Annotated in this window: 48 protein-coding genes and 2 pseudogenes (1 of these 50 cut by a window edge); 34 read left to right on the forward strand and 16 right to left on the reverse strand. The window is 74.0% G+C overall.

All coding sequences use genetic code 11. The features are described 5' to 3' along the window. The first annotated feature begins 195 nt into the window (after window positions 1–195). Complete coding sequence (locus FYW95_RS09015; RefSeq protein WP_160050258.1) at window positions 196–1767, forward strand: PucR family transcriptional regulator; 1572 nt, start codon at window positions 196–198, stop codon at window positions 1765–1767. A 51-nt stretch (window positions 1768–1818) separates the two neighbouring features. After that, window positions 1819–2520 (forward strand): pentapeptide repeat-containing protein, encoded by a 702-nt coding sequence (locus FYW95_RS09020; protein WP_159943217.1) that lies wholly within the window; start codon window positions 1819–1821, stop codon window positions 2518–2520. Between the two features lie 6 nt (window positions 2521–2526). On the opposite strand, the gene rox is transcribed toward FYW95_RS09020, so the two are convergent. Next, window positions 2527–3951: a rifampin monooxygenase gene (gene rox / locus FYW95_RS09025; protein ID WP_159943216.1), complete on the reverse strand. Its 1425-nt coding sequence runs from the start codon at window positions 3949–3951 to the stop codon at window positions 2527–2529. Between the two features lie 522 nt (window positions 3952–4473). On the opposite strand from rox, the gene FYW95_RS09030 reads away from it, so the two are divergent. Together FYW95_RS09030 and FYW95_RS09035 are read left to right on the forward strand one after the other, a co-directional pair. Beyond that, the gene (locus FYW95_RS09030) at window positions 4474–4863 is read left to right on the forward strand and encodes a hypothetical protein (RefSeq protein ID WP_159943215.1); all 390 of its coding nucleotides are present in this window, start codon (window positions 4474–4476) and stop codon (window positions 4861–4863) included. After that, on the forward strand, window positions 4860–6659 hold the full coding sequence (locus FYW95_RS09035; RefSeq protein WP_159943214.1) for a caspase family protein: 1800 nt from the start codon (window positions 4860–4862) through the stop codon (window positions 6657–6659). Before FYW95_RS09030 ends, FYW95_RS09035 begins: the two co-directional genes overlap by 4 nt. A 20-nt stretch (window positions 6660–6679) precedes the next feature. On the opposite strand, the gene FYW95_RS09040 is transcribed toward FYW95_RS09035, so the two are convergent. Beyond that, window positions 6680–8737 carry a S8 family serine peptidase gene (locus tag FYW95_RS09040; protein ID WP_159943213.1) on the reverse strand — a complete coding sequence of 686 codons (2058 nt, stop codon included), beginning with the start codon at window positions 8735–8737 and terminating at the stop codon, window positions 6680–6682. 1193 nt (window positions 8738–9930) lie between these two features. On the opposite strand from FYW95_RS09040, the gene FYW95_RS28610 reads away from it, so the two are divergent. After that, complete coding sequence (locus FYW95_RS28610) at window positions 9931–10053, forward strand: hypothetical protein (RefSeq protein WP_255459342.1); 123 nt, start codon at window positions 9931–9933, stop codon at window positions 10051–10053. 491 nt (window positions 10054–10544) lie between these two features. After that, the gene (locus tag FYW95_RS09050; protein ID WP_159943212.1) at window positions 10545–10847 is read left to right on the forward strand and encodes a WGxxGxxG family protein; all 303 of its coding nucleotides are present in this window, start codon (window positions 10545–10547) and stop codon (window positions 10845–10847) included. 506 nt (window positions 10848–11353) lie between these two features. Here FYW95_RS09050 and FYW95_RS09055 read toward each other — a convergent pair. Both FYW95_RS09055 and FYW95_RS09060 read right to left on the reverse strand, forming a co-directional pair. Further along, entirely contained in the window at window positions 11354–14380 is a 3027-nt protein-coding gene (locus tag FYW95_RS09055; RefSeq protein ID WP_159943211.1) for a glycosyl hydrolase, read from the reverse strand. Window positions 14381–14826: 446 nt separating this feature from the next. After that, complete coding sequence (locus FYW95_RS09060) at window positions 14827–15663, reverse strand: UbiA family prenyltransferase (RefSeq protein WP_159943210.1); 837 nt, start codon at window positions 15661–15663, stop codon at window positions 14827–14829. Between the two features lie 27 nt (window positions 15664–15690). Between FYW95_RS09060 and FYW95_RS09065 the strand changes: the two genes are divergently transcribed. The 3 genes from FYW95_RS09065 to FYW95_RS09075 are packed head-to-tail and all read left to right on the forward strand — an operon-like array spanning window position 15691 to window position 18704. Continuing rightward, window positions 15691–16407 carry a methyltransferase domain-containing protein gene (locus tag FYW95_RS09065; RefSeq protein ID WP_159943209.1) on the forward strand — a complete coding sequence of 239 codons (717 nt, stop codon included), beginning with the start codon at window positions 15691–15693 and terminating at the stop codon, window positions 16405–16407. 6 nt (window positions 16408–16413) lie between these two features. Further along, window positions 16414–17607: an acyl-CoA dehydrogenase family protein gene (locus tag FYW95_RS09070; protein WP_201294774.1), complete on the forward strand. Its 1194-nt coding sequence runs from the start codon at window positions 16414–16416 to the stop codon at window positions 17605–17607. Continuing rightward, on the forward strand, window positions 17604–18704 hold the full coding sequence (locus tag FYW95_RS09075) for a type III polyketide synthase (protein ID WP_159943207.1): 1101 nt from the start codon (window positions 17604–17606) through the stop codon (window positions 18702–18704). Before FYW95_RS09070 ends, FYW95_RS09075 begins: the two co-directional genes overlap by 4 nt. Window positions 18705–18804: 100 nt before the next feature. Here FYW95_RS09075 and FYW95_RS09080 read toward each other — a convergent pair. The 5 genes and pseudogenes from FYW95_RS09080 to FYW95_RS09100 all read right to left on the reverse strand — a co-directional run. After that, a pseudogene (locus FYW95_RS09080) lies at window positions 18805–19668 on the reverse strand (SDR family NAD(P)-dependent oxidoreductase); the annotation flags it as partial. 466 nt (window positions 19669–20134) lie between these two features. Beyond that, complete coding sequence (locus tag FYW95_RS09085; RefSeq protein WP_159943206.1) at window positions 20135–21100, reverse strand: helix-turn-helix domain-containing protein; 966 nt, start codon at window positions 21098–21100, stop codon at window positions 20135–20137. A gap of 18 nt (window positions 21101–21118) precedes the next feature. Then, entirely contained in the window at window positions 21119–22090 is a 972-nt protein-coding gene (locus FYW95_RS09090) for an alpha/beta hydrolase (RefSeq protein WP_159943205.1), read from the reverse strand. Between the two features lie 100 nt (window positions 22091–22190). Beyond that, window positions 22191–23108, reverse strand: coding sequence for an aminoglycoside phosphotransferase family protein (locus FYW95_RS09095; protein ID WP_159943204.1), 918 nt, complete (start codon window positions 23106–23108; stop codon window positions 22191–22193). A gap of 131 nt (window positions 23109–23239) precedes the next feature. Further along, window positions 23240–24208, reverse strand: a complete 969-nt coding sequence (locus FYW95_RS09100; RefSeq protein WP_159943203.1) for a LysR family transcriptional regulator — start codon at window positions 24206–24208, stop codon at window positions 23240–23242. Window positions 24209–24272: 64 nt separating this feature from the next. Between FYW95_RS09100 and FYW95_RS09105 the strand changes: the two genes are divergently transcribed. Together FYW95_RS09105 and FYW95_RS09110 are read left to right on the forward strand one after the other, a co-directional pair. Then, on the forward strand, window positions 24273–25106 hold the full coding sequence (locus FYW95_RS09105) for a serine hydrolase (protein ID WP_236567842.1): 834 nt from the start codon (window positions 24273–24275) through the stop codon (window positions 25104–25106). A gap of 108 nt (window positions 25107–25214) precedes the next feature. Then, entirely contained in the window at window positions 25215–26189 is a 975-nt protein-coding gene (locus FYW95_RS09110; RefSeq protein WP_159943201.1) for an MBL fold metallo-hydrolase, read from the forward strand. Window positions 26190–26361: 172 nt separating this feature from the next. Here FYW95_RS09110 and FYW95_RS09115 read toward each other — a convergent pair whose 3' ends face one another. Both FYW95_RS09115 and FYW95_RS09120 read right to left on the reverse strand, forming a co-directional pair. Beyond that, entirely contained in the window at window positions 26362–27537 is a 1176-nt protein-coding gene (locus tag FYW95_RS09115) for an endo-1,4-beta-xylanase (protein ID WP_159943200.1), read from the reverse strand. 19 nt (window positions 27538–27556) lie between these two features. Continuing rightward, window positions 27557–28810: a cytochrome P450 gene (locus tag FYW95_RS09120; RefSeq protein ID WP_159943199.1), complete on the reverse strand. Its 1254-nt coding sequence runs from the start codon at window positions 28808–28810 to the stop codon at window positions 27557–27559. A 298-nt stretch (window positions 28811–29108) separates the two neighbouring features. Here FYW95_RS09120 and FYW95_RS09125 point away from each other — a divergent pair, with 298 nt between their 5' ends. Continuing rightward, on the forward strand, window positions 29109–30893 hold the full coding sequence (locus FYW95_RS09125) for a serine/threonine protein kinase (RefSeq protein ID WP_160050259.1): 1785 nt from the start codon (window positions 29109–29111) through the stop codon (window positions 30891–30893). A 44-nt stretch (window positions 30894–30937) separates the two neighbouring features. Here FYW95_RS09125 and FYW95_RS09130 read toward each other — a convergent pair whose 3' ends face one another. Further along, window positions 30938–31873: a sucrase ferredoxin gene (locus FYW95_RS09130; RefSeq protein ID WP_159943197.1), complete on the reverse strand. Its 936-nt coding sequence runs from the start codon at window positions 31871–31873 to the stop codon at window positions 30938–30940. 102 nt (window positions 31874–31975) lie between these two features. Then, a complete protein-coding gene (locus tag FYW95_RS09135; protein ID WP_159943196.1) occupies window positions 31976–32668 on the reverse strand; it encodes a GntR family transcriptional regulator in 693 nt (230 codons plus the stop codon). Window positions 32669–33177: 509 nt separating this feature from the next. Here FYW95_RS09135 and FYW95_RS09140 point away from each other — a divergent pair. The 6 genes from FYW95_RS09140 (at window position 33178) to FYW95_RS09165 (ending at window position 39360) form a co-directional block, all read left to right on the forward strand. After that, window positions 33178–34140 carry an ABC transporter substrate-binding protein gene (locus FYW95_RS09140; RefSeq protein WP_159943195.1) on the forward strand — a complete coding sequence of 321 codons (963 nt, stop codon included), beginning with the start codon at window positions 33178–33180 and terminating at the stop codon, window positions 34138–34140. Between the two features lie 115 nt (window positions 34141–34255). Beyond that, window positions 34256–35230: an ABC transporter substrate-binding protein gene (locus FYW95_RS09145; protein WP_159943194.1), complete on the forward strand. Its 975-nt coding sequence runs from the start codon at window positions 34256–34258 to the stop codon at window positions 35228–35230. Next, the gene (locus FYW95_RS09150; RefSeq protein ID WP_159943193.1) at window positions 35227–36075 is read left to right on the forward strand and encodes an ABC transporter permease; all 849 of its coding nucleotides are present in this window, start codon (window positions 35227–35229) and stop codon (window positions 36073–36075) included. The genes FYW95_RS09145 and FYW95_RS09150 overlap by 4 nt, the downstream gene beginning before the upstream one ends. Continuing rightward, the gene (locus FYW95_RS09155; RefSeq protein ID WP_159943192.1) at window positions 36072–36977 is read left to right on the forward strand and encodes an ABC transporter permease; all 906 of its coding nucleotides are present in this window, start codon (window positions 36072–36074) and stop codon (window positions 36975–36977) included. The genes FYW95_RS09150 and FYW95_RS09155 overlap by 4 nt, the downstream gene beginning before the upstream one ends. A 41-nt stretch (window positions 36978–37018) precedes the next feature. After that, window positions 37019–37816 (forward strand): ABC transporter ATP-binding protein, encoded by a 798-nt coding sequence (locus tag FYW95_RS09160; protein WP_159943191.1) that lies wholly within the window; start codon window positions 37019–37021, stop codon window positions 37814–37816. Window positions 37817–37899: 83 nt separating this feature from the next. Next, window positions 37900–39360 (forward strand): benzaldehyde dehydrogenase, encoded by a 1461-nt coding sequence (locus tag FYW95_RS09165; RefSeq protein ID WP_159943190.1) that lies wholly within the window; start codon window positions 37900–37902, stop codon window positions 39358–39360. 48 nt (window positions 39361–39408) lie between these two features. On the opposite strand, the pseudogene FYW95_RS09170 reads toward FYW95_RS09165, so the two are convergent. Next, window positions 39409–40217, reverse strand: a pseudogene (locus FYW95_RS09170) (SDR family oxidoreductase). 114 nt (window positions 40218–40331) lie between these two features. On the opposite strand from FYW95_RS09170, the gene FYW95_RS27645 reads away from it, so the two are divergent. Beyond that, window positions 40332–40775: a cupredoxin domain-containing protein gene (locus FYW95_RS27645; RefSeq protein ID WP_159943189.1), complete on the forward strand. Its 444-nt coding sequence runs from the start codon at window positions 40332–40334 to the stop codon at window positions 40773–40775. A gap of 45 nt (window positions 40776–40820) precedes the next feature. On the opposite strand, the gene FYW95_RS09180 is transcribed toward FYW95_RS27645, so the two are convergent. After that, the gene (locus FYW95_RS09180) at window positions 40821–41774 is read right to left on the reverse strand and encodes a LysR family transcriptional regulator (protein ID WP_159943188.1); all 954 of its coding nucleotides are present in this window, start codon (window positions 41772–41774) and stop codon (window positions 40821–40823) included. 69 nt (window positions 41775–41843) lie between these two features. On the opposite strand from FYW95_RS09180, the gene FYW95_RS09185 reads away from it, so the two are divergent. Together FYW95_RS09185 and FYW95_RS09190 are read left to right on the forward strand one after the other, a co-directional pair. After that, on the forward strand, window positions 41844–43085 hold the full coding sequence (locus tag FYW95_RS09185; protein WP_159945693.1) for an MFS transporter: 1242 nt from the start codon (window positions 41844–41846) through the stop codon (window positions 43083–43085). Between the two features lie 40 nt (window positions 43086–43125). Next, the gene (locus tag FYW95_RS09190) at window positions 43126–43896 is read left to right on the forward strand and encodes a sugar phosphate isomerase/epimerase family protein (RefSeq protein WP_159945694.1); all 771 of its coding nucleotides are present in this window, start codon (window positions 43126–43128) and stop codon (window positions 43894–43896) included. 30 nt (window positions 43897–43926) lie between these two features. Here the strand turns inward: FYW95_RS09190 and FYW95_RS09195 are convergent, their stop codons facing one another. Beyond that, the gene (locus FYW95_RS09195) at window positions 43927–45192 is read right to left on the reverse strand and encodes an MFS transporter (protein WP_159945695.1); all 1266 of its coding nucleotides are present in this window, start codon (window positions 45190–45192) and stop codon (window positions 43927–43929) included. Window positions 45193–45296: 104 nt separating this feature from the next. Here FYW95_RS09195 and amiA point away from each other — a divergent pair, with 104 nt between their 5' ends. The 13 genes from amiA to FYW95_RS09255 form a co-directional block, all read left to right on the forward strand. Continuing rightward, on the forward strand, window positions 45297–45413 hold the full coding sequence (gene amiA / locus FYW95_RS28615; protein WP_255459339.1) for a streptamidine family RiPP: 117 nt from the start codon (window positions 45297–45299) through the stop codon (window positions 45411–45413). A 394-nt stretch (window positions 45414–45807) separates the two neighbouring features. After that, window positions 45808–46365 (forward strand): hypothetical protein, encoded by a 558-nt coding sequence (locus FYW95_RS27650; RefSeq protein WP_201294776.1) that lies wholly within the window; start codon window positions 45808–45810, stop codon window positions 46363–46365. Beyond that, complete coding sequence (locus FYW95_RS09205) at window positions 46362–47834, forward strand: CocE/NonD family hydrolase (protein WP_159945696.1); 1473 nt, start codon at window positions 46362–46364, stop codon at window positions 47832–47834. The genes FYW95_RS27650 and FYW95_RS09205 overlap by 4 nt, the downstream gene beginning before the upstream one ends. Next, window positions 47831–49177, forward strand: a complete 1347-nt coding sequence (locus tag FYW95_RS09210) for a YcaO-like family protein (protein WP_159945697.1) — start codon at window positions 47831–47833, stop codon at window positions 49175–49177. Before FYW95_RS09205 ends, FYW95_RS09210 begins: the two co-directional genes overlap by 4 nt. After that, entirely contained in the window at window positions 49174–50418 is a 1245-nt protein-coding gene (locus FYW95_RS09215) for a nitroreductase family protein (protein ID WP_160050260.1), read from the forward strand. Before FYW95_RS09210 ends, FYW95_RS09215 begins: the two co-directional genes overlap by 4 nt. Window positions 50419–50464: 46 nt before the next feature. Then, window positions 50465–51466, forward strand: coding sequence for an ABC transporter substrate-binding protein (locus FYW95_RS09220; protein WP_159940191.1), 1002 nt, complete (start codon window positions 50465–50467; stop codon window positions 51464–51466). After that, window positions 51463–52521, forward strand: coding sequence for an iron chelate uptake ABC transporter family permease subunit (locus tag FYW95_RS09225; RefSeq protein WP_201294777.1), 1059 nt, complete (start codon window positions 51463–51465; stop codon window positions 52519–52521). The genes FYW95_RS09220 and FYW95_RS09225 overlap by 4 nt, the downstream gene beginning before the upstream one ends. Window positions 52522–52595: 74 nt before the next feature. Further along, on the forward strand, window positions 52596–53630 hold the full coding sequence (locus FYW95_RS09230) for an iron chelate uptake ABC transporter family permease subunit (RefSeq protein ID WP_159940193.1): 1035 nt from the start codon (window positions 52596–52598) through the stop codon (window positions 53628–53630). 11 nt (window positions 53631–53641) lie between these two features. Then, the gene (locus FYW95_RS09235; RefSeq protein WP_160050261.1) at window positions 53642–54433 is read left to right on the forward strand and encodes an ABC transporter ATP-binding protein; all 792 of its coding nucleotides are present in this window, start codon (window positions 53642–53644) and stop codon (window positions 54431–54433) included. 136 nt (window positions 54434–54569) lie between these two features. Then, window positions 54570–55520 (forward strand): ring-cleaving dioxygenase, encoded by a 951-nt coding sequence (locus FYW95_RS09240; RefSeq protein WP_160050262.1) that lies wholly within the window; start codon window positions 54570–54572, stop codon window positions 55518–55520. Next, the gene (locus tag FYW95_RS09245; protein WP_159940199.1) at window positions 55517–56149 is read left to right on the forward strand and encodes an alpha/beta hydrolase; all 633 of its coding nucleotides are present in this window, start codon (window positions 55517–55519) and stop codon (window positions 56147–56149) included. The genes FYW95_RS09240 and FYW95_RS09245 overlap by 4 nt, the downstream gene beginning before the upstream one ends. Window positions 56150–56369: 220 nt before the next feature. Continuing rightward, entirely contained in the window at window positions 56370–57137 is a 768-nt protein-coding gene (locus FYW95_RS09250) for a sulfite exporter TauE/SafE family protein (RefSeq protein ID WP_159940201.1), read from the forward strand. A 281-nt stretch (window positions 57138–57418) separates the two neighbouring features. Continuing rightward, a protein-coding gene (locus FYW95_RS09255) for a FecCD family ABC transporter permease (protein ID WP_159940203.1) crosses the window boundary here: on the forward strand, window positions 57419–57472 show its start. 969 nt of this gene lie beyond the right edge of the window; only the first 54 of its 1023 coding nucleotides appear in the window; its start codon is at window positions 57419–57421; its stop codon lies beyond the right edge, outside the window.

Here is a 57472-nt window from a genome sequence, read left to right on the forward strand (position 1 = left end):
GGTTGTCGGGTGATGCTGTGAAGTACACCACTGGGAGCGCGTGCCTTACCAGCAAGTGAAGACATGAAGTGTTCGGTGAACGAACGGTTATGGTTGGTCGATTCCTACAAGCGGTGTTTCCCAGGGTCACCGCAGGTGACCCCCGCACCACTCGCGGGCCCGGGCCCGCCCACCAGAGCGACAAGAGGGACGTTCATGCGGATCAGTGAGCTGCTCGCGGTCAAGCGGCTGCACCTGAGGTTTGTGACGGGGTCCGAACACGCGGACCGCGTCCTGCGCTGGGCCTACACCACCGATCTGCTCCAACCCGCCCGCTACCTGCGCGGCGGCGAGTTCGTCCTCACCGGCATGATGTGGCGCACCCGTCCGGAGGACTCCGAGACCTTCGTGTCCTCCGTGGCCGGCGCCGGAGCGGTCGCCATCGGCGCCGGAACCGCCCTGGGCGAGGTCCCCGCCGACCTGGTCCAGGCCTGCCGCGACCACGACATGCCCCTGGTGGAGGTTCCGCCGGAGACCTCCTTCGGGGCGGTCACCGAGGAGGTGCTGCGCTCCCTGACCCAGCAACGGCTCAGCAGCATCGCCGAGACCCGCGACCGCCACCGCCGGCTCATGGCCGAGGTCGCCGCCGGAGCCGACCTGCCCCCGGCCTTCGCCCAGGCCGCCGAGCAGGCCGGGCGGACCGCCTGGATCCTCTCCTCCACCGGCCGCCACGTCGCCGCCTCCGGTGAACCCCTGCCCCGAGCCGACCGCGAGTGGCTCGCCGCCAGAGCTCTGACCTGGACCTTCTTCCCGCACACCGTCCGCCTGCCCGAGCAGGAGGGCCGCCCGCTCACGGTCATGCCCGTGCAGACCAAGGAGTCCCACCCGCTCGCCACCTGGCTGCTGGTGTGCGAGGGCGACCACACCGCCTGGACCGAGGAGGAGCACGAGTCGGTGGCCGAACTGGCCTCCATCGCCGTGCTCGCCCGCAGCCGCGCCGAGGAACGCGCCCTGAACGACGCCCGCCACCTGGAGGGCCTGCCCCGGCTGCTGGCCGCCCAGCGCTTCGACGAGGTCACCGAACTCCTGCGCGGCACCGGCGCGGCCGACGGGGTGGACGGCGCGCACGTGGTGGTCAGCGCCGTGATGCTGCCCGAGCCCCGCGTGCCCGACCTGGCCCGGCGGGTGGTCGCCGAACTCGTCGCCGACCACCCCGGCGCCGCGGTCACCGGCGACGAGGACACCCTGGTCGTCCTCCCCGTGGGCGGTTGGGGCCCCCAGGCCCGAACCCGCGCAGAGGAGTTCCGCGCCACCCTGGTGCACCGCGCCCGGATCCTGGAGGGCGGACTGCTCGACCACCGGCTCGCCCTGGGCCTGAGCTCGGCGGTGCGCGGCGTGCCCGAGCTGCGCGGTGCCGCGGTGGAGGCCCGCCACGCCCGCCGCCTGGCCGAGCTGCGCGGGGGCCGCGCCCGGGTGATCGCCGGGGCCGAGATCGACTCGCACGAGCTGCTGCTGGCCTCGGTCCCCGAGGAGGTCCAGTCCTCCTATCGCGACCGGCTGCTGGGCCCGCTGCTGGCCTACGACCGCGACCACCGCTCGGAGCTGGTGCAGACCCTGGAGCAGTTCCTCGCCCACTCGGGCTCCTGGCAGCGCTGTGCGGCGTCCATGCACGTGCACGTCAACACACTGCGGTACCGCATCGGCCGGGTCGAGGAGCTGACCGGGCGGGACCTGAGCAGCCTGGAGCACCGGGTGGACCTGTTCCTGGCCCTCAAACTGCGCGACTGAGCGCCCCGACCGGGCCGCGAAACGTCCCCGCCAGCCGCTAGGGTGCGCGCGATGAGTACTGACTTCTCCACCCCCGAGACCACCGGCGCGGACCTGCGCGGCGCCGACCTGCGCGAGGTGCTGGCCGATCCCGGAGAGCGCCCGCGCGTGTTCGTGCGCTGCGACCTGACCGGGGCCGACCTGCGCGAGACCGACCTGGTCGGCGCCGCCTTCCGCGACTGCCGCCTGGACGGCGCCCGCCTGGAGCACGCCCTCCTGGACGGGGCCGCCCTCACCGGCGGCAGCGCCGCCGGGGCGGTGTTCGCGCACGCCGAGTGCGCCGACGCCCGGTTCGAGCGGGTGGACCTGGCCAACACCCGCTGGCAGGGCGCCCTGCTCACCGACACCGCCTTCAGCGGCTGCCGGATGACCGGGGCGGGGCTGACCTCCCTGAAGGGGGTCGGCTACACCTTCGCGCACTGCAACCTCATGCTGGCGCGCTGCAAGGGCCTGTCACTGCGTGGACAGACCCTGGAGGGCCTGCGCATGGACGAGGCCGACCTGGCCGGCGCCGACCTGCGCGAGACGGTATGGGCGGAGTCGCGGCTGCGCGGCGCCAACCTGGTCAACGCCCGCCTGGCCGGGGCCGACCTTCGCGGTGCCGACCTGGGCGAGCCCACCCTGGAGCAGGCCGGGTACCTGCGCGGGGCCAGCATCGGCCCCGCGCAGGCGGGCGCGATCCTGGCCGCCCTGGGCATCACCGTCGTGGAATAGAGGCGCTCAGGCGGCGGCGCCGAACCATCTGGGCAGGTGGTCGCGCAGGTCCGCCTGGTCCTCGCCGACCCACGCCACGTGCCCGTCCGGCCGCAGCAGCACGGCGGGTGCCGGGAGTTGCCCGTCCCCGGCCGCGACGCGGTCGACCCGGTCCGCCCAGCCCGTCACCGAGAGCCGACCGGTTCCGTCGAGGAGGAGTCCGCGCCCGCCGCGCATCAGCTCGTAGAGGCGGCCCCCCTTCAGTTCGACGTCGCGCATGCGCCTGCCCAGCAGCCCGTGCCCCTCCCCGAGGTCGTAGCGGACCCCGATCGCGGTGATCTTCTCGATCAGGTACCGGTTGACCTCCTCGAACTCCATGAGCTCCGACAGCAGCCCGCGCACCGCCCTGGGGCCCGGCTCGGCGGACATCAGCTCCGTCTGCGCGCGGGTGTTCTCCAGGACCCGGGCCGCCACCGGGCGCCGCTCGGACTCGTAGCTGTCCAGCAGGTCCTCCGGCGCCCAGCCCCGGACCTCGGCGGCCAGTTTCCAGCCGAGGTTGAACGCGTCCTGGACGCCGAGGTTGAGCCCCTGCCCTCCGGTGGGCGGGTGGATGTGCGCGGCGTCGCCCGCCAGCAGCACCCGGCCACTGCGGTAGCGCTCGGCCAGCCGGGTGGCGTCGGTGAACCGGGAGAGCCACCGCGGGGAGTGCGCGCCGAGGTCGGTGCCCGCGACGGCCCGCAGCTGCCGCTGGAAGTCCGCCAGGGTCGGCGGGACCGTGCGGTCCTCGGACACTCCCGCGGCGGGGACGATGACGCGGTAGGCCCCGTCCTCCAGCGGCATGGCGCCGAACGGGAACCGGGTCTTGCTGACCTCGGCGGTCACGGCTGCCAGCGTCTCCGGCGCGACATCCAGTTCCATCTCGCCCAGCAGCGTCTCCTTCCGGGCGGGCTCACCGGGGAAGCCGACGCCGAGCAGCTTGCGCACCGTGCTGCGGCCGCCGTCGCAGCCGACGAGGTAGCGTGCGCGCAGCCGCGTGCCGTCGTCCAGTTCGGCGCTCACCCCGTCCCCGTCCTGGTCCACCCCCACCAGCGTGCGCTTCCGCCTGACCGCCACGCCGAGTTCGGCGGCGTGCTCGCCCAGCAGGCGCTCGGTGAGGGTCTGCGGGATGCCCAGGACGTAGGAGTGCGCGGTGTCCAGCCCCTCGGGCCACGACGTGCCCAGCCCCGCGAAGAAGCCGCCCACCCTGTACTGCTTGCCGTGCGCGAGGAACCGCTCCAGCAGTCCGCGCTGGTCCATGATCTCGATGCTGCGCACGTGCAGGCCGAGCGCGCGGACCTGCCTGGTCGACTCCGCCTCCCGCTCCAGGACGGTCACGCCCACGCCCCGCAGTCGCAGTTCGATGGCCAGCATCAGCCCGGTCGGTCCGGCACCGACCACGATCACGTCCACCATGAGAATCCCCGTTCGCCGAGCCCGTGTCGCGGCCGGTCGCCCCGCGCGGATGGCGCGTCGCGGTCCCGCCTACACCTGCGGTTTCCGGCCACGGTCGACGATTGTGCGGCACGACCGGGGTCTTGCCGCAAGCCCCGGGGTGCGCTATACGTTGAGAGTGGCGGGGAGTTTTCCCCTGTTCGTCACTCCGGGTGACGCGATCGGGGCCCTCCGTGGTGTCCCGGGCGGTGCGCGTCCCTCCGGCCGGAGTCCCCGCTGGGGACGACCGTCCGGTCACCGGCCCCGGGGGCTGCGTTCGGCGGGTATTCCGCCCTGGCGCGGCCGGAACCGGCCGAAGGCGCCCCCGCCGTGCCGCCGCGGCGTCCGCACCGGCCGAGTGGCAGGTGAACCGGCGGCCGTGTGCTTCCCTCCCCCCGCCGGGGCCGTTCCCCTATTGCCAAAGCAACCGAGAGTGACAAGACTGGGTCACAGGTGGTCAGAACCGGACCCGCGTCACGCCTCCCGGCAGAAAGGGGCGGCCCGGTGAGCACTCCACTCGAAGTCTTCCTCTCCGAGGAGGAAGCCGACGCCGAGCGTCTGGACGAGACGACCGGCCGCCTTCGGCGGGAACTCCTCGAACTCGACGTGGAGGACGTGTGCCCGCTCCGGGGCGCGGCGCCTCCGCCGGGAGCGCGCGCCTTCGGGGTGGTCGAGGCCGGGGCGCTGCTGGTCACGCTGGGCCAGTCCGCCGCGGCGTTGCGCCAGGTCATCGAGGCCATCCGGGACTGGCGCAACCGCAGCCGGACGCGTCCGACCATCCGGCTGGTGATCGACGGAGACGTCCTTGAGATATCCGACGCCTCACCGGAGCATGTGTCGGGGTCGTTCGAGCTCTTCGTCGCCCGGCACACCACCGCCCGGGCCGAGCCATGAGTGACTCCCGGTACGCCCTGATCGTCGCCAACGACGAGTACCGGGACGAGGGACTCCGGCGCCTGCTGTCGCCGGCCAAGGACGCGGTGGCGCTGGCCGGTGTCCTGAGCGATCCCCGGATCGGTGGATTCGAGGTGCAGGTGGCTCGGAACGAGCCCTCACACTCGATCCTGATGCGCGTGGACGACTTCTTCGCCGACCGCCGCCCCGGCGATGCGCTGATCCTGCACTTCTCCTGCCACGGCCTGAAGAACGCCTCCAGCGAGCTCTTCTTCGCGGCCACGAACACCGTGCCCCACCGGCTGGCCTCGACCGCGGTCCCGGCGGACTTCGTGCGCAGGTGCATGGCGGCCTGCCGGGCGCGGTGCGTCGTGCTCTTCCTCGACTGCTGCTACGGCGGCGCCTTCTCCCAGGGCATGGGGGTCCGCGCCGCCGGGGACGCGAACGTGCTAGACGCCTTCGCCGGCGAGAAGCTCGGCGGCGGGCGCGGCTGGGCGGTGATCACGGCGTCCAACTCCATGGAGTACGCCTTCGAGGGCACCGCCCTCACCGAGGGCGCCGAGCCGCGGCCGTCGGTGTTCACCCACGCGCTGGTGACCGGTCTGCGGACCGGGGAGGCGGATCTGGACGAGGACGGGCGGGTGTCGCTCGACGAGCTCTACGAGTACGTCTTCGACCGGGTGCGCCGGGAGAACCCGCACCAGACCCCGAGCCGCAGCGTCGACCTCCAGGGGGACCTCTACCTCGCCCGCAGCAGTCGCAGGAGGATCACCCCGGCGCCGCTCCCGGGAGACCTGCGGGCGGCGGTCGCCAGCCCCGACCCCTACACCCGCCGGGGGGCCGTCGCCGAACTCCGCTTCCGCATGGGCAGCCCCGACCTGCGGATCGCGCTGGGCGCCCGCGAGGCCCTGCTGGAGCTGGCGCGGACCGACATCACGTCGATCGCGCACGAGGCCGGACTCCTGGTCGGCGAGGTCGCGCTCTCACCCTCCCCGACCGTGCTGGAGTTCGGTCGGGTACCCCAGAACTCGCCCCCTCCCCACCGCCTGGTCCGGCTCCTGGGGCCCCCGCTCGCGCGCAACTGCGTCCCGCACCCCGAGGACGACCGGATCCGTGTGCGGGAGAGACAGGACGCCCTGGAGGTCTCGGTGGACACCTCCCGGCCGGGGGCGCTGAGCGGAGCCATCACCCTCCGGGGGCCCGCCGGCGAGTCCGTCGTCCTCGTCACCGCGGACGTCGTGCCCCTGTCCGACCGGGCCGACACGCCCGCACCGCCCTCCCCGAAGCCGCGGCGGGACGACACACCGCCCGAGCGGCCCGTCGCGCACCGGAGCGCCCCGCTGACGGCCGCCGTTCCGGCGACCGGGCGCGAGGCGCCCTCCGCGTGGGTGTACCCCCGTGCGCCGGCGGCCGCCCTGGCCGCGACCGCGGTGTCCGCGGTGTTCACCGTGCGTGCGGTCCTGGAACCGGTCACCAGCGGAGGGCACCTCGCCGACCGCGTCGGAGACGGGGAGTTCTGGGACGAGGCGCGGAGCGAACTCGACCGCCTCACGGAGTCGGGGATGGTCGCGGACGCCTGGATCGGCCTGCTGGCGGGCGCCGCGGCCGTGGTGCTGGCCTCCGTCACCAGGCGCGGGCTCCGGGCCGCGGGAGGCGCTGGCCGGAACCCGGGCGCCAGGGCGGTCGGACGGGCGCTCCCCTGGGTGTCCGGGGGCGTCTACTGCCTGATCCTCCTCTGCTCCCTGGTCCTCCTGCTCGGCTTCCTGCTCTCGTTCCTGGCGGAGCGGTTCCTCTAGTGCCGCGACGGCGGTCGCCCTCAGCCGATCCGCCACACACAGGCGTAGGGCTGGGGGAACCGCGTGATGCGGTGGGCCCGAACGGTGATCCCGACCTCGCCCGGCGGGACGTCGGTCCACACCACCTGCTCGACGTTGTTCGTGCGGTCGAAGCCCTCCGAGGCCCCCGTGTTCCCGTGCAGCTCCCGGCCGTCGGAGAGCCGTACGACCAGGTCGAGGTCGTTCTGCAGGCCCGCGCCCGGCGGGTCGGACCACACCAGTGTGGCCTTGAGCGTGACACCGCCGCCGTCGGCGGGCCGGGGGACCGGGACCGCGCCGGTGCGCTCCTCCCCCTGCCGCAACGGCTGCCCCTGCTCGAACCCGGCCCGGCGGTCGGCGCCCGGGACGATGATCGAACCCGCGAGGTCGACGCGTCCGAAACCGGAGTTGTTGTTGGGGGAGGCCCCGCTCTCCGAGGGCGAGTACTGCCCGGTCAGCTCCACGGCGCCGTTGATGAGCAGCGCCTTGACCAGTGCCGCGCTGGGATCGGGAACGCCGTTCTTCACCAGGGTCTCGCGCAGGACGGCGGCGCACCCGGCCACGAGCGGGGTGGCCATGCTCGTCCCGCTGCTGAAGAACAGGTGCGGATCCCTGGACGGGCCGAAGGTCTCGTCCGCCCTGGTGACGGCGCGTGAGAGCGCCGAGAGGACGCACGTCCCCGGAGCGACGACATCGGGTTTGATCCGCCTCTCCCTCGTCGGCCCGCGGCTGCTGAAGGCGGCCAGCCCGTCGGGGGAGTCGGCCTGCGGGTCGGAGTTGATCGGGTCGGCGGGAAAGTCCTTGGGCCAGTAATCGCCGTACCCGGGCCGGAAGTCCGGTCGGTCGCTCTCGCTGGCGCCCACGGTGATGCAGTTCTTGGCCGCTGCTTGGGATCCGATCGAACCGGCGTCGACGACTCCGTTCGCGTTGAGGTCCTTTCCGCTGTTTCCAGCGGCGAAGCAGATCACCATGTCGGGATGGTTCCACACGAATTCGTCGATTTCGTGCGCGCTCGCGTTGTAGGGCCGCCCCGGGATGCTGTCACCCCAGGAATTCGTGTGGACCCGGGCACCGTCGTCGCGGTAGGGCGGCAGGAAGAGGTCGTTCAGGTCGGTGGGGATGCCCACGAGTCCCACGCGCCCGAGGAAGTCCGAACCCCACAGGGACTGCAGCACCAGCCTGGCCTCCGGCGCGGTCCCCCGGATCCTTCCGCCCATCGTCGCGGACTCCCAGTCGCCCAGGACCGACCCCGCCACGTGGGTGCCGTGCCCCTGCGGGTCGTCGGACCTGTCCTTCCGCGGGCGCCCTAGGGCGTAGAGCTTGGCCACCCGCCCGCTGAACGCCGGGTGCGTGTCCACGGTGGACCCCCTGTCGAACCCGGTGTCGGCGACCGCGACGACCTCCCCGCCGCCCCGGTAGGGCGTTCCGTCGAGAACGACTTCGGCTCGAAGGATCGTGGACGCCACGTCGTTGAAGAGTTTCCACTGGGGCACGTCCTCGATGCTGCGGACCTCGTCCAGGGCCGCGAGGTCGCCGAGCCTCCCCTCCTCGACCCTGATCCGCACCTTGTGGCGCTCCATCCGCAGGTCGCCCGCCTCCTGGTGGGAAATGGAGGCTATGTGCTGCCTGACCTCCTCCGCCTCCGTGTCGACGTCCTGGTGGAGTACCACGTCGACTTCTCGAAGGGTGTGGGAGGGCGGCACGGAAACCGAGGCCAACGACGCCGTGGAGACGGCTTCGGCCGCCTCGGAGCGCAGTGACGGAGGGATCTTCAGCCCCGGGAAGTAGACATCGGCCCACACCACGAACGGCAGGGACCGGACCTGTCCCAGGTCACCGGGTCGGTAGCCGCACATGTACGTGTTCTCGGGAACGTATTCGTGGATGTCGGCGCCCAGTTCGGCCAGCCGCGCCCTCTGCTCCTCGGACAAGGGCCCCCGTGCCTGGACCAGTACGTAGTTGGACCGGGACGCGTCGGGTGCCTCCCGGGAGGCCAGGCCGACCAGTTCGGCCTGGCCGACGGGGTCGAAGGAGAAACCGTTAATGTCTATCCGCGCCATGGGCGTTCACTGCCCCGGCCCTGAAGGCGTTAAACGCGGTGTCAGAAAGAAGCAAGGATGGTGTAAAAGCCAGTGCGTAAATGGTCCTTTTGTCCGCTTTATCGTTCCTGGGGAGAGGTGTCGCGCAGGTGTTCCCACCGGCTCGTTCCGGTCGGCGGATTTCGTTGCTACCGCACTTCGCCTCCCACGGGCCAGCCGCACCCACCACACGTTTCCGGCTGGGGGAGAGGCCCCGGGGAAGACCGCTCCGACGACCGTTTCCCAGACACCCCTGAAAACCTCCCGCCCCGCCGGGCGGGGCGCCTCCGTCCCCGGCTTCCCGGCCCCGCACGTGAACACCGCCCTGGAGCCTTCGACGACCCCGGCGTGCGGTCGGCCGTCAAGCTCCTGGTCGACCGCCAGGCGGTGGTCGACACGGCCCTCCACGGCCGGGGAACCCTCGGCAACCGACTTCGCCTCAAACGGCTTGAGGTAGCACAGTGGGCCGTATGAACGACCACGAGCTGTAGCCGGTCGCCGGATGTACGGCGTTGACGCCATCGCCCGGCTGGAACTCGTCCGGACCCTGCGTGAGCTCGACACCGACCTGGCCGAGATCCGCCGCCTGATCGAGGGCGGTACGACCCCGCACGCTCTGCTCACCACGCACCTGGAGATCGTCGAGCACCAGGAACGCACCCTGCGGGCCGGGCTGGCGGTGCTCAGGACCCTGGTCGAACAGGGCGGTGAGACCGTTCGGGCCGACCTGATGCACAAGCTCGTCTCGATGACGGACGAGGAACGGGAACAGGCCGTCGACGACTTCTGGAACGAGGTCGGCGAGGGCCTGGACGTCCCGGAGGGTTTCGTCGGCCGGTTGCGGGAGATGCGCACGGTCCTGCCCGCGGACCCCACGGCGGCCCAGCTGGAGGCCTGGATCGAACTGGCCGGCCTGGTGTCGGGCCCGGCGTTTCGCGACGCGGTCCGCGCCTACCTGCGAGAGGCCTACTCCGCACCGGAGGCCAGGACCCTCGCGACCGAGCCGTTCCAGGACTTCGTGCACGTGAGCGGGGTCCCGCTCGTGGAGGACCTCCTCGCCGCCCACCGTGCCGGAGAGTCCCCCGCGCCTCCCGGGCCCAGCGGGCCGCCACACGGTCCATGGAGGCGGCCACCGCGCTGTCCGCACAACGCTCACCCCCGAGGTCCGGGACCGGATGGCCAAGGGATGCCGCCGGCTCCCCGACCTCCTGCGGCAGGCCGCCGAGGAGGACCACGACTCCGTCCCCTACGCCTGGATCGCCGAGGCCATGCGCTCCGTGGAACCGTCGCGCCCCTGACGACCGCGGTGCTCGCGGTTGACCGCGCGGACGGTCACGCTGAGCAGTGGGCGATCCGACCCTGTTCGAGCAGGACGGCGACCACAGGGCGGCGCCGTTTGCCGGTGGCGTCCATGGCAGCCCCCCGAAATCCGTTCACAGGAGCTCCACACGTCCCGACACAGACCGCCGACTGCCAGTCAAGCGGCGATAGCCATGGAATCGGGATCTTCTTCCGAGCTCCCTGAAAGTTTAAATTCCGACGATTTTCACGCAAACATGCTGGAATTGGGGTTTCCGAAGCTTCGGCGTCAGCGGTGCCAAAAATGAACGAACCAGGGCATCCTGTTCATCGCAGTATGCTTTCGTTCCGCGGTTTGCGATGGTTTTCCGTCTGATCGGGGTGGGGCGGGTTTGCCTCTTCGTTCTGGGGGAAACGGAGAGGGAGTGCTTGTGTGGCCAGGCTGCCAGAGGGCACAATCGAGAACCGTTTCCAAGGTTTTGGGAGAGTTATGAAAAAGGTCTTTCTCACATTTGGTCTGGCCGTTGCACTGGTAACGGCTCCGCTCGCCGCCGAGTCCGCCTCAGCCGGTACGGCGGTAGCGGAACGGGTGGCCGTCGCCTCGGCCGGTCACGCATCGGAGGCGGAGCCGGGCAGCGGCACCAACGCCGGCACCAACACCAACGAGGGCAACGAGGAGGGGGACTGGGGCCTGTGGGGCCTGCTTGGGCTGCTCGGCCTCCTGGGGCTGCTCGGCCTGCGTAAGGGACGGCAGTCCTACGGTGGTTCGTCCTCGAACCGCGGAACGCCGTAGCAGCGGCGGCTTGGCTGGTGGTGTCTCCTACCGGGTGTGACGGGGGCGCTGGCTGTACCGGATCCTGTTCCCAGACAGGGAAGGGGTGAAAGACATGCCAGCACCGAGGAACCACTCCGACGGACTGCGCGAACGTGCCACGAGCACGGCGACGGAGGCCCGTCGGAGCGCGGCCACGCGGGAGTGGGCCATCGCCCGCGTCGGGGACCAGCTGGACGTCAGCCGCGGGACGACGACACCCACGGCAGGTACCTGTCCCTGGTCGCGTCGGTCAACGGAACCGCGGCCGTGGAGGACCACGGCTCCGTCCCTGTGACTGGATCGCCGAGGCCATGCGTCCCGTGGAACCGTCGCGCCCCTGACGACGGCGGTGCCGGGGAGGGCCGCGGGGCACGTCCCGCGGCCCTCCCCACGGTGCGGGCGCCCCCGCAGGCCGGGTCCGCGGGGGCGCCGGGAGGCCGCCGTGCCCGTCCGGCGATGCGCTGTGCGCCCCCGGACGGGGGCGGTCACATTTCGGCCTGGCCGTAGGGCAACAGCCGCACCGGGCCCAGCAGGCCGTAGTCCTGCCGGGACACGCCGCCGTAGACGTCGGGACGGAAGGCCCGCATACGGTTGATCAGGGTGGTGGCCACCTCGACCTGGATCTTGTTGGAACCGCTGCGCAGCCAGGGGCCGATGTCGATCACCGTGTCCTGCTGGTCGCAGGGAGGCAGGTCGGTACCGTTGACCGTGACGCGGAAGGTGTCGCTCACCCGGCCCAGGTCCAGGTACGCGCCGTGGCCTCCGGTCCACCCCCCGCCCAGGTCGACGGTGGCGGTGTAGCGGCCGATACCGGAGGTGTCGGCCAGGCCCTCGATCTCCCGCCAGGGCACGAGGGAGGACAGGGAGCGCTCGTGCAGGACCACCTCGGTGGCGGTGGTCGAGGATCCCGGCCGCCAGTCCTCGACCTCCAGTTCCCAGGAGGCCAGTTCGGCGGGGTCGCCGACGGAGTCTATGGTCGTGGAGGAGGTGCTCCCGTCGGAGAGCACGGTGGTGTAGGTGCCCGCCGAGGAAGCCCGGACCACGGCCTTCCCGCCCTCCACCCGCACCTCGTCCGCGTCGGTGCTGTCCACGCGCAACTTCTTCAGGCGTCCCGGCGGCATCTTCTGCCCCGGCTCTCCGTGACCGGCCGCCCACGCGGGCGGGGCCAGGGCGATGACCGTCGAGGCCCCCGGGGCCAGGCGCACTCCGACCTCGACCGTTCCGTCGCCGCGCGTGTGCTCGGGCAGGGGGGTGATCCGCCCGCTCCACAGGTCCAGCGCGAAGGGGTAGGCGTGGTCGGTGCCGACGGGGAGGGTGACCCGGTGGTCGACGGTCTCGGAGTCGGAGCCGTTGGTGAAGTAGTACAGCTCCAGCCCGTCGTCCCGTCGCCGCGCGTGCAGCAGCGGGGAGCCCTGGGCGTAGGAGACGGCGGGACGGGCGTCCAGCGCCGCCAGCCCGTCTGGGATGTCCTCGCGGGTGTCGACCCGGTGCACGCTGGGCTCGGCGAGCAGCTCCTCCATGGCCCGGGCCAGCTCCTCGGCCGAGCTCTGGTCGGTTCCCGGCTCCTGCGGTGCGCTCCAGTCGCCGACGATGAGGATCTTCAGCCCCGACCGGGCGTACCCCACCATCCGCTGAGCGGTCTCCAGCTCCATGGTGGGCAGTCGTCCGCTGAACGCGTCCCCCTCGAAGACCAGCAGGCTGTAGGCGGGGCCCTCGGGGGCCAGTCGTCCCCCCTCCACCCGGGGATCGGTGATGCGGAGCAGACGGGGGCTGACGAACTGGTGCGTCCAGCCGTGGCGCACCCCCTCCTTGCTGAAGTAGGCGGCGCCGAAGCCCGAGCCGGCGTAGCCCTTCTGGCGCAGGAACGCCACATCGACCGTCGAGGTGCCCGACTGGAGGGTGTGCTGGGCCCGGGCGAAGAAGCCGGAGACGTCGGACACGTGCTGCCAGGTGGGGTGGCGCGGCCCCCAGGACTCGCTGTAGCCGACCCCGCCGCTGTAGGGGGTGAAGGCGGCGAACCCCGGCCACTGCGCTCCCGGCGCGTCGGCGTAGGAGAACCCGTGCAGGACCGCCATGTTCACGCCCGCGGCGTACTCGCGCGCGATGGTGCGCACGGTCCGCTGCCAGGTGGTGCTGTAGGAACCGCCGTAGACGGCGCCCGCCTCGCTGCTGAGCACCTTCTTGCCGCCCAGGTCGCGCCCGCCGGCCAGGGAGCGGAAGTCGTCGAGGTTCTTGAACCCCAGGGACTCGCCCTCGGCGGTGTCGACGATGGCGGCCTTGGCCACGGCGTCGGTCTGCAGGCCGTAGGGCTGGATCCGGTAGCCCATCCCGAGCCCGTGCGCCCACTCCTGGAGGGGGGTGATGTGGTGGTCGATGTAGAGCCGCGAGAGCAGGTCGTTGAAGTCGTTCAGCGCCCGGCGGTCGGTGTCGGGGCCGAAGGAGAAGACCTGGTCCTCGTCCACGCGCACGAGGACGGGCAGGTAGGGCATCAGGTCGTAGCCGTGGTGGTCCTCGAAGGCGGAGGGCAGGTCGTGCGTCCACAGGGTCGCGTCGGTCTCCATCTCGATGGAGTCCTCGAAGATCGCCCCGCCCGCGGGTCCCCGGAGGAGGGAGCGGATCTCGGAGGTGAGGACGTTCTCCTCCCAGAAGTCGATGATCGCCCGGGCACCGGCGCTGCTGAAGTGGTCGACCACGTAGGAGATCGGCTCGGTGTGCGGTCCGCCCTCGGGGCGCTGGCCCGAACCGCGTTCCCAGTAGGCGATGAGGGCCCAGGTGGAGCCGTCCCCCTCTCCCGGGGCGGTCCAGGTCAGCTCCTCACCCTGTACCGACGCGGTCAGGTCCTGCAGGGTGTCGGCCTTCAGGGCGGTGCGCTTGTCCTCGGGCGAGGCGCCGTCGGCCAGGCGTACCGCCTGCACCGCGAAGAGGCGGCGCGACTCGACCCCGTGCCCGGGTTCCGCCACGGGCTCGGGCAGGACGCCCGAGGTCTCCTCGCCGGAGGCGAGATAGCGCACGCCGTGGGCGAGCTCGCGCACGGCGGCCCGGTCCTGCGGGGTCAGGGTGGGCACCGCGGCGGGCCACGACGGGCCGATGGTCATGTCGACGACGATCCCGCGCTCCTCGGCCCGGGACAGGGCCGCCTTCACGGCTTCGCGCCAGGGCCCGGTGCCCCAGCCGTGTCCCTCGGGGTCGAGCGGTTCCGAGGAACTGTGGTGGACGTCGGCCACCTCCATGCCGCCGAACCCGGCGTCCGCGGCATGGTCGATCTCGCGGGCCACCTCCTGGGGGTCGACCAGGCCGTGCGGCCACCACCAGCGGAACTTGGCCCGGGCCGCGGCCGCCGGAGCCTCGAAGCCGCTGGTGAAGGCCTGCGGGGCCGCCGCGGCAGCGGGTGTGCCGAGGGCGGTCGGCAGGGCAGCGGCCGTACCCGCGGCGGCGCTCATCCCCAGAAACAGGCGGCGTGTCGGGGTGAAGCCGGAGCGCGGGCGCCCTGTGGGCGGTGGTGTGTGGGGCATGGGGATTTCCTTCCTGCGCTCGTTGAAGCAGGGCGCGGAGGGGGACAGGGGGAATCGTGCGCGCACACGCGGGACCCGGTTGGAAAAGGGTCTTAAAACGTTTCAACGAAGTTTCCAATACATCCCCTCGATAGTCAATGGCTGCACGGAAAAAACTTTACCCCTCCGTCAAGCCATCCTTGTGACCAAGCCCTTTCCGTGCGTAGTGCGATCGCAGGTGAAAGAGCGACGTTATAAGAACGTTTTGCTCAGGTGGGTTTCACCGGCCTGTGGGGGACGAGCCGTCGACCGATGGACCGGGGAGCCCCGTCCCCTGGCCATGCTCGGCAGCGCCTGCGTTCTCACCCGCCGCGAGCGTCCGGCCGAGTACGCCACCGGTCTCGAGGCGGGCTCTCCGGGAACCCGGTCTGGTCCTCGCGGCGCGGTCGGCCCAGCCGGTGGCCGCGTTATTCCAGCTGCGTGCCGGCCGTCAGCAGCAGCGCCACGTCGATCAGCGCGACCAGCAGTACCGCGCGGAACGCGGCCGGTGACCCCGGACGGCGGCCCACGGCCAACCCCACGGCGAGGATCAGCACGGCGGCGGGCAGCGCCGCCAGGCCCACCCCCGAGACGGCGCCGGGCGGCCCGAGCACCAGCAGCACCGAGGCGGCCAGAATCAGCGACGCCGCCGCCGCGTGGCTTGCGGCGGCGCCCATCCGGTGCGGTAGCCCGCGCACACCGGTGGCCAGGTCATCGTCGAGATCGGGCAGTACGTTGGTGAAGTGCGCCGCGCATCCCAGCGACGCCGCGGCGAGCACCAACCATGCGGGCGGCAGCGGTGCTCCGGGCAGGCCGAGGACCACGAACGCCGGAAGCAGCCCGAACGACACCGCATAGGGCAGTACCGACAGCGCGCTGGACTTGACTCCCAGGTCGTAGGCCCACGCGAAACCCAGTGCGGTCAGGTGCGCCGCCGCCGCGAGCACACCGGAGGACAGCGACAGGGCCACCGCGGCCAAGGCCGAGACCAACACGCCTACGAACACCACGCGCCGGGAGAGCTCACCCGTGGCCACCGGTTTGTCGACGCGGCCCACGCGGGCGTCGCGCGGCGCGTCCACCAGGTCGTTGAGCCAGCCCACGGACAGTTGCCCGGCCAACACCGCAGCGGCCACGGTCACCAGCTCCCCGGACTCTCGGCCGGAGACCGCCGCCATCCCGGTGGCGACCGCGGTGACCGTCAGTGAGGGCAGCGGGTGCGCGGCCCGGACCAGTGCCAACGGCGTCGCCGCAAGGTGTCGCATGGGAAACCATTGTGTCAGTCTGAGCCCATGGCACCCGCTGAACCGCCCCTGCGCCGCAACGACCCGGAGCTGTACGAGGTCCTCGCCGACCAGTGGTGGGATCCGCGGGGAGTCTTCGCCATGCTGCACTGGCTGGCCGCCGCCCGCGGTTCCCTGGTGCCTCCCGCGCCGCGGCCCGGCGCGGTGTTGGTGGACCTGGGCTGCGGCGCCGGCCTGCTGGCGCCGCACCTGACTGGTAAGGGGTACCGGCACGTCGGGGTGGACCTCTCGTCGAGCGCGCTGCGACAGGCCGGGCAGCACGGCGTGCACGGTGCGCGGGGTGACGTGCTCGCCGTCCCGCTGGCTGCTGGCTGCGCGGACGTCGTCGTCGCCGGAGAGATCTTCGAGCACGTCACCGACCTGCCGGTGGCGGTGGCGGAGGCGTGCCGCCTGCTGCGTCCCGGAGGCCTGCTCGTACTGGACACCCTGGCGGACACCGCGCTGTGCCGGTGGTTGGCGATCGGCGTCGCCGAACGCGTGCCGGGGCTCGCCCCCAGGGGCGTGCACGACCCCGGGCTGCTGGTTGACCGCGTGCTCCTGGTCGACGCATGCGCCCGGTCGGGTGTACGCGTCGTGTTGCGGGGTATCCGTCCCTCGATGATGGATCTGCTGACCTGGGCGTTCGGGTGTCGGAAGTCGGTGCGGATGCTTCCGGTGGCGACCACGGCGGTGCTGTTCCAAGGCTGTGGCCGCAAAGAGGAGTGAATGGCGTTGTCTTCTGCTTCCCCCGTCACCGATCCGGAGTCCGCGCTCGCCGCGGCCCGCGAGCTGGCACCCCGACTGGCCGCGAGGGCCGCGGTCCACGACACGTCGGGGAGGTTCCCCGAGGCTGACTTCGAGGATCTGCGCGAACGCGGCCTGTTCGGTCTGATGGTGCCCGCGCGGCTCGGCGGATGCGGGGCCTCCTTCGCTGACTACACGGACGTCGCGACCGAACTCGCACGCGGATCGGGTGCCACCGCCCTGATCTTCAACATGCACTCCTCGGTGACCGGCGCGCTGGCCCACACCCCCGATGAACTGGTCCGGCAGCTGGGCGCGCCCGAGAGCTTCTTCACCGCACGCGACCGGCTTCTCGCGGAAGCCGTCTCGGGCACCCTGTACGCCGTCGCGATGAGCGAGCGCGGCGCCGGATCGCGCCTGTCGCGCACCTCCACCGTCTACCGCAGGACCGGCGGAGGGTTCCGTGTCACGGGAAGCAAGGCCTTCGTCTCCGGCGCCGGACACGTCGGTGCCTACCTGGTGACCGCCAGGGACGCAGAAGCCCCGGAGACCCGGGTGTCCTACTTCCTGGTGCCGGCGGACAGCGGCACGCGGGTGGAGCCCACGTGGGACTCCATGGGGATGCGGGCCACCGGAAGCCATGACGTCCACTTCGACGCCGAGGTCGGGCCGGGAGCACTGCTCGGCGGTGTCGAGGGGGTGACGGTGCTGCTGGCCGAGGCCATGCCGCAGTGGCTGGTGGCCTCCTACGCCGCGGTCTACGTCGGGGTGGCACGTGCGGCGCTCGACGCGGGCAATGCCCACCTCAGGGAGCGGGGACTCCACACACTGCCGACCGTGCGCTCGCGCGTCGGCCGGGCCGATGCCGCAGTCTCCGCCGCCGCGCTGGTCGTCACCGAGGCTGCCCGCCGGGTGACCGAGCGGCCGGGAACCCCGGAAACCAACCGCTGGGTGTGGCGGGCCAAACTGATCGCGGGCGACACCGCGGCCCGGGTGGCCTCCTCCGTCCTCGAGGCCGCAGGTGCCTCGGCCACCCGGCGCGGGCATCCGCTGGAACGGATCTACCGCGACGCCCGCTGTGGCGCACTGCAGCCCGCCACCTCCGACGTCTGCGCCGACTGGCTCGGCGTCGCGGCCCTGGACGGCGACCCCGACCACGACACGGAGGTGCCGCGGTGGTGACCGCCGTGATCGCCGGACTGGGCTCGGCACTGCCCGGAGCCGCGGAACAGCGGGTGCTGTGGGAGGAGTTCTTCCACCGGCACTTCGCCCAGAGCCGAACCGCGCGGAGAATCTTCGCCGGCGCGGGTGTTCGCCGCCGGCACACCGTTGTCAACCCCCTCACCGAGGACGTGTCGGGCTGGTCGACCGCCACGCGGATGCGGCGCTACACCGAGGAGGCCTGGCCCCTGGGCCACCGGGCCGTGACGGCCGCCATGGCCCACGCCGGGATCACCGCTGACGACGTCGGACTGCTCGCGGTCGCCTCCTGCACCGGCTACAGCACCCCCGGACTCGACATCCAGCTGGCCGCGTCGCTGGAACTGCGACCGGACACGCAGCGCCTGCTCATCGGGCACATGGGATGTTACGCGGCACTGCCCGCGCTGGGCAGCGCGGCGGACTTCGTGGTGGCCCGCCGGCGGACCGCCGTGCTGCTCTGCCTCGAACTCACCTCGCTGCACCTGCAACCGCCGACGAACGATCCGCAGCAGGTGGTCTCGCACGCCCTGTTCGGTGACGCCGCCGTGGCCCTCGTACTCCGGCCGTGGGCCGGGGTCGGTCCGGACGCCCGCCCGCCCCGGCTGGAACTGGTGGACATCGCGGCGCTCACCGACCCGGGCACCAGTGATCACATGACCTGGAAGATCACCGACCTGGGCTTTCGCATGGAACTGTCCGCGCGGGTACCCGACGTGCTGGCCGAGCACGTACGTCCGGTGGTCAAGGACCTGTTGTCCCGGAACGGGCTCGACCTGCCCGACGTGAGGGGGTGGGCGGTGCACCCGGGCGGACCACGCATCCTGGACACCGTCCAGGAGCGGCTGGCTCTGCCCGCACACACGCTGGCGGCCTCCCGTACCGTGCTCGCCGAGCACGGCAACTGCTCATCGGCGACCCTGCCGCTCGTCCTGGAGGAGATGCTCGGCAGCGGCGTGCTCAGCGACGGTGGCGGTCCGGTGGTGGCGATGGCCTTCGGGCCGGGACTGACCCTCTACACGGCCCTGCTCCGCGCCGCGTCCGGAACCCGGGACACGCCTGTTCCGCCCACCTTGTGAGCGTGAGTCCGGGGAGGGCGAACAAGACCGGCGACGCGGTGGCGGCCGGGGAGGAGGACCCGGATTCGCCGAGCCCCCGCGCCGTCCCGGATTTCGACCGTCACCACTGTCTCCCGCCCGTCGTCGATCTCCACACGGCGACACGGGCTGCTGCCGCTCCCACGACGACGGCGGCCCTGACCAGGAGACGCCTTCGTGCCTGGCGCCACCCGCCGCTGACCGCGTCGTCCCCGGGCCGCGGGGCGAAGACGGTTCCGGGCCCGGCGGGGGCCCGTCCCCCGCGCAGCGCCACCTGCTCCATCACCGGTCCGACCGCCCTGTCGTACAACCACGGCAGCACCGTGTGCGCCCAGGAGACGGCCTGGTGGGTCCGGCCCACGACGATCTCCCTTCGGGGCCTCTCGACAGTGCCGACGATCGCCGCGGCCACCCGCACGGGATCACCGACCGGGGGCACCGGTCCGGCTTCGCGGCCGGTGTAGTTGACCGCCTGGCGGTAGATCGGGGTGTCGAACGAGCCCGGGAGAACGGTGCACACAGCGATCCCGTCGCTTCCGCGCAGCTCCTGGCGGAGCACCTCCGAGAACCCGACCAGGCCGAACTTGCTGGTGACGTACGGCGAGAGGTACGGAGATCCCATCCTTCCGTACAGGGACGCGACATTGACGAGGACGCCGGCGCCCTGCGCGCGAAACCGCGGCAGGACCGCCCGAGCCCCGTGTGTCTGCCCGAACAGGTTCGTTTGGACGACTTGGCGGAAGACCTCTGACGGAGTCTGCTCGAAGGTGCCGTAACTCAGCACCAAGGCATTGTTGACCCAGACGTCGATGCGGCCGAAGCGTTCGACCGCGGCGCGGGCAAGGGCCCGCACGGCGTCTTCGCCGCCGACGTCGGTGGGCACCACGAGCGCCGTACCGCCTCGCCGCTCACACTCCCGCGCCGTCTCCTTCAGGCCCTGTACACCGCGAGCGGCGAGAACGAGGCTGGCCCCGCGTTCGGCGAAGGCATGAGCGGTCGCACGGCCGTGCCGCTCGAAGCGCCGCTCACGAAGACCACGCCGTTTCCGTTCGTAGCACGCATGAACCGTTCGCTACCCAGGTCAGCGTGCACGAACACATCCGCGTCCTCCGTCCGGGGCGCGAGCGGTCGACCCCCCACGAGCAGGTGCTGTTCGCGATCGCCGTCACACCTCGCAGTGCTTCGCGCCGGGTACGGCGGAGGCCGTGGTGCGCGCCGGAACCGTCTGCTGGCGCGTCTCGCACCGAGCGGCAGCCGTTCCCCCGCAGAACCCGTCTCGAAGCCCCGCGGGGCGGGCCCGGGTTCGGCGCGACCACGTGCGGTTGAACTTGCGGCTATAGATAATCTACAGTGTAAAGGTACTGTTTTGTCGCTTTCCTGCCTCAGAGGGAAGAAGCAACGACGAACACGGATCAGGGATGGCGGTGCAACCGGCGCAGGGCCAACGCCACCTGCAGACGCAGTCGCCCCGACACCTCGCGCACGGGCCAGCCCAGCACCCGCTCGGCCCGTCCCACGCTCTCCTGGAGAGTGGAGTGGTGCACCCCCGCCCGGACCGCGGCGGCCCGCAGGCTGGGGGAGGACGCCACCGCCTCCAACGCCACCAGCAGCGGCGCGGCGTCGCGCGCCACGCGCTCCAGGGCCACCACGTCGGCCACCGGCGGGGTTCCGGGCCGCACCGCGTCGGCCAACAGCAGCAGCCCGCCCAGTTCCTCGGCGAGCACCACGCGGGGGCCCGGGTCCAGACGGGTGCCCTCGGCGGTGAAGCGCAGCGCCCGCCGTGCGTCCGCCCACGAGGACGGCAGCGCCAGCGCCTCCACCGCCGGACCCACTCCGGCCCGCTCGGCCCCGAGACGGTCGGCCGCGGCCACGACGCGGATACCGCCACCGTGCAGGGCCACCGCGCGGGCCAGCGAGCCCGGCACGATGCCGTATCTGCGGGCCGCCCGCGCACGCTGTTCCTCGGACAGGTGTGGGTCCACCAGGGCCTCGGCCAGGGCGGCGCGCCCGCCTGCCATCGGCAGGGTCGGCTCCAGGCGGGCCCGCAGGACCGCAGCCGCGCGTTCGAGCACCATCGCCGCCACCGGTCCGGGCTCCCCGGCCAGCTCCAGCCACAGCACGGCCCCGCCCACCCGGACCGAGCACCAGGAAGGGTCGGGGCCGGGAACGCCGCGCTCGACTCCGCCGTCCGGGGACACCCGCAGCGCCAAGCCGCGCGCGTGATCGGTCAGGCCGGCGGGGACGCCGGTCAGGAAGGCGGCCCCGCGCACGACGGGCTCCGTTCCGGTCCCGGTGAGTTCGTCGAAGTAGGCGATCACCCTCACCGCCGCACCCGCCTCGGGGTCCAACGCCGCGATCCTGCCCAGGAGCTCTCTCATGCCCTCATGGTGCCCCGCTCAGGCGCCGATGACCCGGCGCAGCCACGGCAGCCGCTGGGCGGCGGCGTCCCGGCTGATCGCGGCCTGCGGGGCCAGACTGTCGAAGGCGTGGAAGCCGCCGGGCCACACGTGCAGTTCGGCCGAGCCGCCCGCCTTCCAGATCCGGGAGGCGTAGTCCACGACCTCGTCGCGGAAGGTCTCGGCGGAGCCCACGTCCAGGAAGGCCGGGGGCAGCCCGGACAGGTCCTCGGCACGGGCCGGGGCGGCGTAGGGGGAGACGTCGGGGCCGCCCGCGGCGTCGCCGAGCAGGGCGCCCCACCCGGTGGCGTTGGCGACGCTGTCCCACACGCCGACACCGGTCATCTGCCGGGCGGAGACCGTGTCGTTGCGGTCGTCGAGCATGGGATAGAGCAGAAGCTGGCCCAGCAGGGCGGGGCCGCCGCGGTCGCGGGCGAGCAGGGCGGTGGCGGCGGCCAGTCCGCCGCCCGCGCTGGCGCCGCCCACGACCACGCGCCCGGGGTCCAGGCCCAGGTCGGCGGCGTTCTTGACCACCCAGGCCAGGCCCGCGTAGCAGTCCTCGACCGGAGCGGGGTGGGGGTGCTCGGGGGCCAGGCGGTAGTCCACCGAGACCAGGGCCAGGCCGAGCTCACGGGCGGTCTCCAACAGGTCGGGCAGCTCCGGGCCGCGGTGGGTGCCCATGATCATGCCGCCGCCGTGGATCCAGTACAGGACACCGGCGGGAGCGGTCGGGGCGGTGGGCCGCCACAGCAGCAGGGGGACCTCGGCGCCGTCGTGGCCGGGGGCGTGGTGCTCGGTTTCGGTGTAGGCGCCGCCCAGGGTCAGGTCGCCCGGGTCCAGCTGGAGTTCGGCGCGCTGCGCGCGGATGGCCGGAAGCATCTCGGGGGTGATCTGGGTGGGGACGGCGTCACCGAGCAGGGTCAGAGCGGCGGCCAGTTCGGGGTCGAAGGGGGGACGGGCGGGAACGGTCACGAGTACCTCCGGGGAGTGGTGTGGATCACCATTGTGGTCGGGGCACGGTGGACGGGGGCAGCGCCGGATGGCGGGTGGGTGCCGCCATCCGTCGGGGAGGTCAGTCGGTCAGGGCGCTGGCGATGGTGACCGGTACCCGGGGCAGGGTGGTCGCGCCCTCCTCGATGCTCCACACGTACTGCTGGAGGACGCGGACCAGGGTCCAGGCGCGGGCGCGTTCGCGGTCGATTCCGGCCGTCTCGGTGAGCAGGTCGAGGCGGCGGCGGGTCTCGCGGCGGGGGTCGCCGGTGGCCGCGGCCTCGGGCCAGCGGTTGCGCAGGGCGGGCAGCAGGTCGAAGCCGGGGTGTCCGGCCAGGGGTTTGGGGTCGATGGCCAGCCAGGGTTCGCGGTCGGCTCCGGGGGGCGGGGCGAGCACGTTCCCGTAGTGCAGGTCCCAGTGCAGGAGGCGGTCGCCGCCGTCGGGGGCGATCTCGCGGGCGCGGGCGGTGAGGTCGGCGAGGCGGTCGCGGTCGCGTGGGGTGCGCAGGCGGAGCCGGGCGCGGGTGGCGCGGGCGGTGAGGTCGCGGGTGGCCCGGGTCAGGGTGCGCAGGCCCGGGGGTGCGGTGTGGGCGTGCAGGCGGGCCAGGAGGCGGCCGGTGGTGGTGAGGGCCTCGGTGATGTCGAGGCCGGCCAGGGTGCGGGCGGGGTCCAGGGCTTCGAGCAGTAGGGCGCCGGTGGCGGGGTCGTGGTCGAGCAGGCGGACGGCGCCGTGGCCCGCCCAGGTGCGCAGGGCGTCGGGTTCGCCCCGGGTCTCCTCGTCCACGGGTTGGATCTTGAGGACGGCCGGGGTGTCGTCGGGGCGGCGGACCGGGACGACGAGGGCGGCCGTGCCGTGCATGGGGGCGCCGGTGGGGCGCAGCCGCCAGCGGTGGAGCTGGCGGGCGGTGAGGTCGGGCAGGCCGCGGGCCCAGGCGGGGCCGAAGAAGCGGTTGAGGTGGGCGGTCAGGGCCGGGGGGACCGTGACGGGGTTCGGGCGCATGGCGGTGTCCTCCTTCGGTGGTGGAGTGTGGTCGAAGGAGGGGTGGGTGGGGCACGGGCCTAACGCATACCGAACACCTCGCCGTGGTGGGTTCCCTGACCGTACCGCGCGGTGGCGGTCGGCGCACGGGGTCAGTCGTGGGCGGGGTCGGGCCGGTAGACGAGGGACCAGGGGCGTTCGGTGCCCGCGCTGGTCAGGGTGGGTCCGGTGGGGGCGGGGTCGGCCAGGACGCGGGCGGCGGCCTCGGCGAAGGCGGGGGCGGCGGGGTGGGCGTCGGCGGCGGGGCGTACGGCCTCGGTGCGCCGGTGCAGGGGTGTGCCGGTCAGGGGGTGCCAGGCGAGGCGGGGTTGGCGGGCGGCCACGGAGCGGGGGGCCAGGGCCAGGCCGCGGTCGGCCAGGACCAGGCCCAGGAGGAACTCGGTGTCGGCGGCCTCGCGGACGCGGGGCGGGGTCCAGCCGTGGTCGCGGCACACGGCCAGGACGTGTTCGAACCAGAGGGGTGCGTCGCGCCGGGGGGACAGGATGAGGTCGTGTCCGGCCAGGTCGGTCAGGCGGAGGGGGGTGTCGGGGGTGCCGTGGCGGCCGCGGGGGGCGATGGCGCCCAGTTCCACCTGGTGGACCGGTTGGCCGACCAGCCCGGGGCCCTCGAAGGGGGCGGTGAGCAGTCCGGTGTCGACGGTGCCGTGGGCCAGGGCCGTGAGGAGTGCGGTGCCGGTCATCTCGCACAGGTCGACGTCCATGTCCGGTGTCTGGCGGGCCGTATGTTCGACGAGGCCGCGCAGGGCCACCGCGGGGGTGCCGGGGGGTACGGCGGCGCGCAGGGTGTCCAGGCGTCCTTCGCGCAGGCGTCGCATGGTCTGGCGCAGGCGGGCCTCGGCGGTGACCAGGTCGCGGGCCTGAGCGATGAGCAGGTGTCCCGCGGGGGTGAGTTGGACCCGGCGGCGGGAGCGGTCGAAGAGGGTGACGCCGAGTTCCTCCTCCAGGCGGCGCACGGACTGGCTGAGGGCGGGTTGGGCGATGCCGAGCTCGGTGGCGGCCGCGCCGAAGTGCTGTTCCCGGGCCACGGCCAGGAAGTAGCGCAGGTGCCGTCCCAGATCCACGGGGTGACCCTACCGGAGGCGGCGGTTAGGTTGGGTGCCCGTGACAGCCTCTGACTTCCCTTCCGTGCGTTTTCACGCGCGCGAGGTCGACGGTACCGGGCAGGTGGGCCGGTTGGCCCGGGTGCCGGTCGTGCTGGCCTCGGTCGCCAAGATCCTCATCACCGTGGAGTTCGCCCGTCAGGCCGTGGCGGGCCTGGTGGATCCGGCCGAGCGGGTGGTGGCCCGGCGGGAGGACCGTCTGGGGGGTTCGGGGCTGGCCGACTTCGCCGACGACGCGGAGTTGTCGTTGCGCGACTGCGCCCGGTTGGCGATGACGATCAGCGACAACACGGCGGCGGACCTGTTGTTGGACCGGGTGGGGGAGGAGCCGGTGCGGTTGCTGGCGCGTGAGCTGGGGTTGGACGGTGTGCGGTTCCGGGGTGGGCCGCGTGCTTTGTTGCGTGAGGTGTTGGAGCGCAGTCGTGCGCTGGGGGTGGCTCCTGCGCAGGTGGTGGAGCATGATCCGGAGCGGGTGACCTCGGCTGCTCCGGCCGATGTCACCCGGTTGTTGCAGTTGGTGTGGACCGACGCGGCCGCGCCGCCGGGGGCGTGCGCGTTCGTGCGGTCCCTGATGGGGGCGCAGTTGGCGCGGACGCGTATCGCGTCGGGGTTCGGGACGGGGGTGCGGGTGAGCGTCAAGTCCGGGACGCTTCCGGGGCTGCGGGCGGAGGCGGGGGTGGTGGAGTACCCGGACGGGGGACGGTACGCGGTGGCGGTGTTCGCGGTGGGCGCCGACGCGGCGGGTGAGGGGGGTCGGGGCGCGTTGGAGGCGGACATGGCTCTGGGGCGGGTGGCGCGTGAGGCGGTGGACCGGTTGCGGTCGGGGTCCGCGGGTGGGGAGGGCGGTGAGCGCGGCTGATAGGCGAACGCCTATCGGAGGGGGGCTGTCGCTTATTGGACGCCTGGCCGGAGGGCGTGTTTGGCTGTGCGCCGTTCGGTTCTCCCCTGGTGTGAAGCGAGGTTGGCGATGGCGGTCGGACGACGGGGTTTCCTGCGGGGCGCGGTGGCGGGCGGGGCGCTCACGTCCCTGGTGGCGGGGGTGCCCGTGCCCGCGGCGGCGGCCACCGCCTCGGTGTCCTCAGCGGGGCGGGGCGGTGGGGCCTCGTTCCGGTGGTTGGGGACCAGCGGGTGGCGGGTGGACATGCCGGGGCGGGCGCCGGTGCTGGTGGATCCCTTCCTCAGCCGGTTCTCCACGGGGTTGTTCGATCCGGGGCGTTCCTTCGACGCGCGTACGCCGTTGGCTGTGGACGCGGACGCGGTGGCGGAGCACACCGGGGACGTGGGCGAGGGGGCCGTGGTGCTGGTGACGCACTGCCACTGGGACCACTTCGCGGACGTGCCGCACATCGCCTCGGCCACGGGTGCGCGGGTGGTGGGCACGTTGACCGCGTACCACCTGGCGCAGGCGATGGGGGTGCCCGCGGGTCAGGTGTCGACGGTGCGCGGCGGGGAGGTGTTGGACTTCGACGGGTGCGTGGTGGAGGTGGTCTCCTCGCGGCACAGCCGCAACGCCTCGCACTCGGTGCTCTTCCCGGGGGTGCGGGTGGGGGTGCCGGAGGCTCCGGCCACGATCGCGGATCTGCCGGAGGGGGACACGCTGGCCTTCCAGGTGCGGCCGCCGTCGGGGCCGTCGGTGTTCTTCATGGGGGCGAGTGACTTCGCCGAGCGGGAGGTGGCCGGATTGGCGCCGGACGTGGCGATGGTGGCGCTGCCCTCGACCTCCAGTACGCACGAGTACGTGCCGCGGTTGTTGGAGGCGTTGGAGTTCCCGGCGACGGTGGTGCCGGTGCACTGGGACAACTTCGAGCGGGAGTTGGCCAATCCGCCGGTGGACGGTACGGGGTCGGGGATGGGTGTGGCGGAGTTCGGCGCCCTGGTGCGGCGGGTCTCGCCGCGCAGCCGGGTGGTGGTGCCCGAGTACCTGACCCCGTACACGTTCTAGCCGGGGCGGTCGGGGGGCTGTGCGCCTCCTTCCGTCGGGGGCGGGCCGGTGTCCGCGGTGCTTGTGGGGTGGCGGTGGCGTGGTCGCGGCGGCCCGGACCTTTCCAGGCGGGCTCGTCGCCTTCCAGCGGCCGGGGCGTCGTCCGGGGTGCGGGCGGTGCCGTCCCCCGCGCTCACCCGCCGAACGTCGGCGGGGCGGGACCGTCCGTCCTGTTCGGGTCCTTCCCCGCCCGTCTGTGTGCCCGGCGTTCGGCGGGGCGGCGGGAGAGGGCCTCGGCGATGCCGTTCAGGGCCGGTTTGGGGGTGTAGTCCTCGTCGAAGGGCAGGGCGTCGGTGTAGCCGGGGAACCACTCGGGGATCCAGGAGTGCTGGTCGCTGACGCCCCACACGGACACGTTGACGCAGCGGGGTACCTGGAGGCAGGCCTCGACGACGTGCCGGTACTCCTCGGCCTGGCCGGCGAGGGCGTCCTCGCCGGCGGATTCGGGGATGCGCACGTCGAGTTCGGTGATGCTGACCTCCAGGCCCAGGTCGGTGAAGCGGCGCAGGTGGTCGGCGAGGTCCTCGGGGACGTGGCCGTGGACGAAGTGTCCCTGGAAGCCGATGCCGTGCAGGGGGACGCCGCGTTCGAGGAGGTCGTGGGCGAGGGTGTACAGGGCGTCGGTCTTGGCGCCGCCGCCCTCGACGCCGAACTCGTTGATGTAGAGCCTGGCCTCGGGGTCGGCCTCGTGGGCCAGGGTGAGGGCCTCGGCGATGTAGTCCTCGCCCAGGACCTGGTACCACAGGTTCTCGCGCAGGCGGGGGGAGTCGTCCTCGAAGGGTTCGTTGACCACGTCCCAGGCGGTGACGCGTCCCTGGTAGCGGCCGAGCAGGGCCTGGGTGTGGCGGTCCATGACCTGGCGCAGTTCCTCCTGGTCCCAGGAGCCCCGGGCCAGCCAGGTGGGCAGTTGGTTGTGCCAGAGCACGGTGTGTCCGCGGACGTTGAGGCCGTTGCGTTCGGCGAAGCCGACCACGGTGTCGGGGCCGCTCCAGTCGAACTCGCCGGGTTCGGGTTGGACGTACTGCCACTTCATGGTGTTCTCGGCGGTCAGCGAGGTGTAGTGCTCGGTGACCACGGACCGGTAGGCGGGGTCGTGGACGAGGGGGTTGACCGCGACGGCGACCCCGAGGTCGATGCCGTGGGCGCGGGCCAGGCGGGGGAGTTCGCCCTGGGTCTGCTCCCGGCGGGGGAGGGTGACCGTTAGGACCGCGGTGACCAGGAAGATCACCGCGCACAGGGCTCCGGCTGTGAACAGGACCCCGCGCCCCCGGGTCAGGGAGCGCCATCGTGGGGAGGCCGCACCGCGCATCGTGGTCGGTTCCTTCCCGTTACCCGTGACCCGTGGTGAGGGGGAAGGCGGACAGGGCGCGTACGACGCTGGTGCCGCGGTGGGTGGGGGGCGCGGCGGGGCGCAGGCGGGGCAGGCGTTCGGCCAGGGCGCGCAGGGCGATGCGTCCTTCCAGGCGGGCCAGGGGGGCGCCCAGGCAGTAGTGGACGCCGCTGGAGAAGGAGAGGTGGTCGGAGGCGTCGGGGCGGGTGATGTCGAAGCGGTCGGGGCCGGTGAAGCGTTCGGGGTCGCGGTTGGCCGCGCCGATCAGGCACAGGGTGAAGGCGCCGCGGCGCAGCGGGTGGCCCTGGACGGTGGTGTCGGCCTGGGCCCAACGGGTGGTCATCTGGACGGGGGAGTCGTAGCGCAGGATCTCCTCGACGGCGCTGTCGGCCAGGTCGGGGTCGCTCACCAGGCGTTCCCACTGCTCGCGGTGGCGCAGCAGGGCCATCACCCCGTTCCCGATCAGGTTGACGGTGGTCTCGAATCCGGCGACCAGCAGCAGCCGGCACATCGTGTTCATCTCGGTGGCGGTGAGGCGGCCGTTGTCGGTGTGGTCGGTCAGGGTCGAGATCACGTCACCGCGGGGATCGGTGCGCCGTTGGTCGGCCAGCCGCTCGAAGAGCCGGTCCAATTGTGCCGTGGCCTGTTGGATCCGGCGCAGGTGACGCGCCGATCTGGCGCCGTCCAGGGCGGCGCCGACGGTGTGGCCGATGCGGACGAACTCGGCGTCGTCGGTGTCGGGGACGCCCAGAAGGTGGCTGATGACCTTGATGGGCAGGGGCTGGGCGAAGTCGCGCATGAGGTCGAAGTCGCCCTTGGCGGTGACGGTGTCCAGGAGTTCGTGGGTGGTTTTCTCGATCTGGGCCTGGTACTGGTGCATGTGCCGGGGGCTGAAGGCGGGGCGGGCCAGGGCGCGCAGCCGGGTGTGCTCGGGCGGGTCGAGGATGAGGAAGGACAGGTCCAGGATGTCGTACTGCGGGGGTTTGGCGCCCTGGGTGGGGGGTTGGACGCCGAACTCGCGGCTACGCAGCAGGGCGCTGACCGCCTCGTAGGTGTTGGCGGTGCGAAAGCCCAGGCGGCTGGTGGTGAAGGGGCCCTGGGTGCGGAGTCTGCGGTAGGTGGGGTAGGGGTTGTGCTGCCAGGGGCGGTGGACGAGGCGGCTGGGGTGGTCCCCGGCCTGGGCGGCGAGCCATGAGAGCACGTGGGCGGTGCGCAGTTGGGCGTCGATGCGGAGGGCGTCGGGAATGTGCATGGCTGTGGGTCCCCTTTCCTGCCTGCATCCTCGACCCTAGGGGCGAGGATGCCGTCGGGGGCGGGTTTCGCCGGACTTGGCCGCTGACGGCCAGCGAGGAGGGGACGGTGCCGCCGCGCCCGGTGCCGGGGGTCTCGTCCACCGGACACGCGTCCTCACCTCGCGGGGGCGGGGTGCGGGTGCGGCCGCCGATAGGTTGGGGCCAGACGCCTTGCCGCCGGGGACCCGACACCCGGGGGAGGCGGTGTGCGCCCTCCGGCTCCGGGGGGTCGGCTACGTGTCGTGTGTGGAGGCTGCAGTGTCCCTTAGGCTCGAACCCAGTGATCCGGAACGCATCGGCCGGTACCGGCTGATCGGCCGCTTGGGTTCTGGCGGTATGGGCCAGGTGTTCTTCGGCCGTTCGGCGGGCGGGCGCGCGGTGGCGATCAAGCGCATCCACCCGCACATGGCAGCGGACGCCTCCTTCCGCCAGCGCTTCGCCCGGGAGATCACCGCGGCCCGGCAGGTCAGCGGCGCCTTCACCGCCCCGGTCATCGACGCGGGCCCCGAGGACGAGGTGCCCTGGCTGGTGACCTCCTACGTTCCCTCGCTGCCCCTGGACGAGGCGGTGCGGGCCCATGGTCCGCTGCCCGAGGCGAGCGTGCGGGTGCTGGCGGCGGGGCTGGCCGAGGCGCTGGCCGAGATCCACCGGGTGGGGCTGATCCACCGCGACCTCAAGCCGGGCAACGTGCTGTTGGCCGAGGACGGTCCGCGGGTGATCGACTTCGGGATCGCCCGGGCCACCGACGGGACGGCGGCCACGCAGTCGGTCATCGGCACGCCCGGGTTCATGAGCCCGGAGCAGGTGCAGGGCGAGCCGCTGACGGGGGCCAGCGACCTGTTCGCCTACGGTGCGGTGCTGGCCTACGCGGCGTCGGGCGCCGGGCCCTTCGGTGAGGGCAACATGCCGACCATGGTGATGCGGATCATCAGCCGGGAACCGGACCTGTCGGGGGTGCCCGAGTCGTTGCGCCACCTGGTGGCGGCGTGCCTGTCCAAGGACCCGAACGGGCGTCCCGGTCCGGGGGAGATCCTGGACTACCTGGGGGACGTGAACGTGGGTCCGGCCTGGCTGCCTCCGGCGGTGATGCGGGGTGTGCAGGAGCAGGTGGCCAAGGTCAACGACGCGCTGGCCACCTCGGCGGGTGAGCCCCCGGGGGCGGGCGGCCACCAGCGCACCGAGGTGTTGGGCGCGGGTGGCGCGGCGGCGCTGGGGGGTGCGGCCGGTGCGGTGGCCGGGGCCGGGGCGGCGGGTGCTCTGGGTGATGACGGTGCGACCTCGGTTCTGGGGGAGCAGGCCGCCCAGGGGCACCCGCCCACGGCCCGCTTCCCGGATGCGCAGCAGGTCCCGCCCACCGCCCAGTACGGGCAGGGGGCGACCGCCTACGGCCAGCACGGCGCCACCGCCGCGGGGCGGGGTGCGCCCGGTGCGGGGGAGGACCCCTACGCCGACCTGTACGGCGGGCGCCGCGACCCGCGGGCCGGGGCGGCTCCCTACCAGGACCAGCAGCAGGAGCAGCTGCGCCGGCAGGAGGAGCAGCGCCAGCGCCGGATGCAGGAGCAGCAGCGCCACCAGGAGCAGGAACGCAGGCGGATGGAGGAGCAGCGCCTGGAGCACCGCCGCCAGCAGGAGGCCGAGCGGGCCCACCGGGAGCGGGTGCGCGCCGAGCAGGAGGCGGCCCGCCGGGCCCAGACGCAGGCGCGCCAGGCCGGCCAGCCGGGTCTGTGGGGGTTCGTCAAGCTGCTGCCGCTGCTGGTCCTGCCGCTGATCCAGATCCCGCTGGGGTACGGGGCGGCGCTGGCCTGGGCGTGGTTCACCACCGAGACCGACGTGTGGACCGGGGCGCCCTTCTCGTTCGAGCCGCTGACCATGGACGCGTTCTGGCACGCGACCATGCTGGGCTATTTCCTGCTCAACAACCTGGTGGCGCTGGAGTACCTGGTGCGGTCGCTGCGCACCTCCTTCGTGACCGGGGTGGTGCTGGCGCTGGGTGTGGTCGCGGCGACCAACGGCCTGTTGTACAGCTTCGGTTTCTGGTCCTGAGCCGGGCCGCCGTCCCCGGGGGCGAACGGAGTGCGGGGGTGGTCTCAGCCGCGGGTCCGGGAGGGGTCGCGGCGGATCTCGGTCACCCGGTGGTGCACGGGGCGGCTGGGGGTCAGGGCCGAGCACGTGGCGGGGCACTCGGGGCCCTCGACCGCGGCCACCGACACCGTGTACAGGCCGCCCTGGTGGCCCAGGGTGACCCGGACCCCGTCGGCGGTCTCCTCCTCGTCCAGGTGGGTGAGGTCGTCCACGCCCACCGCGCCCAGGCGGGAGCGCAGGGCGGCCTCGGCGGCCTGGACGGCCGAGGAGTCGCTGCAGCGCCCCCGGTAGTTCTCGGGCAGGACGAGGCCGCGCTCGAAGGCGGCGACGGTGCGCCGGGCCGACTCCGGTTCCAGGCGGCCGAAGTAGACGCCCTGGGGCAGGGCCACCAGGTTGGCGGCGAAGCGGTCGCCGCCCACGTGGGTGGTCTCCCACACCTCGGCGGTGCCCCCGGTCAGGGCGGAGGCCACCGGGCGGCCCAGGACCGCGCAGCAGGGGTCCTTCTTGGCGTGGGTGCACACCAGGTACAGGGTGTGGTCCACGGGGGCGCCGAAGGCGGGGGGCCGGGGCCGCTCGGCGGCGGTGACGTCGTACTCCAGCAGGGCCGCCAGGTCGGGCAGGTCCAGGCGGCGTACCCAGGGGCTGGTGCGGCTCACGTGCGCCAGGTAGACGCGCAGCGGCCCGGTGCCGGTGCGCGCGCTCTGGCCGGGGCGCTTGATCAGCTGGGGTTTGACGTCGTGGCCCGTGATGCGGCTGGCGAGTCGGGAGACCACGGCGGGGTCCAGGCCGGGGCTGGTGAAGGCGGGGTGGCGCCAGGGGCCGGTGTGCTCGACCAGCAGCCAGCCGGTGGTGCGTCCGGCTGTTCCGGAGATCTGCTCGCCGGTGTAGCGGGCCAGGGCGGAGCAGCCCCGGCTGCCGTCGGGCGCGGTGGGAAGCCGCAACGGACACGTCCAATCGGGTGGCGGGCGCACGGTCGGCGGGGGACCGTGCGAGGGTGTCATCGCAGAGGTTAGGTTAGCCTACCCATGGAGTGTTTGTCGGATTCAGTCGGGGGTGTTCGCGGGTGTGTCCTGGGCGGGATCGGTGAGCATGCGCACCAGTGCCCGCCGGGCGGAGTCCACGTGTTCCTCGGCGGCCTCGGCCACCCGGGGGGTGTCGCCCGCCGCCAGCATGCGCACCACGTCCCGGTGCTCCTCCACCACCACGGCCCGGTACTGGGCGTGGCCCAGGCGTATCCGGGTGAGCTGGAACAGGTACACCTGCGAGCGCACGCCCTCCCAGGCCCGGATGAGGCGGCTGTTGCCCGCGGTCTCGTAGACGCGGTCGTGGAAGGCCATGTCCAGGGAGAGCAGGGTGGCGCTGTCCGCGCCGGAGGCCAGGGCCTGTTCCATGGCGCTCACCAGGACGGAGAGCTCGGTCAGCCGTTCGGGGGTGGCGCGGGCGGCCGCGGTGCGGGTGGCCAGGCGTTCGAGGGCGGCCCGCACGGTGTAGACCTCGTCCACGTCGGCGGGGCTCAGGTCGATGACGCGGGCGCCGCGGTGCCACTCGCTGCGGACCAGGCCCTCGCGTTCGAGTATGGCCAGGCCCTCGCGGACGGATCCCCGGCTGACGTCCAGGGAGGTGGCCAGTTCCACCTCGCGCAGGGCCGTGCCGGGGGGTAGCAGCCCCTCGAAGATGGAATCGCGGATGCGGTCGGCCGCCTCGTGTGCCAATCCGCGCCGCCGCGCCCTGCGCATATCGTTCCCTTCGGATCCGCCCCCCGGCCCGCGTCCCCCGACGCCGGATTGAGTGTACGGGTGTACCGGCGATACGGCGCGTCTCGGGTGACACCGGTACTTTCCTGTTCAAATGTTGACATCCGGACAAGTTCTGTCTGAGGATGAGGCGCCGAGGGGTGCGTGTCCGGCTCCGGTCGGGTGCTCTTCCCCCTGGGGGCCGGTGTGACGACGTCCCGGCCTCCTCGCTCCTCGTGCGCGCGGCTTCCCGCGCCCCAGCTGTTCGCTATATGAACGATTATTCACATACCGAACAGTTGGACGGGTGCAACGGCGCGGTGCGCTTCGGGCCTCCAGGGCCGCGGCCAGGGCGAATCATCCCATCACCCGCTGTTGACGAGTTCGAAATGTGCCTGACGCATGTCTTGACCTGGTGAAGTGGATCACTTATGTTCGCCTGAAGAACACGTGTTCGCTAAACGTACAGTGGTGGGCGACAGCGCCCTCCCCCGAACCAGCTGGAGTTCCCGATGCGCCGAACGTTGGCCGCCCTCACCACGGGTGCCGCACTGCTGGCCGCCACCGCGTGCGGCTCCACGGAGGCCGGCTCCGACTCCGGTGGGCTGACCACGGTCGCCGCCGGAGTCATCCCCATCGTCGACGTCGCCCCCGTCTACCTCGGCGTGGACCAGGGCTTCTTCGAGGACCGCGGCATCGACCTGCGACTGGAGTCGGGCTCGGGCGGCGCCGCCATCGTCCCCGGCGTGGTCAGCGGCGAGTTCGACCTGGCCTTCAGCAACACCGTCTCCCTCATCGTCGCCCGCGAGCAGGGCCTGCCCCTGGTCACCCTGGCCAACGGCGTCACCACCACCGGCGAACAGGGCGCCGACTTCAGCGGCGTCTTCGTCCTGGACGACAGCCCCGTGCGGGACGTCACCGACCTGGAGGGGCTCACCGTGGCCACCAACAACCTCCAGAACATCGGCGACACCACCGTGCGCCAGTCCGTGCGCGCCGCCGGAGGCGACCCCGCCGCGGTCGAGTTCGTCGAACTGCCCTTCCCCGACATGCCCGCGGCCCTGGAGACCGGACAGATCGACGCCGTCTGGGCGGTGGAGCCCTTCGCCTCGATCATCCGCCAGGCCGGGCACCGCGAGGTCGCCTCCAACTTCGTCGACACCCACCCCGATCTGTCGGTGGCCGCCTACTTCGCCTCCGAGCAGCGCGTGGCCGAGGACCCCGAGCTCTTCGCCGACATCACCGCCGCGCTGGAGGAGTCCTTCGCCTACGCCGAGGACAACCCCGACGAGGTCCGCCGCATCCTGTCCACCTACACCGAGATCGACCAGGTCGTCATCGACGCCCTCGTCCTGCCCCGCTTCCCCGCCGAGATCAACAAGGACTCCGTGCGGACCCTGGCCGAGCTCATGGTCGAGGACGGCCTCATCGACGCCGAGCCCGACCTGGACGCCCTCTACGGAACCGCCAGGTAACCCGCCCGGGCGCCGCACCGAGCCCGGAACACGGCCCGTCGGGGACACCCGCGGCCTCCTCGTCCCCGGCGAGCCCCACCTTCCACATCCCCCTCAGCAGCCGCAGGAGAAAACCATGACCGCCACACGCACCCCGCTGGCCGCCCTGGCCGCCGCTACGGCGCTCACCCTGACCACCGCCGCGTGCGGCGGCGGTCAGGGCGCCGACGCCGGAGCCTCCGGGGACGGGCTCACCCCCGTCACCGTCGGGGTCCTGCCCATCACCGCGGTGGCCCCCCTCTACCTCGGCGTCGAACAGGGCCTGTTCGAGGAACGGGGCCTGGACGTGACCATCGAGACCGGGGGAGGCGGAGCCACGACCGTGCCCCGCGTCGTCAGCGGTGAGCTCGACTTCGCCTTCGGTAACGTGGTCTCGCTCATCATCGCCCGCGAGCAGGGCCTGCCCCTGACGGTGGTCGCCAACGGCATGACCACCACGGGCGACGCCGACACCGACTACAGCGCGCTGGTCGTGCCCGAGGGCAGCGACATCACCTCCCCCGCCCAGCTCCAGGGCGCGACCGTGGCCATCGACAACCTCCAGAACATCGGCGACACCTCCGTGCGGCACAGCGTGCGCCAGGACGGCGGCGACGCCGCCGACATCGACTTCGTCGAACTGGCCTTCCCCGACATGGTCGGGGCCCTGTCCAACGGCCAGGTCGACGCCGCCTGGGTGGTCGAGCCCTTCCTGACCCTGGCCCTGCGCGAGGGCGCCACGCCCGTCGCCGCCAACTTCGTCGACCTCCACCCCGAACTGTCCATCGCCACCTACTTCACCGGCGACGAACTCATCGCCTCCGACCCCGAGACGGTCGACGCCTTCACCGAGGCCATGAACGCCTCCCTGGTCTACGCCGAGGACAACCCCGACGAGACCGCGCGGATCCTGACCACCTTCACCGAGATCGACCCCGACCTCATCGACGACCTGCGCTGGCCGCGCTTCCGTCCCGAGATCGACCGGGACGCCCTGGAGACCGTCGGCGAACTGATGGTCACCGACGGCCTGATCGATTCCGAACCCGACCTGGACACCTTCATCCGATGACCGAAACCACCGCTCCGCCCCCGGCGGTCCCCGTCGGCGCCGCACGGCGCCCGCGCGGGGCCGCCGCCCGCACCGGCCCCAACAGACCGCTCCTCGGCACCGTCGGCATCGTGGGCTTCCTGGTGCTGTGGGAGGCCGTGCCCCGCCTGGGGCTGGTCTCCGACCGCTACCTGCCCCCCGCCTCGCGGGTCCTGGCCTCCCTGGGCCAGCGCGCCACCACACCCCAGTTCTGGACCGCGGTGGGCGACACCCTGACCGGGTGGGCGCTGGGCCTGGCCATCGCCCTCGTCGCCGCCGTCGTCCTGGGCTTCACCCTGGGATCGCTGCCGAGGGTGCGCGCCTTCACCACCTCCACGGTGGACTTCCTGCGCCCCATCCCGTCGGTGGCCCTCATCCCGCTGGCGGTGCTGATGTACGGCACCGACATCCGCTCCACACTGCTGCTGGTGGTCTACGCCTGCTTCTGGCTCATCTACATCCAGGTGCTCTACGGTGTGGCCGACCTGGACCCGGTCGCCGAGCAGACCGCCCGCTCCTACGGGCTGGGCCGCCTGGCCCGGATCCGCCACGTGCTCTGGCCCACCACGCTGCCCTACCTCATGACCGGGGTGCGCCTGGCCGCCGCGGTCGCCCTCATCCTGTCCATCACCGCCCAGCTCATCATCGGCTCCCCGGGCATCGGCCGGGAGATCGCCGTCGCCCAGTCCAGCGGCGCCGTCGCCTCGGTCTACGCGCTCATCGTCGCCACCGGCGCCCTGGGCGTCGTGATCAACATCGGCGTGCGCGCCCTGGAGCGCCGGGTCCTGCGCTGGCACACGTCCGTCCGCGGGGAGGCCACCGCATGAGCAGCCAGTCCACCACCTCCGACGCGGCACCCGGGACCGGGGCCGACGGCGCCCCCGGGCCGCAGGAGGCCCAGGCCCCCGCCCCGGCCCCGGCGGGCCGCCCCCGGCGCGGCACCGCCTCAGGAGCGGTCCGGGCGGGCGCCAAGCTCCTGCACGTGCTGCTGCTGCCCGCGCTGCTCATCGGCGTCTACGCCTACGCCAGCGCCAACTCCGACAGCTACTACACGCCCACCCCGGACCTGATCGCCGCGGCCTTCGCCGAACTGTGGTTCTCCGAGCGCTTCTTCGCCGACGTGTTGCCCAGCCTGGCCCGCCTGGCCACCGGCTTCGCCCTGGCCGCCCTGCTGGGCGTGGGGCTGGGCGTACTGCTGGGGCTCTCCGCCCGGGTGCGCGCCCTGGCCGAACCGGTCCTGGAGTTCCTGCGCGCCATCCCGCCGCCGGTGCTGGTGCCGCTGATGATCCTGCTCGCGGGCGTCAACGACTCCATGAAGGTGCTCGTCATCGTCTCCGGCTGCGTGTGGCCCATCCTGCTCAACACCGTCGAGGGCGTGCGCGCGGTCGACCCCGTCCTGGCCGACACCGCCCGCTGCTACGGGATCCACGGCACCACGCGCCTGCGCGTGCTCGTGCTGCGCTTGGCCAGCCCCCAGATCATGGCGGGCCTGCGCCAGGCGCTGGCCCTGGCCATCATCCTCATGGTCATCAGCGAGATGTTCGCCAGCTCCAGCGGCCTGGGTTTCGCCATCGTGCAGTTCCAGCGCACCTTCGCCATCCCCGAGATGTGGGCGGGCATGGTGCTGCTGGGCCTGGTGGGCTTCGTCCTGTCCGCCCTGTTCGAACTCGTCGAGGGGCGCGCCCTGGGCTGGTACCGGGGCCTGCGCGCCGCCAACCGGGGTGAGTGAGGATGAGCGCCCCGACGAACCACCAAGGAGAACGTCCCACCATGCTCAAGGTCACCGGCCTGCAGAAGATCTACAACGGGGGAGCCAACGCGGTCGAGGCCGTGCGCGACCTGACCTTCGAGCTCGGCGAGGGTGAACTCGTCTGCCTCGTGGGTCCCTCCGGTTGCGGTAAGACCACCTTGCTCAAGTGCATCGCCGGGCTCATGCCGCCCACCAGCGGCACCGTCGAACTGGCCGGGCAGGCCGTCACCGCCCCGCCGCCGGACATGGCCGTGGTCTTCCAGGAGTACGGGCGCAGCCTGTTCGCCTGGATGAGCGTGCGCGACAACGTCGAACTGCCGCTCAAGGAGAAGAAGGTGCCCAAGGGGCGGCGCGCCGAGCTGGTCGCCGAGTCCCTGGAGGCGGTCGGGCTGACGAGGTTCGCCGACTCCTACCCCTGGCAGCTCTCCGGCGGCATGCAGCAGCGGGTGGCCATCGCCCGCGCCGTGGCCTACGAGCCCCAGGTCCTGCTCATGGACGAGCCCTTCGCCGCCGTGGACGCCCAGACCCGCGCCGACCTGGAGGACCTCATCCGCCAGCTCTGGAAGCGCCTGGGGGTGACCGTCCTGTTCGTCACCCACGACATTGACGAGGCCGTCTACCTGGGGGAGCGGGTGCTGGTGCTGTCCTCCTCGCCGACCGTGGTGCAGGACGACATCACCGTGGACCTGCCCGTCGAGCGCGACCAGCTCACCACCCGACGCGACGAGCGCTTCACCGAACTGCGCGCCCGCGTCTACGCCCAGATCCAGCAAGCCAAGAACGGCACCGGCGCCGCCGCCCCGGCCGCCGCCCACTGACCCCGGCCGCCGCCCACTGACCCCGGCCGCCGACCCGCCCACCGGCCCGGCGCGCCGCCCGAACCCGTCGAAGGAGACACAACGTGACCCTGATCGCTGCCGAGGACTTCGCCTCCGCCATCTTCACCGGGACGTGGACACCGGCCAAGGGGGGAGACGCCCCCGTGGTCTCACCCTCCACCGGTACCGTCCTGGGCCGCACCGGCATCGCCGACGCCGAGGACGTGCGCGAGGCCGCGGCCCGCGCGGCCCGAGCCCAGCGCGGGTGGGCGGCGGCCTCCTTCGAGGAGCGCGCCGCCGTGCTGCGCCGCGCGGGCGACCTGCTGGAGGCCAACGCCGAGGAGATCACGGGCTGGCTGCGCCGCGAGGGCGGGGCGGCGGCCGGGATGGCGGGCTTCCAAGTGCACGTGGCGGCCGGGGAGTGCTTCGAGGCCGCGGCCCTGGCCTCCCAGCCGCACGGGGAGATCCTGCGCACCGGCAAGCCCCGGCTGAGCTTCTCCCGCCAGGTGCCCGTGGGCGTGGTGGGGGTCATCGCCCCCTTCAACGTGCCCCTGATCCTGGGCATCCGCTCGGTGGCCCCGGCGCTGGCCGTGGGCAACGCCGTCATCCTCAAGCCGGATCCGCGCACGGCGGTCTGCGGTGGCGCGGTCCTGGCCGAGGTGTTCCGCCGGGCGGGCGTTCCCGAGGGCGTGTTCCAGGTGCTGCCGGGCGGGGTGGCCGCCGGGGAGGCGCTGGTGGCCGACCCGCACGTGCGGGTGATCTCCTTCACCGGCTCCACCGAGGCCGGGCGCAGGGTGGGCGAGGCGGCCGGGCGCCACCTCAAGCGCGCCCACCTGGAACTGGGCGGCAACTCCCCGCTGGTGGTCCTGGACGACGTGGACGTGGCGGCCGCCTCCTCCGTCGGCGCGTGGGGGTCCTTCCTGCACCAGGGGCAGATCTGCATGACCACCGGCCGCCACCTGGTGCACGAGGCGGTCGCCGACGAGTACGTGGAGCGCCTGGCGGAGCGGGCCGACGCGCTGACCGTGGGCAGCACCGAGGTGGACGGCGCCGCGCTGGGCCCGGTGATCGACACCGGCCAGCGCGACAAGATCCACGCGCTGGTCACCGGCAGCGTGGAGTCGGGCGCCCGGCTGCGCGCGGGCGGCACCTACGAGGGGCTGTTCTACCGGCCCACCGTCCTGGACCGGGTGAATCCCCAGACCCCCGCCTACGCCCAGGAGGTGTTCGGCCCGGTCGCCCCGGTGGTGCGCTTCTCCTCCCTGGACGAGCTGGTGGAGCTGGCCAACTCCACCGAGTACGGGCTGTCCCTGGGGGTGCTCACCAGCAACCCGATGCGGGGCATGGAGATCGCCGACCGGGTGCCCAGCGGCATCGTGCACATCAACGACCAGACGGTGGACGACGAGGCGGTGGCCCCCTTCGGCGGGGTGGGGGACTCCGGTACCGGTTCGCGCTTCGGCGGGACCCGCGCCAACCTGGAGGCCTTCACCGAGACCCAGTGGGTGACCATGCAGGCCGACCCGGCCCGCTACCCCTTCTAACGCCTGCGCGGGCGGACCCCCGCGCACGCGGGGTCCGCCCGGGGGGTTTCAGGCGGAGAGTCCGCCGTCGCTGGTCAGAAGCTGCCCGTTGACCCACCGCCCCGCGGGGAGCACAGGAACTCCACCAGGTCGGCGGTGTCCTCCGGTGTGGCCAGACGGCCCAGCGGCGTGTGCCGCAGGCACTCCTCCCGGACCCGAGGCGACATCCACCCGGTGTCGACGGGGCCGGGGTCGACGACGTTGGCGGTCACGCCCAGGGCGGAGAGCTCGCGCGCGGCCGCGATCACGATGCGGTCCAGGGCGCCCTTGCTGGCCCCGTAGGGCAGGTTGCCCACGGTGTGGTCACTGGTCAGGGCCAGGATCCGGCCGGTGCCGTGCTCGCCGGTGAAGCGCAGCCCGAACTCGCGCACCAGCTGCCAGGTGGCGCGGGCGTTGACGGCGAGGTGGCGGTCGAAGCTGTCCGCGGTGGTCTCCAGCAGTCCGGAGGCCACCGACTCGCAGTGGCACATGACCAGCGCGCTCACCCCTCCCAGGCGTTCCTGGACGGTGTCCATGAGGCGGGCGGGGGAGTCGGGGTCGGCCAGGTCGGCCTCCACGGCCACGGCGGCGGCGCCGCTGCCGGTCAGCGCGGCGGGTACGGCCTCGGTGGCGCCGGGCTCGGCGCCCCAGTCCATGCGCTCGTCGTAGGGGCTCCAGTGGCTGAAGGCGATGTCCCAGCCCGAGGCGGCCAGGCGGCGGGCGATGGCGGCGCCCAGGCCGCGGGTGCGGCCCACCCCGGTGACGAGGGCGAGCGGTCGGGCGGTGGCGGGTCGGGGAGCATGGGCCCCATCGTCGCGCGCTCCCGTGCGGGCCGCCACCGGTTTTCGGGGCCGCCGATCCCGTACGTTGGAGACCCCGGGGTTCTGCGTCCGCCGCCCGGCGGGCGCGCGCCCCGGCCCCATGTCCCGGCTACCGCGAGGAGACACCACCCCATGCGACGTCCCTTCCTCCTGGCCCTGGCGGCCGCGCTCACGGTGGGCCTGGCCGCCTGCTCCGACGACGGGTCCGGCGAGGCCCCGGCGGCCGAGGAGACCGCCGCCGAGCAGGAGGGCACACAGGCCCCCGGCACCGGTGAGGACACCGCGGACGGCGGTGAGGTCGTGGAGACGATCACCGTCACGGCCGAGGAGATGTCCTTCAGCGGCATCCCCGAGACCCTTCCGGCGGGCACGGTCCGGATCGACTTCGAGAACGCGGGCCGGGCCCCGCACGACCTGGTCGTCGAGGAACTCGGCGACGAGCAGGTCATCCCCGTCATCGACGGCGGGGCGAGCGAGAGCGCCACCGTCACCCTGGAGCCGGGCACGTACACGTTCTACTGCTCGGTCGGCAACCACCGGAGCATGGGCATGGAGGCCACGGTCACCGTCGACTGACCCGTGGGAGCACGCGACCGGCGTCAGCCGGGGCCGCGCGCCCGCTCATCCGGTCAGGTCGGGGATGACGCGGGGTCCCACCCGGCGCACGTGGTCGCGGAACAGGGCCACCGCCGGGGGCTCGTAGCCGCCGCCCGACCCCTGGCGGGACCAGACCACCCCGATGGGGCGCCGGGCGTCGGCGCCATGGACCGTCAGTTCCGCCGTCCCGCTCAGCGGCCCCTTGGGCCGGGCCGGGAGCACCGACACCCCCAGCCCCGCGGCGACCAGGCCGCGGGCGGTCGCGATGTCGTCGGCCTCGAAGGCCACCCGGGGGGTGAACCCCTCCCGTTCGCTGAGCCGGTCGGTGAGGTGGCGCACCCCCCGGCCCGGTTTGAGCAGGATGAACTCCTCCGCCGAGGCGCGCGCCACCGCGATCCGCCCCGAGGCGGCCTCCCGGGTCAGCGGGTGCCCCTCGGGCACCACCAGCCGCAGCATCTGTGTGTGCAGCGTCGCCGAGGCCAGTTCCGGGCCCGAGGGCAGCGGTGAGGTCAGGGCCAGGTCCGCCCCGCCCTCCGCGACCCGGCGCAGCGACTGCGCCCACGGCTCCTGGGTGAGGGAGAAGCGCACGCGGGGGTGCTCGGCGCGAAAGCCCCGCAGCAGGGCCGGGACCACCTCCACGCCCAGGGTGGGCAGGAAGGTCAGCGCCACCCGGCCCTCCTCGGCGCCGGTCAGCTCCGCCAGGCCCTGGCGCAGGTCCTGGAGCGCGCGCTCCACGTGCGGCAGCAGCAGCCGCCCCGCCCGGGTCAGGCGCACCCCGCGCCCGGTGCGCTCCACCAGGGCCATGCCCAGCTCCCCCTGGAGGCGGGCCAGCGCGCGGCTCAGGGTGGGCTGGGGCGTTCCCAGCGCCTCGGCCGCCTGGGTGACGTGTTCGGTGCGGGCGACCGCCGCCACCATCGCCAGGTGGGGGGCCAGCACCCGGGCCAGGGCCTCGGCGTCGTCGTCCACGGGTCCATTCATGCGTTCCAGTATGGGACAAGGTGAAACCATGCATTGGACGTATGAAAAAGGTGTTTCTAGCGTGGAACCATGACCGCGACCAGTGCCCCGCCCCACGACACCCGGCCGCGTGCGGGGACCGGCGCCTACCGGCGCACGGTCGTCGCGTTGGTGGCCGCCGCCGTGGCCACCTTCGCCCAGCTGTGGTCGGTCCAGCCGATCCTGCCCGCCATCGCCGACGGCTTCTCCGCCCCGGCCTCCCAGGCCGCCCTCGCGGCCTCGCTGGCCACCGGAGGGCTGGCCGGGTTCACCCTGGTATGGAGCGGGGCGGCCGACCGGTTCGGGCGCGCCCGCGTCATCGCGGTCTCGCTGCTGGCGGCCACCGTGCTGGGCTGCGCGATCCCCCTGGCCGGGGAGCTGTGGCTGCTGCTGCTCCTGCGCGCCCTGCAGGGCGCCGCCCTGGGCGGGGTCCCGGCGGCGGCGGTGGCCTACCTGGCCGAGGAGGTCCACCCCGCCGACGCGCCGCGCGCCACGGGCCTGTACATCGCGGGCAACCCGCTGGGCGGCATGGGCGGGCGCCTGCTGGCCGGGTTCGCCGCCGAGCTGGGCGGGTGGCAGTGGGGGGTGGCGGCCAACACCCTGGTGGGCCTGGCCGCGCTGGCGGTGTTCGTCCTCGTGCTGCCCCGCGGCCGCCGGGAGGGCGCCTCCGCGCGGAGCGGGGGCACCCGGGCCGCGCCGGGCATGGCCGCGCGCCTGCGCTCGGCCCTGACCACCCGGGGCCTGCTCCCGCTCTACGCCCAGGCGCTGCTGCTCATGGGCGCCTTCATGACCGTCTACAACCTCCTGGGCTTCCGGCTGACGGCCGAGCCGTTCGGGCTCTCCCAGGCCGCCGCCTCCCTGCTCTTCGTGGCCTACACCGCGGGGATGCTCGGCTCGGCGGTGGCCGGGAACGCCACCGCCCGCTGGGGCGCATACGCCGTGCTCGCCCTCTCCACCGCGCTGATGGCCCTGGGGCTGGGCGGGCTGTTCAGCACGGCGCTGCCGGGCCTGCTGGCGGCCCTGCTGGTGATGACCTTCGCCTTCTTCGCGGCCCACGCCACCGCCTCGGCCTGGGTGGGGCGGCGCGCGGTGGCCGGGCGGGCCCAGGCCATGGCCGTCTACACGCTGGCCTACTACCTGGGCGCCAGCCTCTTCAGCTGGCTGGGCGGCCTGGTCTACGACGCGGTGGGCTGGGGCGGCGCGGTGGTCTTCGCGCTGGGGCTGTGCGCGTGCGCGGCGCTGGGGGGGCTGCGCCTGCGCCGCCTGCCGGAGGCGGGCACCCCCTCCCATTGATTACGATAATCATTATCGTATTCTCGGAGGAGGAAACCCCATGATCGTCCCCGGCCTGGCCTCGGTCACCTTCCGGCACCTGAAGGGCGACGAGATCGTCGACCTGGCCGCCCAGGCGCGCCTGGGCGCGCTGGAGTGGGGCGCCGACGTCCACGTGCGCCCGGGCGAGCACGCCGAGGCCCGGCGCCTGCGCCGGCGCTGCGCCGACGCCGGGCTGTACGTGCCCACCTACGGCTCCTACTACAAGGCCGGCCACACCGACCCGGCCGAGCTCGACCCCGTCCTGACCACCGCCGCCGAGCTGGGCGCCGCGCGCGTGCGGGTCTGGGCCGGAACCCTGGGCTCGGACCGGGCCGCACCCCGGGACCGACGCCGTGTGGCCGAGGACCTGCGCCGCTGCGCGGTGCGGGCCGCCGCCCACGGGCTGGCCGTCACGGTCGAGTACCACGTGGAGTCGCTCACCGACACCTCGGACTCGGCCACCCGGCTGTTCTCCGAGGCGGGCGGTGAGCACCCGCTGGTCCCGCACTGGCAGCCGCGCGAGGAGCCCGACACCGCCCGGTGCCTGGAGGAGGTCAAGGCCCTGCTGCCCGACCTGGGCCACGTGCACGTCTTCTCCTGGGGCGCGGACGGGTTCACCGAGCGGCTGCCCCTGGCCGAGCGCGCCGACCTGTGGCGGCCCGTCCTGGAGCTGCTGGCCGGTGACGGCCGACGGCGCGAGGCCGTCCTGGAGTTCGTCCCCGAGGACTCCCCGGAGGCCTTCCTGCGCGACGCCGCCTTCCTGCGGGAGGTGATCGCCGAGGTCGCCTGAGCGGCCCGTCCGGGGTGGCCGCCGGCGGGCTCAGGTCCGGCCCACGGCGGCCTCCTGCGCGGTGTCCGCGCCGCGCAGGGCCTGTCCGCGCAGCGGCGAGGCCCAGGCGGCCGCCACGCCCACCGCCAGCACCGCCAGTCCCGCGGCCAGGCCGCCGCGCGGTCCCCACGCCGTCGCCGCCACCGCGCCGGCCAGGGCCGCGCCCACGGGCTGGCCCACTCCCCAGGAGAGCATCCGCGCGGTGGTGCTCACCCGCGACTGCAGGTGGTCGGGGCTGATCCGCTGCCGGTAGGTGATCGCGTTGATCACCACCACCGAGTAGGCGGCGCCCCACAGCGACGCGCACACCGCCGCCGCCAGCCAGTGGGTGCTCAGCACCACCGCCAGGCCGCACAGGAGCGAGACGGGCAGCCCGCCCAGGGCCAGGCGCGGTGCGCCCAGCGCCCCGGCCAGCTTGGGGGTGAGCGCCGAGGCGGCCAGCGCCCCCACGCCCCAGCAGCTGAACAGCACCGCCAGGCGGGCGTCGCCGCTGGGCGCCACGCCCAGGGTGCGGTCGGCCCAGGGCACGAGCATCGCCAGCCACGCCCCGCTGGCCGCCGAGTGGCTGGCGCCGACCAGGGTCAGCGTGCGCACGGTGGGCTCGCGCCACAGGAACCCCAGCCCCTCGCGGACCTGGCCCACCAGGGCGCCCATCCCGTCGCGGGCGCCCGTCTGCGGGCGGGGGTGCGACAGGGGCACGGTGATCGCGCGCAGCAGGGCGGCCGAGGCCAGGGCGGTCAGCGCGTTGAGCGCGATCAGCGGGGCGGGTGCCCAGACGGCCACCGCCAGGCCCGCCAGCGCGGGTACCACCAGTTCCACGGCGGTGGTGGTGCCGTACACGCGCGCGTAGGACTCGGTCAGGCGGGCCCGGCCCACCAGGGTGGGCAGGGCGCCGAAGTTGGCGGCGTCGAAGAACACGTACAGGGTCTGCACCGCGAAGGAGGCGGCCAGTACGTGGGCGGGGGTGAGCGCCCCCATGGCCCAGGCGGCCGGGACCGAGACCAGGGCCAGGGCGGTGAGCAGGTCGCAGGCCACCATCAGGCGGCGCCGGTCGACGCGGTCGGCCAGGGCGCCCGCGGCCAGGCCGAAGAGCAGGTAGGGCAGGGCGCCCGTGGCGGCCGCGGCGGAGGTCCAGGCCGCGGACGCGGTCATCTGGTACACGAGCACCGGCACGGCCACGGTCGCGACGAGGGTCCCCGCCGTGGACACGGCGCGGGAGAGCAGGTAGGGGCGAAAGCCCGGGGGAGCGGGAGTCATGTGAACTGTGTCACCCTGTTCTGGTGTGGAAAATGAAAACGGTTTTCATTATGGTAGTACCGTCCGGCTGACACCGGCACACCCCACACCGAAAGGGAGTACACATGGACAACGTCTTCGTCCGCGTCGAGCAGGAGCGCGAGCTGCCGCACAACTCCGCCAGCCACAGCAACGCCCTGGTCGAGAACCCCTTCGAGGCCCCCGACACCGACAACGAGTAACCCCCTCGACGCGGGGCCGCTCCCTCCGGGCGGCCCCGCCCCCACGCCCCGGGAGGCCCCCATCACCCCCTCGCGTCTGCGCCCCGGAACGGCGCTGTTCACCCACCCCGAGGGCACGACCGCGCTCCGCGCCGCCGACGGATCCCTCTACGACATCGCCCTGCCCGCCGAGGACCTGGCCGCCGCCCGCACGGCCCTGAGCGGCGAGGAACCCTCCCCGCTGCTGGAACCCTTCGCCCGCGCCGGACACCTGGGCGAGCGCCCCGCCTGGCCCCGCGAGCGCGCCGCCGTCGGCCTCCTGTACACCCGCCCCGCACCGGCCGGGCACGGCACGGAGCGCCCCGCGCCGCCGCTCCCGCACACCGGGGCCCCACACCACGCACCCGTCCCGTCCGTGACGCCCCGGGACCCGGCGGCCCTGGACACGGCCCTGCGCCGCGCGGGCGCCGACCCCCACCCGCTCGACCCCGCCGACCTGCCCGCCGCCGCCCACGGCCTGGCCGCCCTGCTGTGGATCCACGACGGCCCCGCCCCCCGGGCCTGGACCGGCCTGGACACCCTGCCCGAGCACGGCACCGCCTGCCTGCGCGTGAGCCGCGAGGGCCGCCACGCCCTCCTGGAACCCCTCACCGCCGCACCCGGCGACCCCACCCACGCCCACGTGCGCGCCCGCCGCCTGGCCGCCGCCGGATCCGGACACCGCCACCAGAGCGCCTACTGGGCCGACCCCGCACCCCTGACCGGCCACGAGGCCCTCGACGCCGCCGACCTGGCCCTGGTCACCGCGCTGGCCGTGGCGGACCTGCGCGCCTGGGCCACCGGCGCCCCCGCACCCGCCGGCGACCTCACCCCCCGGGCCCTGCCCGCCACCCGGCGCCTGCGCGTGCTCGCCCTCGACTCCGGCGCCGTCCACGACCACCCGCTCCTGCCGGTCCCGCCCAGCGCCCCATGAGCGTCCAGCACCTGAGCGTCCCCGCGCCCGACGGCGCACGCCTGGCCGCCACGCTCGTCCTGCCCGACACCTCGCCCGGACCACACCCGGCCGTGCTCATCCGCACCCCCTACGACCGCGCCGCCCTGCTGCCCGAGGCCGCCGGATGGGCCCGCGCGGGCTTCGCGTGCCTGGTCAGCGACGTGCGGGGCCGCCACGGTTCCACCGGAGACTTCCGCCCCTACCGCGACGAGGCCCGTGACGGCACCGCGGTCCTGGAACACCTCCTGGCCACCGGCGCCTGCGACGGACGCGTCCTGCTCGCCGGGGCCTCCTACGGCGCCCACTGCGCCCTGACCACCGCGCTCACCGGCCACCCGGCCCTGCGCGGGGTCCTGGCCGCCGTCCCCGCCCTGGGCCCGGGCGAGACCGCCCGCGAGTACGGCGGCGCCGCCCGCCTGGCCTGCCGGGTGGGCTGGTGGACCGAGCACGGAGGCACCTCCCGGCCCCGCGCCCCGCGACCCCACCGCCACCTGCTGGCCGCCCTGCCCCCCACCGACATCCCCCACCGCCTCCTGGGAACCACCCCGCCCGGCTGGGAGGAGCTGTGGCGGGCCCCCGAACGCTCACCGCTGTGGGCGGACCTGCCCCGCGCCCGCCCGCCCCTGCTGGCCGTCGGCGGAACCCGCGACCCCTTCGCCGCCCACACCCTGGACCTGGCCCGCGCCTGGGGCGGACCCGTGCGCCTGCTCCTGGGCCCCTGGGGGCACACCCTGGACGCACCCGACCCCGGCGCGGCCCTGGCCGGACGCCGGATCGGCGCCTGCTACCTGGCCTGGGCCCGCGCCGCCCTGGACACCCCGCCCTCGGGCCGCCGCGCCCTGCTCGCCGTCAACGCCTCCGGCGCCTGGCGCCGCTTGGACCTGGACGCCCCGCCCACCCGCGGTGTGCCCGCGGACCTGGAGCGCACCGCCTTCCTCGCCGACCCCCGCGACCCGGTGCGCTCGGACCCGGACGGGGGCGAGAGCGCCGCCACCGCGCTCGCCCACACCGCGCCCCTGCCCGGGGGAGAGCTGCGCGGCCCCCTGCGCCTGCGGCTGACCGCCACCACCGACGCCCCCGACGCCGACTGGTCCGTGCGCGTCCTCCTCACCCCCGCCGACCCCGCATCGGCGTACGCCCCCCGCCCCGCCCTGCTCACGCACGCCATCGCCCGCCACCGCCACCGGCCCGGCCGCCCCCACCGCCTGCACCTGCGCACCCCGCCCGTGGGCGCCGTCCTGCCCGCCGGATCCCGGCTGCGCGTGGAGATCGCCGGACACCACTGGCCCGCCCACGCCCGCAACCCGCACACCGGCGCCGACCCCGCCCGGGCCCGCCGCCTGCTGCCCAGCCGGCGCACCGTCCACCAGGTACGCCTGTACCTGCCCTGGCACCCCGCCGGAACCGACCCCGTCCACCCCGACGACCTCCTCCAGGAGCTGACATGACCGGCCCCGCACTCGACGTCGACGCCCTGGTCGACCCGGTCGGCGGCATCGTGCGCCGCCTCGTCCCGGTCGACCCCCTGCCCGGCATGCCGCCCCGCTACCGCAGCCTGACCGCCGAGGTGGCCGACGCCCGCCGCCTGGGCGCCTGGCCCGCCGACCGGGTCAGCATGGGCGCCTCCTTCGGCGACACCGACGCCGCCCGCACCGCCGCCCTGGGCGAGGCCGTCGAACGCTACTGCGGCAACCGCGTCCCGCCCGGCCTGCGCCGCGCCACCCCGGCCGAACTCGCCCGCGCGGGGGAGGCCCACCTGGGCCCCGAGGAGCTGTCCTTCTTCGCCCCCTGGCAGTACGCCCAGCCCGGTTTCCCCTACCAGCCCCTCACCGAGGACACCGCGCTGCTGTGGGCGCGCGGCACCGAGGGCGGCGACCCCTGCTGGGTGCCCGCCTCCTGGGCCTACCTCAACTTCCACACCGGCCGGCGACGCGGCGAGCCCCGCACGCACCACCTCAACTACGCCGGGATCGCCACCGGCGCCGACCACGCCGACGCCGCCCGCCGCGGCCTCCTCGAACTCCTCGAACGCGACGCCCTGGAACTGTGGTGGCACCTGGACGGCCCCACCACCGCCATCGACCCCGACTCCGTGCCCGGGCTGACCGCCGAACTCTCCGGCACCCGCCTGCGCGTCCACCTGGTCCACCTGCCCACCGAACACCCCGTGGCGTGCGTGGCGGCCGTGGTCGTGGACCCCGAGACCGGTGTGGTCGGCGGGGGAGGGGCCGCCCGGCTGGACCCCGCCGAGGCCTGCGTCAAGGCGGTCCTGGAGGCCGTGCACACCTGGGTGTTCACCCAGGGGCTGACCGATCCCGAGGGCTGGGTGTTCCAGGCCGTGCGCACCGGCATCCTCGCCGAGGGCCTCTACCTGCCCTTCCGCCCCGACCGCGACTACCTCGGCCACACGGGGGAGCGCTTCGAACGCGTGCGCGACCTGGGCGCCCAGGTCCAGGTCTGGCTCGACCCGCGCGTGCAGAAGGACCTGCTGGACCGCTTCACCCGGCCCGAGCGCACCGTGCGGGCCGCCGACCTGCCCGCCGCCACCGAGGCCGACCTGCGCGCCAGCCTGTCCGCCCGCGGGGTGCGCGTGGTGGAGGTGGACCTGACCACCCCCGACGTGGCGCACACCCCCTGGCGGGTGGTGCGCACCTGCGCCACCGGGCTGGTCCCCAACGCCCCGGCGGCCTTCCGCTACCTGGGCCTGCCCCGCTGGGGACAGGCCGCACGCGAGCGCGGCTGGGCCGACCCCGACACCGGCGCGGTCCTGGCCCCGCCCCCGTTCCTGTGAGCGCCCTCCGGGCCCCGGCCGACCCGGTGGCCGCGGCCCTGCACGCCGCCTGGCGCGGCGCGGACCCCGGCCCCACCCCGTCCGCCGCCCGCCCCCCGGCCGCCCGCCGCTGGCCCGGGCCGGTCCACCCGCTGGAGCGCGCCCCGGGCCGCGGGGCGGGCGCCCTGCTCGACCTCGCCCTGGCCGCCGACCCCGACCGGGTGACCGGGGGAGTGCGGCTGCGCCGGGTCCCCTCGGCCGGGGGCCGCTACCCGGTGGAGGCCCACCTGGTCGACTCCGGGACGGTATGGCGCTACGACCCGCTGCGCCACGCCCTGTGCGCCCCCGCCGCCACCGACCACCCGGGCACGGCCGTGGTGCTGGGCCTGGTGCCCGCGCGCACCGTGTGGCGCTACGGTCCGCGCGCGCTGCCGGTACTGCTGCTGGACCTGGGGCACGCGGTGGCCGCCCTGGGCGCCGCCGCCTCCGCCTGCGGTCTGCGCGCACGCGCCCTCCTGGCCCCGGGCCCCGAACTGGCCCGCGCCGCCCGCCTGCCCTGGCGGGACGGGGCCGTGCGCTGGCCCGGCGCCGCCCCCGAGTACCCCCTGGCCGTCGTCTCCCTGGAAGCCGGACCCCCCGGCCGGGAGGCCGACGCGGTGCGGCCCGCCCCCGCGATCGGGCGGGCCGCACCTTCCCCGCGCCCTCCCGCCGCCGAGTGGGAGGGCGCCCCGCCCCCGCAGGTGGACGGCGCCGCCGCGCAGATGGTGGCGGCGGCCCTGGCCCGTCTGTGCGCCGCACCCGCGGCGGAACCGCCCCTGCCCGCGGACACGGTCGGCCCCGCCGTCCTGCTGGAGCGCCGCAGCGCCCCCTGGGCGGCGCTCGCCTCCCGTTCGGACGCGCCCTCCCCCGACCCCGCGCCGGTCCTGGCCGCGGCCGCCGCCCACCTGGGCGCCGACCGGGTCGTGTGCCTGGACCCGCGCGGGCACGCCGAGGCCCTGGCCGCCCTGGCCCCGCGCTCGTGCGGCCAGCCGGCCGTGGCCGAAGCCGACCGGCTCCTGCTGCTGCTCGGCTCCCCCGCGGCGGGTCCGCACACGCTGTCCGAGCACGTGGGAGCCGGTGCCGCCGCCCACGCCGCCTGGTTGGCGGCCGCCGCCCAGCGCCGCCCGGCCCGCCCGGTGGGCTGCTGGATCGACACCCTCCTGAGCACACCCCACGGCAGGCGCCGCGTCCTGCACGCCCTGGCCCTGGGCCCCGCTGCCTGAGAAAACCGCTGGACATACCGGAACGATTGCGATAACCATTTCCATTATGAATCTCCGCTCCTCCCTCGCCGTGCCCGCCACCGTGTGCGCGCTCGCCCTGACCGCCTGCTCCGCCCCCGACGACGGCCAGGCCGCCGAGGACACCTCCGAGGCCTCGGTCCGGGCCGCCGGCCTGACGGCCGAACCCGTCGAGGCCTCCCTGAGCATCACGGACCCGCGCGGCACCGCCGTCGAACTCGACGCCGTCCCCGAACGCGTCGTCTGCCTCGTGGCCCTGTGCGACGACATCCTGCTCGAGCTGGGCCTGGAACCCGCCGCCAGCACCAGCGCCAACCTGCTCGCCCACCCCGCCTACCTCGGTGAGGACCACGGGGTCCCGATCATCCCCGGCGGGTTCGGCGGCGAGGACGTCGAGGAGATCCTGCGCCAGGAACCCGACCTGGTCATCGGCCTGGCCGGAAGCCACGAGGGCCTGGTGCCCGCCCTGTCCGAGACCACCACCGTCTGGCTCACCGACTCCCGCAGCTGGAACGACTCGGTGGAGTACCTGCGCAACGTGGCCGCCCTGACCGACCGGGGACAGGAGCAGGCCGCCGCCGAGCAGGCCTTCTACGACACCCTCGCCCAGGCCCAGGCCACCGCCGCCGAGACCGGCCGGGACGAGCTCACCCCGATCGTCATCTACGGCAGCGACGGCAGCTTCCAGGTCGACTCCCGGGGATCCATCGTCGGCGGCCTGCTCGGTGAGATCTTCGACTACCCCTGGGAGGACCGCGCCACCGGCGGCCACCAGGCCGGGGGCTCGGACTACTCCATGGAGGAGATCCTGGCCGGGGACCCCGACGTGATCTTCCTGGAGTCCTTCACCTTCTCGCCCGAGGACACCACTCTGAGCGAGCAGTTCGCCGAGGACCCCGTCTGGAACCGGATCACCGCCGTCCGGAACGGCGACGTCCACGAGGTCGACCTGGCCCCCTGGGCCACCGGGCGGGGCACCCGCGCCCTGACCGTGGTCATCGAGGACGCCATGGAACTCACCCAGCGGTGAGCCAGGAACCCTCCCCCGTGCGGACCCCCTCCCGCACCCGGCGACCGGGGCCGCGCCCTTCCGCGGCCCCGGTGCTGGTGCTGGCGGGGGCCCTGGCCGCGGCCTGCCTGGCCGCACTGTGCCTGGGCCGCCCCTTCGTCGCCCCCGCCCAGATCCCCGCCGCCCTGGCGGGCGAGGGCCTGGACAACGTGGTCCTGATCCACATCCGCCTGCCCCGGCTGCTCCTGGGCCTGTTGGCCGGGGCCGCCCTGGGCGCCGCCGGGCTCCTGCTCCAGGAGGCCCTGCGCAACCCCCTGGCCGTCCCCGAACTGCTGGGGGTCTCCGCGGGAGCGGCGGCCGTGGTCGCCACCGTCACCGTCTTCTCCCTGCCCCTGGCCGCCCCGCTGCTGCCCGCGGCGGCCCTGGCCGGGGGCGTGGCGGGCGGCGCGGTGTGCCTGCTGGCCGCCCGCCGCGCCCGCGCCGCCGACTCCATGCTGCTCACCGGCGCGGCCGTCTCCACCGCCCTGACCGGGGTGGTCTACGCCGTCACCAGCATGGCCGACCAGTTCCAGCTGGGCCTGGTGCTGCGCTACCTCATGGGCTCGCTCGTGGGCGCCGACTGGCAGGACGTGGCCCTGGTGGCGCCCTGGGTGGGCCTGGCCCTGCCCGCCGTGGTGCTGTGCCTGCCCCTGCTGGGGGTGCTGGCCCTGGGCGACGACGGCGCCTCGGCCCTGGGCATGCGCCCGCGCACCGCCCGCGCGGTGGTCCTGGCGGTGGCCGCGACCCTGGTGGCGGTCGTGGTCGCCGCCTGCGGGCCCGTGGCCTGGGTCGGGTTCCTGGCCCCCATGCTCGCCCGCCGCCTGGCCCCGCTGGCCTCCCCGGCCGCCCGCGCGGGGTGGGCGGTGCTGCTGGGCGCCACCCTGACCGTCGCCGCCGACGTGGCCGCCCGCACGCTGCTGTACCCGATCGAACTGCCCCTGGGCGCCTTCACCGGAACCGTCGGCGTGGTCGGCGGCCTGCTGTTGCTGCGCGGCCGCACCGGGGGAGAGGCCCTGGACTCCGGAGGAGACCGGTGAACGCCCCCGCCACCCCCCCTGCTCCCACCACTCCCGCCGCTCCGGCCGTCCCCGCACCCCCCGCACGTCCCCCCGTGCCGCCCGCCCCCTCCTCCCGGCGCCGCTTCCTGGCCCTGACCGCCCTGCTGCTGGCCGCCGCCGCCCTGGGCGCGCTGGGGCAGCTGCTCAGCGGGCGCGGGCTGGCCCCCGACCAGCTGTGGGCGGTCCTGACGCTGGACGGCACCGACCCGGTGGGCGAGCGCATCCTGTGGGGCCTGCGCCTGCCCCGGGCCGGGGTCGCCCTGCTGGCCGGGGCCGCCCTGGGCGTGTCCGGACTGCTGCTCCAGACCACCCTGCGCAACCCCCTGGCCTCGCCCGAGCTCACCGGTGTGGGCGGCGGCGCGGTCCTGGGCGTCCTCCTCGCGCTGCGCCTGGGGCTGGCCTCCGGGCAGGCGCACACCACCGTGGTCGCCGCCATGCTCGGCGGCCTGGCCGGGGGAGCGCTGCTGTGGCTGCTGGCCGGGCGCCGCCGCGCCGACCCGGTCTGGCTCACGATCAACGGCGTCATCGTCGGTGTGGCCCTGGCCGGGGCCAACGCCATCCTGCTCGTGCTCAGCCAGGCCGAGGCGGCCGGGGCGATGCGCTGGCTCACCGGTTCGCTGACCGGTATGACCACCTCCCACCTGGCCCTGCTGGCCCCCTGGGCGCTGGCGGGCCTGGCCCTGGCCTGGGTGTACGCACCCGTCCTGGAGATCCTGCACGGCGGCGACGAGCACGCCGCGTCCGTGGGCCTGGCGCCCTCGCCCACCCGGCTGGCCGCCCTGTCCTGCGCGGTCCTGCTGGCCTCGGCCGCCGTGGCCGTGGTCGGCGTCCTGGGCTTCGTCGGACTCCTCGCCCCGCTGATCGCCACCTCCCTGGTGGGACGCCGCCCCCGCCAGCTCGTCGTGCTCTCGGCCCTGGTCGGCGCCGCGGTGGTCGCCGGAGCCGACGCCGTGGCCCAGGCGGTCACCACCCTGGTTCCCACCGGCCCCCAGACCCAGCGCCTGGGCCTGCCCGCCGGATCGGTCACCGCCGTCGGCGGGGCCGCCCTGCTGGTGTGGGCGCTGCGCCGCCACACACCCCACGCCTGAAGGAGAGTTCCGTGGACACCGACACCGACACCGTCTACCGGGTGGAGGGGGTCTCCTTCGGGTACGGGGACACCGCCGTGCTGGAGGAGGTGGACCTGCGCCTGTCCGCCGGGCAGACCCTGGCCCTGGTCGGGCGCAACGGCTGCGGCAAGTCGACCCTGCTGAGGCTGCTCGCGGGCACCCTGCGCCCGCGCCGGGGCCGGATCCTGCTCCGGGGCCAGGACCTGTCCCAGATGTCGCGCCGGGCCGTGGCCCGGCGGGTGGCGGTGCTGCACCAGTCGCTGCCCCCGGTACACGGGATGACGGTGCGCCGCCTGGTGCGCCAGGGCCGCTTCGCCCACCGGGGCGTGCTGGGAATGCTCAACGAGGCCGAGGACGAGGCCACGCGTTCGGCGATGGAGCGCGCGGGGGTGGCGGGTCTGGCCGACCGGCCCCTGGAGCACCTCTCGGGCGGGGAGCGCCAGCGGGTGCGCCTGGCCCTGGCCCTGGCCCAGCAGACGCCCGTGCTGCTGCTGGACGAGCCCACCACCTACCTGGACGTGCGCCACCAGTTGGAGGTGCTGGAACTGGTGGCCGCCTTCGGCCGGGAGCTGACCGTGGTGATGGTGCTGCACGACCTGGACCACGCGGCCCGCTACGCCGACCGGATCGTGGCGCTGCGCCGGGGTCGGGTGGCCGCCCAGGGCACCCCGGAGGAGGTGGTCACCGAACCGGTGCTGCGCGAGGTGTTCGGGGTGCGGGCGCGCGTGCTGCGCGACGAGCGCTTCGGCACCCCCTACTGTCGCCTGGACGCACCCGTGTGAGTCCGGGCGGCGCGCCGCGCCGGCCTCCTTGTCCCGGGTGGGAGGCCGGGGGAGGGTGGGGGAGACGGGAACGACAATATAGTTTAAAATTAAACTACATTCCGCCGCACCGACGACCTCGACGGAGGGTGAGGACATGGACGTGCGCCCCGCGGGAATCCACCACGTGACCGCGATCGCCAGCGACCCCCAGGCCAACGCCGACTTCTACCTCAACGCGTTGGGCATGCGCATGGTCAAGCGCACGGTCAACTTCGACGCGCCCGAGACCTACCACCTGTACTACGGCGACCGGGCGGGCAACCCCGGCACCATCCTGACCTTCTTCCCCTGGCCCGGCGCCCCCCGCGGGCGGCTGGGCGCGGGGCAGGCCACCACCACGACCTTCTCCGTGCCCGAGGGCTCCCTGGGCTGGTGGGCCCGCCACCTGGCCGCCCGCGGCGTGGAGGCCACCCGCCCCGCCGAGCGCGGCGAGGAGGACGTGCTCAGCCTGCGCGACCCCGACGGGCTCGTCCTGGAACTGGCCGCCAGCGCCGACGCCCACGACACCGAGCCCTGGGACCAGGCGGAGGTGCCCGCCGAGCACGCCATCCGCGGCATCCGCGCGGTCACCCTCACCGAGCACGACGTGGAGGGTACCGTGGAGATGCTCGGCGACCACCTGGGGTTCCGCCTGGCCGACGAACAGGGCGAGCGGCTGCGCTTCCGCACCAACGCCTCCGGCGAGGGGGTGGGCACCATCGTCGACGTCCTGGCCCGGCCCCGGGCCCCGCGCGGACTGGTCGCCGCCGGGACCGTCCACCACGTCGCCTACCGCGCCCCGGACGGCCCCGTGCAGCAGGCCTGGCGCCAGCGGTTGGAGGAGGACGGCGTGGGCGTCACCGAGATCCGCGACCGCTGCTACTTCACCTCCATCTACTTCCGCGAGCCCGGCGGCGTGCTGCTGGAGATCGCCACCGACGGCCCCGGATTCGACTACGACGAACCCCTGCTGGAGCTGGGCCGCTCCCTCAAGCTCCCGCCGTGGCTGGAGCCCGACCGCGAGCAGATCGCCGCCCGCCTGCCCGCGATCGAGGTGGACCAGTGACCGCCGTTGACGACTTCGTCCACGTCTTCACCCCGGCCGCCGCCCCGGACGCGCCCACCCTGCTGCTGCTCCACGGCACCGGCGCCGACGAGCACGACCTGCTGCCGCTGGGCCGGGCCCTGGCCCCGGGGGCGGCTCTGCTTTCACCGCGCGGCAAGGTGGACGAGAACGGCATGAACCGGTGGTTCCGCCGCCTGCGCGAGGGCGTCTTCGACGTCGAGGACCTCATCCGCCGCACCGCCGAGCTGGCGGAGTTCGTCTCCGCCGCCGTCCGCGCCTACGGCCTGGACCCCGGGCGGATCGTGGTCAGCGGCTTCTCCAACGGCGCCAACACCGGCGCGGCCCTGCTGCTGCGCCACCCCGGCCTGCTGCGCGGCGCGGCGCTGTTCGCGGCCGGGGCACCGCTGCAGGGGCGCGAGCCCGATCCGGTGGACCTGTCGGGGACGCGGGTGTTCCTGGGCTCGGGGACGGCCGACCCGATCACCACCATCGACCAGGCGCGCCTGCTGGCCGCCCAGCTGGGGGAGCGGGGCGCCGAGGTGGAGGCCTGCGAGCACCCCGGCGGACACCAGCTGGACCCCCGGGTGCTGGAGCGGGCCCGAGCCTGGTTCGAGGCCTCCCGGTTCTGACCGGGCACCGGCCGCGGCGGCGCCCCCTGACCCGGGCGTCGCCACTCCTTTCCGACCAATATGAATCTACGTTGTAAAAGTGGACATCATGTTCAACCCACTCAGACGACCCCAAGGCGAAGAACCGTACTGAACGACGGATAGGCTTCCGGCGTCGCCACACCATCCCGCCACGAAGAGAGATCCCATGACCACCTCTCCCTTCAGGCGCGTGCGGTAGATGGACCCCGAGATCCTGGGCCTGCTCCTGCTGGTCGGCGTGGCCGCCGGCTGGGTCGACGCCGTCGTGGGCGGCGGGGGACTCCTGCTGCTGCCCGCCCTGCTGGTCGCCGCCCCCACCACACCCCTGGCCACCCTGCTGGGCACCAACAAGCTCGGCGCCGTCTTCGGCACCACCTCCGCCGCCATCGCCTACGCCCGCAAGGTCCCCCTCGACCGGCGCGTCGTGCTGCCCACCGCAGCCCTGGCCCTGCTCGGGGCGGGCCTGGGCGCGGCCCTGGCCGCCGCGCTGACCGCCGACGTCCTCAAACCCGTCATCATGGTCGTCCTGGCCGGGGTGGCCCTGACGGTCTACTTCCGCCCCGCCATGGGAGCCACGACCGACCCGGCCCTGCGCACGCGCAACCGCCTGCTGGCCGCCGTCGTCCTGGCCGGACTCGGCGTCAGCTTCTACGACGGGCTCATCGGCCCCGGCACCGGGGTCTTCCTCATCATCAGCTTCACCGCCGTGCTGGGCATGGACTTCGTCTCGGCCTCGGCCGCGGCCAAGATCGTCAACGTGTGCACCAACCTCGGCGCGCTGGTGGTCTTCGCCCTGGGCGGGCACATCGACTGGTTCCTGGGCCTGGGGCTGGCCATCTGCACCATCATCGGCGCCCAGATCGGCGCACGCATGGCCCTGCGGCGCGGCTCGGGGTTCGTGCGCGCCGTGCTGCTCGTGGTCGTGCTGGCCCTGCTGGCGCGCATGGGCTGGGACGTCTTCGCCTGATCCGGCGGGGGCCGTCGGCCGGGGGCGGCCCCGGGGCGGGAGGAGCCGTTCCCGGAGGCGGCAGTCCTCGCGGCCCGGACGGGACCGGGGGAGCGGCGGCTGCGGTTACCCTGACCAGGGCGCGTGGAAAACGGGCGAAACGTGTGTGACCGGGGCCCTTGCGTAGGAACAAGGCGTAGGTAAGGCTAACCTGTCCCGGGGCGTGTGGTCTCCCGCCCCGCCACCGGAGCCGCTCCGCGCGGCCCCACACCACCTTCGCGACAACGAACGGGGAAGCCGCCGTGGCCCTGCGCGCGCCCACCCTCCCGCGCCCCACACGCACCAGGCGCGTCATC

Origin of the sequence: Nocardiopsis sp. FR4 (assembly GCF_009830945.1) — a bacterium.
In the GTDB taxonomy this organism is placed as follows: domain Bacteria; phylum Actinomycetota; class Actinomycetes; order Streptosporangiales; family Streptosporangiaceae; genus Nocardiopsis.

Coding starts and splice junctions, on each gene's coding strand:
- FYW95_RS09015 (WP_160050258.1), top strand. CDS start 196: ATGCGGATCAGTGAGCTGCTCGCGGTCAAGCGGCTGCACCTGAGGTTT.
- FYW95_RS09020 (WP_159943217.1), top strand. CDS start 1,819: ATGAGTACTGACTTCTCCACCCCCGAGACCACCGGCGCGGACCTGCGC.
- rox (WP_159943216.1), bottom strand. CDS start 3,951: ATGGTGGACGTGATCGTGGTCGGTGCCGGACCGACCGGGCTGATGCTG.
- FYW95_RS09035 (WP_159943214.1), top strand. CDS start 4,860: ATGAGTGACTCCCGGTACGCCCTGATCGTCGCCAACGACGAGTACCGG.
- FYW95_RS09040 (WP_159943213.1), bottom strand. CDS start 8,737: ATGGCGCGGATAGACATTAACGGTTTCTCCTTCGACCCCGTCGGCCAG.
- FYW95_RS28610 (WP_255459342.1), top strand. CDS start 9,931: ATGGCCAAGGGATGCCGCCGGCTCCCCGACCTCCTGCGGCAGGCCGCC.
- FYW95_RS09050 (WP_159943212.1), top strand. CDS start 10,545: ATGAAAAAGGTCTTTCTCACATTTGGTCTGGCCGTTGCACTGGTAACG.
- FYW95_RS09055 (WP_159943211.1), bottom strand. CDS start 14,380: ATGCCCCACACACCACCGCCCACAGGGCGCCCGCGCTCCGGCTTCACC.
- FYW95_RS09060 (WP_159943210.1), bottom strand. CDS start 15,663: ATGCGACACCTTGCGGCGACGCCGTTGGCACTGGTCCGGGCCGCGCAC.
- FYW95_RS09065 (WP_159943209.1), top strand. CDS start 15,691: ATGGCACCCGCTGAACCGCCCCTGCGCCGCAACGACCCGGAGCTGTAC.
- FYW95_RS09085 (WP_159943206.1), bottom strand. CDS start 21,100: ATGAGAGAGCTCCTGGGCAGGATCGCGGCGTTGGACCCCGAGGCGGGT.
- FYW95_RS09095 (WP_159943204.1), bottom strand. CDS start 23,108: ATGCGCCCGAACCCCGTCACGGTCCCCCCGGCCCTGACCGCCCACCTC.
- FYW95_RS09110 (WP_159943201.1), top strand. CDS start 25,215: ATGGCGGTCGGACGACGGGGTTTCCTGCGGGGCGCGGTGGCGGGCGGG.
- FYW95_RS09115 (WP_159943200.1), bottom strand. CDS start 27,537: ATGCGCGGTGCGGCCTCCCCACGATGGCGCTCCCTGACCCGGGGGCGC.
- FYW95_RS09120 (WP_159943199.1), bottom strand. CDS start 28,810: ATGCACATTCCCGACGCCCTCCGCATCGACGCCCAACTGCGCACCGCC.
- FYW95_RS09135 (WP_159943196.1), bottom strand. CDS start 32,668: ATGCGCAGGGCGCGGCGGCGCGGATTGGCACACGAGGCGGCCGACCGC.
- FYW95_RS09140 (WP_159943195.1), top strand. CDS start 33,178: ATGCGCCGAACGTTGGCCGCCCTCACCACGGGTGCCGCACTGCTGGCC.
- FYW95_RS09145 (WP_159943194.1), top strand. CDS start 34,256: ATGACCGCCACACGCACCCCGCTGGCCGCCCTGGCCGCCGCTACGGCG.
- FYW95_RS09150 (WP_159943193.1), top strand. CDS start 35,227: ATGACCGAAACCACCGCTCCGCCCCCGGCGGTCCCCGTCGGCGCCGCA.
- FYW95_RS09155 (WP_159943192.1), top strand. CDS start 36,072: ATGAGCAGCCAGTCCACCACCTCCGACGCGGCACCCGGGACCGGGGCC.
- FYW95_RS09160 (WP_159943191.1), top strand. CDS start 37,019: ATGCTCAAGGTCACCGGCCTGCAGAAGATCTACAACGGGGGAGCCAAC.
- FYW95_RS27645 (WP_159943189.1), top strand. CDS start 40,332: ATGCGACGTCCCTTCCTCCTGGCCCTGGCGGCCGCGCTCACGGTGGGC.
- FYW95_RS09180 (WP_159943188.1), bottom strand. CDS start 41,774: ATGAATGGACCCGTGGACGACGACGCCGAGGCCCTGGCCCGGGTGCTG.
- FYW95_RS09185 (WP_159945693.1), top strand. CDS start 41,844: ATGACCGCGACCAGTGCCCCGCCCCACGACACCCGGCCGCGTGCGGGG.
- FYW95_RS09190 (WP_159945694.1), top strand. CDS start 43,126: ATGATCGTCCCCGGCCTGGCCTCGGTCACCTTCCGGCACCTGAAGGGC.
- FYW95_RS09195 (WP_159945695.1), bottom strand. CDS start 45,192: ATGACTCCCGCTCCCCCGGGCTTTCGCCCCTACCTGCTCTCCCGCGCC.
- amiA (WP_255459339.1), top strand. CDS start 45,297: ATGGACAACGTCTTCGTCCGCGTCGAGCAGGAGCGCGAGCTGCCGCAC.
- FYW95_RS09205 (WP_159945696.1), top strand. CDS start 46,362: ATGAGCGTCCAGCACCTGAGCGTCCCCGCGCCCGACGGCGCACGCCTG.
- FYW95_RS09210 (WP_159945697.1), top strand. CDS start 47,831: ATGACCGGCCCCGCACTCGACGTCGACGCCCTGGTCGACCCGGTCGGC.
- FYW95_RS09220 (WP_159940191.1), top strand. CDS start 50,465: ATGAATCTCCGCTCCTCCCTCGCCGTGCCCGCCACCGTGTGCGCGCTC.
- FYW95_RS09240 (WP_160050262.1), top strand. CDS start 54,570: ATGGACGTGCGCCCCGCGGGAATCCACCACGTGACCGCGATCGCCAGC.
- FYW95_RS09250 (WP_159940201.1), top strand. CDS start 56,370: ATGGACCCCGAGATCCTGGGCCTGCTCCTGCTGGTCGGCGTGGCCGCC.